Consider the following 54,691-nt stretch of genomic DNA (forward strand, 5'->3'; position numbering starts at 1 on the left):
CGGCGCCGTTGCAGACATCAGCGCCCTTGGCTACCCGGCTGCCGCCCCCGGTGAAGCCGGGATCCCGCCGTTGGATCTGACCGGGCTCGAGGTGCTGTGCGGCCGCGCGCTGCAGGAGTACTCGGATGAGGAACTGCTGCTCGCCAGTGACACCCTCTTCACCCTTTTGGACAACCCTGCATCTTTCCCGGGGTCTGACCTGCTGGCCCGGTACGACGACATCGGGCAGGAGATGCTGCGCCGCCAGCAGGACACCGCAGCCCCGGTTGCGGCAGCGGAAGGACAGGCTGCCAGCTGACACGGCGTCACTGAAAGGTTACCGGCGGCTTCTTGCGACGGTGTCTTCCGGTGTGCCTACGGTAGGGGTGTGCCATATGAGGGGGAAGTTTATCCGCAGGACCGGCGCGGGGCTTATGGAGTCCGGCTGCTGCAGGATGCTGCTGCCCTGAAACAGTTTTCCCGCCGGGGATTCCTGGCGGGAGCAGGCCTGTCAGGCCTGCTAGCCGCAGACATGCTGCTCACGCGGCAGGTGCAGTCTGCCCGCCAGGTGAACCGGGTCCTGGCTGTTCCGGACGATTTCGCTGATGAGTACTATCCGGACGCCAGCTGGTTCTTGTTCCCCGGCTATAAAACCAGCTGGGAAGAGGCGCAGTGGATCCTCAACTCCCTTCGTGGCGCGTTGAACAAGCGCGCCAGGCTCGCCGCCATCGGCTATTCCAACCTGGGCCTGGACATTGATGAGGTTGTTATCGCCGTCATCGAGTACGTCCGTGCCCAAAAGCTCACCAAGCTGTTTTTCTACGGGCACAGTTTCGGTGGAATGGTGGCCACCCAGGTAGCCGCCCGGCTGCGGGAGCTCCATGGGCTGGAGGTGCAATTCATCGTCCTGGACTCCAGCCCGTACAGCAAGCACGACGTCCTGGACCAAAGCTGGTTCGACGGCGTGGTGTTCCTGTACGAAAGAGGTTTTCGGTTCCCGTCCGCCCTCCGCGGTGGCTATGAACTGGGGGAGCGGGTCATCCATAAGGATGAACGGAGCTGGCGGCAGATCCTTGACCAGACGCTCGAACAGCTGTCGCCGATCGCACCGTCCAGCCTGCTCGTCCAGTCGGAGTCTGCCTACATCTACCACTTCGATGGGACCCGGTTCACGGACAAAATAGGCGGAGCCAAAATGGCCTACATCGGCAACCCCCGCGACCGCACCGTGCGTTACCAGACGGCGGTGGAGGCATGGGCGGTGGCGTTCAAGGCGAACATGGTTTCCAGCGGGCTTCAGACCGAAGGGGCCGCCCCCGCCCACGCCAGCCCCGGCTGGAACCCAAACATCTACCGGCCCATCCTGGACGAGCTCCTGGACGAGAACTTCCCGTTGCCCCGGGGAGGATCCCGGGTGACGGTCTTCTAGCGCCGGACCTAGATCTGGTTCTTCAGGTCCGCCACGGAGTTCAACACCTGGTTGGGTCGGAACGGGTACGAGCCGATCTCTTCGCGCTGGGTGATCCCGCTGAGCACCAGGACGGTGTGCAGCCCTGCTTCCATGCCCGCAACGATGTCCGTGTCCATCCGGTCCCCGATCATGGCGGTGGTCTCGGAGTGCGCGTCAATCTGGTTCATGGCGGAGCGGAACATCATCGGGTTGGGTTTGCCCACAATGTAGGGTTCCCGGTCCGTTGCCTTGGTGATGAGGGCTGCGATGGCGCCGGTAGCCGGTAGGGGTCCGTCCTTGGATGGTCCGGTGGCGTCAGGGTTCGTGGCGATGAACCGTGCCCCGGCCAGGATAAGACGGATGGCGGTGGTGATGGCCTCGAAGGAATACGTGCGCGTCTCGCCGAGCACCACAAAGTCCGGGTCCTGGTCGGTGAGAATGAAGCCGGCCTCGTGCAGCGCCGTCGTCAGTCCTGCCTCACCGATGGTGTAGGCGCGGTTCCCGGAACCGGAACCCTCCACCTGGTTCTTGAGGAACTGGGCGGTGGCCAGGGCTGATGTCCAGATGTTCTCCTCCGGAACCTCCAGCCCGGAGGCACGCAGCCGCGCGGCAAGGTCGCGCGGGGTGAAGATGGAGTTGTTGGTGAGCACCAGGAAGCGCTTGGACGTGTCCACCCACCGCTGGATCAGCTCGGCGGCGCCGGGCACCGCCTGGTTTTCGTGGACCAGGACGCCGTCCATGTCCGTCAGCCAGCACTCGATGTCCTGCCCGCTGCGGTACACCGAAGGTGACCCTTTAACCTTGTCCGCTTCTGCCATGCCTACCTCCGCCGGTGATGAAAGCCCGAAAGGTCCAGTCTAGTGTTGAGGGGTGAACCAAACGCCCGGTATGACGTCCGAACCGCCAGCAGCATCCGGAGAGGCACCCCCGGAGGGGCCGGGCGAAAAGCCGGAAGTCGGCGTCGGACCCTGGGAAGGCGAGCTGCCGGAGGGTGACCACTGGGACCCTGACCTCCTGGCGGACGGCGACCGCCGCAATGTGCTGGACAAGTACCGCTACTGGAAGCATGACGCGATCGTGGCGGAGCTGGACTCCCGGCGGCACAACTTCCACGTCGCGATCGAAAACTGGCAGCACGACCTCAACATCGGCACGGTGGTGCGCACAGCGAATGCTTTCCTCGCCAAGGAGGTGCACATCATCGGACGACGGCGGTGGAACCGCCGGGGCGCGATGGTCACCGACCGCTACCAGCATGTCCGCCACCACCCCACCGTGGAGGATTTTGTGGCCTGGGCGCAGGGGGAGGGGCTGGCGATCATCGGGATCGACATCTTCCCGGACTCCGTTCCGCTCGAAACCTACGAACTGCCCAAGGACTGCGTGCTGGTGTTTGGCCAGGAAGGCCCAGGGCTGACCCCCGAGGTGCATGAGGCCGCCCTCGCCACCCTGTCCATCGAGCAGTTCGGGTCCACCAGGTCCATCAATGCGGCCTCGGCAGCCGCAATCGCCATGCACGCCTGGGTACGCCGGCACGTGTTCAACCAGCACGTGTAGGGTGCGCGAAATGGCATTTAACGGCAAAGCTGGCGCCCCGGATTGCCGTTAAATGCCATCTCGCTGTGTTCTTGATGCGTGGGATGTGGATAACTCCTTCCGGCCAGTCCTACCGGGCGAGAATGGGGGATGCGCAGGGCAGCCCTTCCACCTCACTTGACCAACGGTTCCTTTTCCCTCCGGGCTTCCGACAAGGCCGGGGTCACGCGTACGCGCACGGCGGCGAAGGACCTGGTGACTGTTTCACGGGGAATCCGGGTGCCGGCAAAGTCTGAAGCCACGGGGCCGCTGGCATTGCGGGCCTACACTGACCTTGACGACACGTCGATCCTGGCGTCATTGTCGGCCGCGCACGTTTGGGGCGTGCCGTTGCCAGCCCGATGGACCGGTGACTGGCGGATCCACCTCGCCCGGCGCCGCGGTTTCAGCTTCCCGCGTCGTGCCAACGTCGTAGGGCACCTGTTGACTTTCCTCCCGGATGAGGTGACGGAGTACGACGACGTCCGGCTCACCTCGCCTGCGCGGACCTGGCTGGACTTGGCTTCCATGCTTGAAGTGGCGGAACTGGTGGCGGTGGGCGACTATCTCGTCTGCTCCCATGGATCCGCGTTCCCACGCTCAAAGGAGGCCATCTGCAGTATCGAAGAGTTGCGCGGCATCATCGGTCAGCATCCCGGGATGAGGGGCGTTCGCACTGCCCGCGGAGCGCTTGACCTGATTCGAGTGGGATCGGATTCTGCACCCGAGACCCGGATGCGCCTGCTGCTCATTGATGCCGGGCTACCGGAACCGCTCCTGAACCACGTGCTGTTGGACCAGCGTGGAGTTCCTGTCCTTTGGCCGGACGCAGCCTACCCACAATGGAAGATTGCACTTCAGTATGACGGTGAACACCATGGCGGCGCGGAGCAGTACCTCAGGGATATCCGTCGGCAGGACATGACCGCCTCACAGGGCTGGATGGAAGTCCGGATTTGCAAGCAGCACCTCGAAGGCGAGCGCCCCGCCGTCGTGCAGAAGGTCAGGCGGGCGCTACAAAGCAAGGGCTGGAGCCGAAATGACAGATAAGGGCAATTGCGAGCCCCGCCATTGCCATTAAGTGCCAGCTCGGCTGGGACGTGCGAGGTAAGGGTGCGGCGTAACCCGGAACACTCTTTGCGCGGTAATGGCTAGGATGGTGCTAGCCGTAAGCGGTACTCCAGGGTTACCAGCCCACCGACGAACCTCAGCATAGGAGTCAGCATGCCCATTGCAACCCCAGAGATCTACTCCGAGATGATCGACCGCGCGAAGGCGGGTGGATTCGCGTTCCCGGCTGTGAACGTCACGTCCTCGCAGACGCTGAACGCAGCCCTGCGCGGCTTCGCGGAAGCTGAGTCGGACGGCATCGTTCAGGTCTCCACCGGCGGTGCGGCCTACTGGTCCGGTGCCTCCACGAAGGATATGGTTGCAGGCTCCCTGGGCTTCGCCGCCTTCGCCCGTGAAGTGGCGAAGAACTACAACGTCAACATCGCCCTGCACACGGACCACTGCCCCAAGGACAAGCTGGACGGTTTTGTGCTGCCCCTGCTCGCAGCGTCCGAGGCTGAGGTCAAGGCCGGCCGCAACCCGTTGTTCAACTCCCACATGTGGGACGGCTCCGCTGAGACCCTGCAGGAAAACCTGCGTATCGCCCGGGAGCTGCTGGAGCGCACCGCGGCCGCGAAGATGATCCTTGAGGTCGAGATCGGCACCGTGGGCGGCGAAGAGGACGGTGTTGAGAACGAGATCAACGAGAAGCTTTACACCACCGTCGAGGACGCCCTGGCCACCATTGATGCACTTGGCGCCGGCGAGAACGGCCGCTACATCACCGCTCTGACCTTCGGCAACGTCCACGGCGTCTACAAGCCCGGCGGTGTTAAGCTGCGCCCGGAGATCCTCAAGGACATCCAGGCCCAGGTGGGCGCCAAGATTGGCAAGGACAGCCCGTTCGACCTCGTGTTCCACGGCGGTTCCGGCTCCTCGGACCAGGAAATCGCCGACGCTGTTTCCTACGGCACCATCAAGATGAACATCGACACCGACACCCAGTACGCCTACACGCGTCCGGTGGCGGACCACATGTTCCGCAACTACGACGGTGTCCTGAAGGTCGACGGTGAAGTGGGCAACAAAAAGACCTACGATCCCCGCGTCTGGGGTGCCTCCGCTGAAGCCGGCCTGGCAGCCCGCGTGGTGGAAGCCACGAAGCAGCTCGGTTCGGCCGGAAAGACTTTCTAGATGTCGGACGAGTTCCGCAAGAACCTGATGGGCCCCGAGCCCACGCTCCTGCCTGCCGAGACCGAGGTCTACCAGCAGCTGGAAGCAGGCCAGGAAGCCCTGGACCTGGTGGAAAAGCACCCCACATCCTCGCTGCTGTGGGCCGTGCTGGCCGAAGAGGCCTGGGCTGAGGGGCGAACCATCGATTCCTACGCCTACTCGCGGGTGGGCTACCACCGCGGGCTGGACTCGCTGCGCCGCAACGGCTGGCGGGGCGTTGGCCCCATCCCGTGGGAGCACGAGCCCAACCGCGGCTTCCTGCGGGCGCTGTACTCGCTGGGGCGCGCTGCCGCCGCGATCGGCGAGGCGGAGGAGCCGGAACGGATCGAGAAGTTCCTGAACGATTCGGACCCCACGGCGAAGGCAGCCATCGAAAGCAAGTAATACAACGCGGGGTCGCTTTCCGCCCTCTCCGATAGCCGGATTCGGCTGGACGATCCCCACCGCCTCCCTCGCTTCGCTGCGCTCAGCCAGGGAACCCGGGCGGCGGAGGCCCCTTAGGCCGACGACGGCCGGTCACCTTTTTGAAAAGGTGACCGGCCGTCGTCGAACTTTAAGGCTTCCGATGGGGAACTAGCTGGATTTCTGCAGGCCCGTCCGGGCCATCGCGTCGGCGTAGGCCACGCGCATGTCCTCGAGGTACTCCTCCTGGCGGGCAGGCGACCCGGCGAAAGCGCGGCCGCTGAGGGAACGCACCTTGTAGGTCTTCAGGCCGCGGCGCCAGAGCAGCGGCACTTCGGTCTTCAGCAGCAGGTTGGCCAGGCGGTTGGCCTCCGTGCCGTGTGCCACGATCACCGAGGCGCGCGGAACGAGTGCCAGAAACTTCAGCAAAGGCTTGAGGCCCGCGGAAATCTGGTCGGGCGTGAATTTCCCGTTGGCCTCTCCGGCGACATGCCAGGGGTGGACGTTCCAGGGCATAACGAACTCCGGCCGCAGTCCCAGCTTCCACTGGATCCCCAGCATCCGGGTGGCGGCGTCGTGGTCGCCGGCGGTGATGAAACCGGACGGGTCGGCCTCACCGATGTTCGAGTACAGGCTGATGATGCGGCATTCGTCGACGTCGTGCATGGGGTCCACGTAGGGCACGATGGTGCCGGGCTTGGTGTCCTGCAGGGAATCGCACAGTTCGTTGACGGCTGCAACATTGGGTTCGTAGCGGCGGTTCAGAAGCTGCTCATGGAAGGTTTCGGGTGCCAGGGCTGTCATGTAGTGCTGGGTCTCCTGCGGGGATTGGTGTTGCTGCCACCGCGAAAATGGGCGCACGATGGCGCAGCAATCCGAAGTGGTTGAAATGGGGCGGACCGATTCCTGGTCGGCCTTTACCAGTTTAGCAAGCCCCGCGAAACGAAACGCCGGTCCCGTGCACCCAAATCCAAAAGGGCACGGAACCGGCGAGTTCAGCGTTTATTGTCCGGTGGCTACCAGAGCCGCTTGGTGGCCCGGCGCGCACCCTCTCCCAGGGCTTCCAGCTTCGCGAAGGCGATCTGCGGATGGACCCTGCCGCCCAGGCCGCAGTCGGTGGAGGCGGTGACGTTCTCACGGCCCACAACATCTGCGAACCGTACGATCCGGTCCGCCACCAGGTCCGGGTGCTCCACCACATTGGTGGCGTGCGAGACGATACCGGGGATGATGACCTTGCCCTCGGGGAGCCTGGTGTCCTCCCAGACCCGCCACTCGTGCTCGTGGCGGACGTTGGCAGCCTCGAAGGAATAGCCCCCGGCGTTGATCTGCAGCATGGTGTCCACCAGGTCCGCAAGGGGAAGGTCGGTGGTGTGCGGGCCGTGCCAAGAACCCCAGCAGAGGTGGAAGCGGACCTGCTCTTCGGGAAGGCCGCGGAGGGCGTAGTTCAGGGCCTCCACGCGGATCTGGGTGAACTTGAGGTAGTCGGCCACGCTCGGCTCGGGGCTGATCTGGTCCCAGTTCTCGGCGATGGAGGGATCGTCGATCTGAAGGATCAGGCCGGCGTCGATGATGGCCTTGTACTCTTCGCGAAGCGCGTCGGCGAAGGCATAGATGTACTCCTCCTCCGTGGCGTAGTACTCGTTGGTGATGCGGGACGCGCTGCCGGGGGAGAGGGCCGCGACGAACCCGTCCTTCAGTCCGGTGGCGGCCAGGCCTGCCTTCAGGTTAGCGATGTCGGAGGCGACGGCGTCCTGGCCTGTGTAGACGAGCGGTCCGGTGACCTTGGGGAACGGCTTGGGGCCACCGGTGAAGATGCCGCTGGTGGGATCGTTGTAGGCCTCGGCAAAGTTGGTGCGGTCGCGGCGGTGGATGAAGCCGGTCAGCTGGACGTTGCCCGGGGTGGATTCCTTCGGTTCAACCGCCCACTTGGCGTCGTTGTCCAGTTCCAGCCCGCCCATGCGCGCGAAGGAGTAGGACCACCAGGCGCCGTAGTCCACAGCAGCGGACATCGCGTGCCCGTATTCGCCGTCGTTGGGGATATCAATGCCCAGACTTTCCTGGCGCTGGACCAGGTCCACCACGGAAGCGGTGAGCAGTTCGTTATAGCCCTCTACGTCGGCAGGGTCCGCTTCGCGTGCGGCGTTGGCGGCAATAAGTTCTGGGGTACGGGGCAATGATCCGGCGTGGGTGACGCGGATGTGGTCAGTGTTCAGGGACATGCTGGAATTCCTTTCCATCGGTCCTGGCAGTAGCACCTTCGCAGGCAGGACGTACCTGCGCTATGTGGGTTGCTGCGGCGTCATCGATCCAGGTCTCTCGGCCGCTCCGGATGGGTTCTCTCACTTAAATGCACCGGTACGCCCGGGAGCAAATCGGCTTGCGGATTATGTCGGGCGGAACTCCGGGCGGTGCCGCCCAAAACCAGGGCCGGAAACCCACGTTTCAGAACGTGATAACTGACTGCAGATCATTGTCATATCCATTGACAGGATTGGTCCAGGTTGGTTGGCTTTTGTCACAGCCCACATGGGGGACATTGCGGGCTGGCCCCAGCTGATGCATTCGAAAGAGGTAACGCCCTGTGAGAAAAACCCTGGCAACCTTCAGGACTTTGGCAGTTTCCGGAGCCTTGGCACTGGCAGCAGTGGCCGCGCCGGCACCGGCGATGGCCGTGGGCGAAGGCCCCAACTATGACGGCGACGGCCAGATCACCACATCGAAGCTTGCCACGTACGAGCAGATGGTCTCCTTCCTCAAGGACCAGGACGCCCGCCAGGGCGCCATGGAACTGGAGGTCATCGGCCAGACCGTGAAGGGCCGGGACATCCACCTGGTCAAATACATGACGGATCCGGCCAAGCCCACCATTCTCTACCTGACGCAGCAGCACGGCAACGAGCAGCTCACCACCGAGGGCGCGCTGGAATTCGTCAAGCACCTGGGCACCGGCAAGTCCGCAGGCGTTCTCGACGGCGCGAACATCCTCATCGTTCCCATGCTCAACGCGGACGGCGCCATGGGGGACGTGAACTTCCCGCTGGATGATTACCTGGCCAAGGGGGACCGCAACATGACGCGGTACAACGCCGAAGAGGTGGACCTCAACCGCGACCACGTAGCCAAGCTCCAGCCGGAAACGCAGGCGCTGCACAACAACGTGATGCGCAAGTACCGGATCGACTACATGATCGACCTGCACCACCAAGGCACCCGCAGCGAACGCGACGGCAAGCTGGTCTCCGGGTCCATCCTGTACCCCACCACGCCGAACGCCGATCCCGCAGTTGTCGAAAAGTCCAAGCAGCTGGGCGCCGTCGTGTTCCACAACGTCGACTCCACCGGCTGGGGCCACCTCGGCAAATATGTGGGCGGCAGCGCCGAGACGATCAGCCGCAACGGGATCGCCGTGGAATACGGGATCGCGACACTCCTGTTTGAGATGCGCGGCATGTCCGACCACTACCTGGACGGCTACGCCCTGGGGCTGCGGAGCAACGGATACCTGATCAAGCAGACCGTCACCACCCTGACTGCCACCGCCGCTGCGATCGCTGACGGATCAATCGCCGACGCCGACACCTCCTTCTGGGACAGCCTGGCCACCCAGACCTCCCGGCCCGGTGAGGAAGCCGACGACGAGTAGCACCGCTGCTGACAGTCCGCCGCGGTCCTTCGCCCTGCAGGAGTCCTTTACCCTGCAAGAAGGACCGCGGCGGTCCAGCGAGTGGACAAAGTCCCTCATCGGCTAAACTTGGGTGGTAAGAGCCCCGGAACTCTTGCGTCGCTGTGCCGCCCCGCGGACCAGCGAAGGCCGGTCCATTCGGGGCATTCTCATGAACGGCGCTCCACCAGGCGAGCCACGAAGTGGCCCGGCCCGGGCAGCCCGAACGAATGGGGGAGGATCCCATGCCAGCAATTGTGATCGTAGGAGCCCAATGGGGCGACGAAGGAAAAGGCAAGGCGACCGACCTGCTGGGCGGCCGCGTTGACTATGTCGTCAAGCCCAACGGCGGCAACAACGCCGGGCACACCGTCGTCGTAGGCGGTGAAAAATACGAACTCAAGCTGCTTCCGGCAGGCATCCTCAGCCCCAACGCGGTCCCCATTATCGGCAACGGCTGCGTTGTTAACCTCGAGGCGCTGTTCCAGGAGATCGAAGGCCTCGAAGCCCGCGGTGCGGACACCTCCAAGCTTCGCGTTTCCGCGAACGCACACCTTGTTGCTCCCTATCACCAGGTGCTGGACAAGGTGACGGAGCGCTTCCTCGGCAGCCGCGCCATCGGAACCACCGGACGCGGCATCGGCCCCGCGTACATGGACAAGGTGGCCCGCCTGGGCATCCGCGTCCAGGACGTGTTTGACGAGTCAATTCTCCGCCAGAAGGTGGAAGGTTCACTGCGCCAGAAGAACGAACTCCTGGTCAAGGTCTACAACCGCCGCGGTGTGCTGGTGGATGAGATCGTGGAGTACTTCCTGTCCTTCGCCGACCGGCTCCGTCCGCTGGTCATCGACAGCACCCTGGTCCTGAACTCCGCCCTGGACGAGGGCAAGGTAGTCCTGATGGAAGGCGGCCAGGCTACCTTCCTGGACGTGGACCACGGAACCTACCCGTTCGTCACCTCCTCCAACCCCACGGCCGGCGGCGCCTCCGTGGGTTCGGGCATCGGGCCAACCCGCATTTCCCGCTCCATCGGCATCATCAAGGCCTACACCACTCGTGTTGGCGCCGGCCCGTTCCCCACGGAACTCTTCGACGAGATGGGCGTCTACCTGCAGAAAACCGGTGGCGAGTTTGGGGTCAACACCGGCAGGCCGCGCCGCTGCGGCTGGTACGACGCCGTCCTGGCCCGCCACGCCTCACGCGTCAACGGCTTCACGGACTACTTCGTGACCAAGCTGGACGTCCTCACTGGCATCGAGCAGATCCCGGTGTGCGTGGCCTATGACGTGGACGGCGTACGCCATGACGAGATGCCCATGACGCAGACCGAGTTCCACCATGCAGTGCCGATCTTCGAATACTTCGAGGGCTGGACAGAGGACATCACCGGTGCGCGGACGCTGGCGGACCTGCCGGAGAATGCACGAAACTACGTCCTGGCCCTGGAGAAGCTGTCCGGGACGCGCTTCTCCGCCATCGGCGTTGGACCGGACCGGGACCAGACCATTGTGGTAAACGACCTCATCAACGACTGACGCGCCAGGAATTACGACGGCGGCGGGCCACCTTTCGGGCGGTTTCTAGGGGTCGTTGCAACACCTGCTGGTTAGGTGGTTAGTAGTAAATCACGTAAACGCTCGGCTGGGGTTTTCCAGCCGAGCGTTTTGCGTGGGCGGCCGTTGAGTTCCTGCGCGACGTGCTCGAGGTCTTCGGGCCCGTAGGCGGACAGGTCGGTGCCATTGGGGAAGTACTGGCGCAGCAGCCCGTTGGTGTTCTCGTTCGAGCCGCGTTGCCAGGGGCTTGCGGGGTCGCAGAAGTAGACGGGCATGTCGGTGGCCAGGGTGAAGGATCGGTGTCCGGCCATTTCGGCGCCTTGGTCCCAGGTCAGTGAGCCGCGCAGGTGTGCTGGCAGGGTGGCCATGGTCTTGACGAGGCCATCGCGGACGGTTTCAGCGGTGTGGTCTGCGGGCAGGTGCACGAGCATCACGTACCGGGTGGTGCGTTCAACCAGGGTTGCGATGGCGGACTGGTTTAGTGTCCCGGTGATCAGGTCGCCTTCCCAGTGGCCGGGGACGGCACGGTCCTCGACCTCGGGCGGTCGTTCGGAGATCATGACCATGGGATCCGTGAAGCGGGAGATTCGCTGTTCGCCGGTGTTATGGGGTTTGCGGCGGGTCCGGCCGGTGCGCAGGGCTGCCTGGACTTCGCGTTTGAGTCCGCCTCGGGCCTGGACGTAGAGGGCTTGATAGATCGTCTCTGGGCACACACGCATCTCCGGCAGTTCGGGGAAATCTTCGACCAGCGTGTGGCTGATCTGCTCTGGAGACCAGCGTAGGAGCAGTTTCTCTTTCACGTAGTTGCTCAAGTCCGATTCACCAGCCAGTTTCGCGGTCTTGGGCCGGGCGCGGCGTGAGGCAGCTTGACGTTGCGCGGCATACGGCTGGTAACCAACGCCCGGGTGGCCGTTACGGGCGATTTCCCGGCTAACGGTCGACGGCGATCGCTGCAACACTGCCGCGATTGAACGCAGCGAGGCCCCAGCGGCGTTCAGGTCCCGGATGGTTTCGCGTTCTTGCAGAGACAGAAACCTCGGGTCAATGGGCCGTTCAAGCACCGAGATCGATACAGGCCGGGTCTGCTGCCTTTTGTCGGGGATGGCAGGAAGTGTCGAAGAATCCACATCATGGTTGTAGTGCATTCTCTGTCCAGCTGGATAAATGCGTCGACCACCGGATTTCCTCACCCCAAGCTCCCACTCCCGGGCACTGCTGCGGGGAACGCCCAGAGCCTTGACCGCATCGCGCCGGCTCAGGCCTTGATCCCGTAAGCGTAGGTACTCCACCCGCCTGCGATGACTCACCGGTTGGCTGGAAATGCCCGCCTCGCGTGCCCAGCGGAATGCGGTGTTTACATTCAGGCTGATCTCAGCTGCGGCAACAGTCACGCTCCCTTCCCGCTCGAGAACGGACAAGAACTCCCGTTTCTGTTCGGGCGTGTATTTGGCTCTGGCTGCCTGCCGGGCTGATGCGGTGTTCGCGGAAGTGAGGCCAGCCTTTCGGAGCCACTGATAGCAGCTGTTCCGGTTCAAACCCAGTTCTGCCGCGGCCAATGTCGCACTTCCAAGTCGGTCAAAGACCCGGAAGAACTCTTCCCTCTGCTGGACAGTCGATCTCGTGTACTTCCGGGACTCCGCTGAAACATCGCTTAAATGCGGCACGGTCGTTGCAACTCCCAAAATCTATGGGTGTTGCAACGACCGCTAGAACTCAAGTCGAAGGTGGCCCGCCGCTGTTGTTGGGCTGGCCTTGCGCAATTTACACAGGGTTTACGGGGCAGGCCTTGTGAGACTGCAGGCAGGGCCGGGACACTCTTTGTACACCGGTGACCTGATCGCCGATCGTTTCACCACAGCCGCGGGTTAAGGGGCCAGCCATGCGCTCGCCACTGGCGGGGGCTACGACGCCGCCCGACAGGAGCAGCAGGAGGACGGGATCCGCAGAACGAAAGGATTTGTTATGGCCGGAGTATTCGAAGCGTTCGTTGACCAGGATTCGTTTTTCAGGTTTCGGCTGCTGGCCCCGGATGGCGCAGTGATGGCTGTCTCCGGCCCCTTTGAGGACAAAGCAGCCCTCGCTGCCGGTATTGCCGCCGTCCGCGAGTGCGCCGGCACAGGGCTGGTCACCGACCTTTGCCCGGCCGGCGCTGTTGCTCGTCCGGCGCCCATGGCGGCCCCTGCGGCACTGGGAGCGGCGCCTGTGGCGCTGGGAGCGGCGCCGGCCGATTGTGAGGACCGGCGCGCTCCCGCCGTGCACACGTTCATCCTCGCAAAGGGACTTCGCGGGCAGGGAACCAAGCCCCGCTGGACTACCGCAGTTGCCCGTTGAAGGTACCGGTAAAAGTTTCTTTTGAAATTTCTGCTGCAGGCCGTAACCCTTTGCAGGCCTTAGGCGATTACCCCTATGTAGCGCCGGTCTGGAACTTGTCCCCCATCACGTTCCAGGCCGGCACTTTCACTTTCCGGCTGCAGGGGCAGCTGCTAAAACTTGCCACAGCGTATGTGTGGCTGGATCCGGACAGTGGTTACTGAGGGGTAAAGTGATGCGGGGAAAAGGCATTCCCCCTTGGAGTAGGCCTCTTCCGCTCCGGAACCCCTCTTGACTGAAAGCACTACGTCCGTGACTGATGCCCTCACAGACGGGACCCTGCGGGACCAAGCCGCCGGGGCCTCCGTCTTCAGCACTGTCTACCGGACCTATGCATCACAAGTCCTGGGCTACCTCACGGCCCGGGGCGTCGAGGATCCGGAGGCGGCCATGCAGGAGGTGTTCCTCTCCGTCCTGCCACGGCTCGACACCATCCATGGCGGCCCTGCAGGACTCCGTACTTTTATCTTCTCCGTCGCACACGCGCGGATGGTGGACGATCACCGGCGCCAAAGCCGCACACCGGCCAAATTGCCCTTCCAACCCGAGTTGGACCAGCGTGAAGATTCTTCCGCCGAGACCGACGCCCTCGAACGTATTTCGCCCAGCGAGGTCCTGGGCCTGTTGAACGGGCTGCCGCAGGACCAGCGCGACGTCCTGTCCCTTCGCCTCGTCGCCGGACTCACCGTTGATCAGACGGCGGAAACCATGGACAAGACCGCCGGCGCGGTAAAGCAGCTTCAGCGGCGGGCACTGGGAAGACTCCGGGAACTTTCGGCAGTGAAGGAGTACCTGAGGCCATGATGCAAACCAATCACCTGCCGGACACTGTTGAGGACATGCTCCTCGACGCCGGATACGGCAAGGACCCCCAACTTCGCGCCGCCCTTCTTGCCCTGGGGTCGCTGGCGTCCCTGCCCGCACCGGCCCCATCCGGAAGTCTTGCCGTCCTCTTGACGGAACCCGGCACCTCCACTGGTGAGTCGGATGCGATTGGCGGACTAACGGAAAGCGGACCCGACGAACTGGCCGGGCGCCGTCGGCTCCGGGCACACCGGCCGACCGTCGTGGGCCTTGCCCTGATAGCAGGCATGGGACTTGGCGTAGGTGGGGTAGCGGCCAGTTCCGCCGTCCCCGGTCGCTCCGGAAGCCCCTCCATCCAGCACCTGCTTGAAGACTGGACTCCCGCCTGGAGCCTTCCCGCGCGGGACGTCCCTCTGTCCAGGCCGTCGCTGGATGACGTGGACGGACTCGATCCGGATGCAGCGGTACACGGTGCACCGGAACCCGGGGCCACCGGGGCCACCGAAGAAATCGCCACCACTGGCGGTGGCACCCCCGCGGCCGCTCCCGCCGCGGATGATGCCTCTGCCGCACGCCGCACCCCGGAAATACCCGCACCGAACATACCCGGGCAAGGGAAGCAGGGAAACGGGGAGGGCCAAAGGGGCGGGAAGGACGCTGCCACCGAATCCGGGAAGCCCGGCGCCGCAGCTGCCCGGGACGAAAAGGAGACCCCTGTCGGCGGGCTCCCGGAGCAGGCGGTTGGTCAGGGAGGCGCAGGTGCCCCGGACGAGGAGGCCAACCACGTGGCTGGAGCGGCGCCAGGGGCAGGGCCGGGCTCCGTGCCGGAAGTCCTTCGGCAGGGTGTGGACGCCGCCGGGGCAGCTGCACATGCAGTGCCCGGTGCGAAATGGCTGCAGAAGTTCAGCCGGTAGCCGCAACAGGGGGAGTACGTTGGCCAGCGTGCCCTCCCGGCCACGTAGGCTAGGCGTATGGGGCACAAAAATGATCCTGCCGTTGTCGAACGCCTGATGCGCACCAAGGGGCGGTGGGCCATCGTGGGCCTCACCACCAATGAGTGGCGCGCCGCCTACGATACTTCGCTTTTCATCCGGGACCGCCTGGGTATGGAGATCATCCCCGTCAACCTGCCGGGAGAGCCGGTTCACGGAGAGGCCGGCTACCGGAGCCTTGGTGACATTCCCGCAGAGAAGCACCCCATCGACGTCGTGGATTGCTTTGTGAACTCCCAGAAGGTGGGGGAGGTCGTGGACCAGGCGATCGCCGTGGGGGCGAAGGCGGTGTGGCTACAGTTGGGAGTCATTGATGAGGCTGCGGCGGAGCGGGCCAAGGCGGCCGGGCTGGATGTAGTGATGGACACGTGCCCGGCCCAGCAGGCCTGGAAATACAACCTCTGACGGCCCCCGCCGGTTAGCGGGTCAGAAGTTCGGGATGGTGCCGCTCAGTGACATCCGGGTGGGCACGCATCCTGCCCTTGAGCATGTTCATCCCGTACGAGGCCAGGAGCGGGTTCGCGGGATCGTCTGAAATGCCCCTCGCTTCGGCCTTCAACTCGGGCGGCAGCGGGACAGGATCGATCACCGCGTCCAGCCGGGGAGACCAGAAGAACGGGACGGAGTACCTGTCCACGCCCGGGGGTGGCGCCTGCACCCGGTGGATGGTGGCCGCCAGGTATCCCTCCGTTGCCACTTCCAGCATCTCGCCGAGGTTTACCACCAAGGCGCCCGGGATAGGCTCCACAGGCAGCCACTCCGTCACGCCGGGGGGCTGGACCTCCAGCCCGCCTACCTGGTCCTGCAGGAGGAGCGTGACGAATCCGTAGTCCGCATGGGAGCCGACTCCTTGGTCGCCGGCTGCCTCGACCACGCCGCCGACGTAATGCACCAGTTTGCCCATCCAGGCAGGTGAATCGCGGAAGGGCTCGTCGAAGTAGTCCTCGGGCAGTTCCAGGGAAACAGCGATGGCACGAAGGAGCTCCATTCCAACCGTGGACATCAGCTCGGCCCACGCCATCGCCGCAGGCTTGAGCTCGGGAAAGGCCTCGTCCGGCCACAGGTTCGGACCCTGCAGCAGCCAGTACGGCTGGTCGGCCGGATAGTCCCTGACCGGCTCACGCTCGGGAGAGTAGTCGATTTGTTCGCGCGCGTCAGCCCTGCCCTGGGTCACCTCGGTGCCCATCCGGGTGTATCCCCGGAAGTGGGGCGACAGGCGGTTGTCCAGCTTCATCCGTTCCTCCAGGGGCAGGTTGAAGAAGCGCTGGATGACGTCCAGGAGCTGCTCGGGCTGGCCCGGGGCGGCACCGTAGCCGGTGATTTGGAAGAAGCCGACGTTATGGGTGGCGTACCGCAGCTGTTCAATGAATTCCGGACTGAAAGACCCGTAGGGCTGCCGCGCGGTGCTCAGGTCCAGAACAGGTATCCCCTGATCGTGTGACATCCTCGCAGACTAGCACCGCAGGGGCCTGCTTTATAGGCTGACTTTATGGACCCCGACGCGCTGAGGAAAATCTGCCTTTCGTTCCCCGGAGCGTACGAGGATTACCCGTTCGGGCCGGAGACTGCCGTATTCAAGATCCGGGCAAGTGTGACCGGCGGGGCCCGGCACGAGGCCAAGCTCTTTGCCCTGTCGTCGATGGACGCCAGGGACTTTTACGTGAACCTCAAATGCGAGCCGAACCTGGCCGTTCAGCTCCGCGCGGCGCACCCGGAAATCACCGGTGCATGGCACATGAACAAAACGCACTGGAACGGCGTCCGCTTGGATGGGGCGTTACCGGATGACATGGTCCGGGACATGGTGGAGGACTCCTACGACCTGGTGGTGGCTGGCCTGAGCAGGAAGCAGCAGGAGCAGCTCGGGTGGGCCCGCCTGGCAGGGAGCAGAGGCGGGAACCTTTGAAGGCCAAGCGCACGGCATGCAGCGTCCTCAACTACCCCTGCATCGGCGGCACGGAGCACGGGTCCACGCCGGCTGGCTATGCGACGGTGCTGGAGGAGGTCCACCTCGGCAACGGCCTGCGCGTCTACCAGCGGGTTGCCGCCGGCATCCTGTCCTGGGAGTTGCAGCGGCGTGCGGGCCTGCGCGTCCGCACTGATTCCTCGCGTGTGGTGCCCGGAGCCCGGGTGGTGAGCGGCTTCGGCGTCGGGCCCTTGCGGCTGGACGCGCCCTGCGAGGTGGTGTGGGTCCGTGAACCGCTGCCGGCGGGAATACCCCAGTCTGCGGGATTCGGGTACGGAGCACTGCCTGGGCATCCGGCCCGGGGAGAAGAATCCTTTGAGGTGGAGATCAACGGTAACTCCGAGGTGCTCTTTCGGATCCGGGCATTCAGCAAACCGGGCAACTGGTTTTATGCCGCAGGTGGGCTGGTGACCCGCGCGGCTCAGCGGCACGTTACTTCCCGGTACATTGAAGGGGCACGCCAACTCGCCGTGGAAGGACAAATCCCGTGATTTTTATCGTCGTCAAATTCAAGGTCAAGCCTGAATGGTCGGAGCGCTGGCCCGATCTTGTGGCCGACTTTACCCGGGCAACCAGGCAGGAGCCGGGCAACCTCTGGTTCGACTGGTCCCGCAGCCTGGAGGACCCGAACGAATACGTCCTGGTTGAGGCGTTCAAGGACGACGCCGCCGGCGAGCACGTCAACAGCGCACACTTCAAGGAGGCCCTGGCTGACATGCCCCAGGCCCTGGCAGAAACACCCCGCATCATCAGCCGGCAGCTCGACGGCGAAGGCTGGGACCGGATGGGCGAACTTTCCATCTAGCCCCGCAGCCGTATTTCGTTAGGCTGATGCCATGTGGATCGGCTGGATCGAATTCGACATCCTCCTGGGCGACGTTCAGAGCCTGAAGGAGAAGCGCTCGGTTATCAGGCCACTGCTGGCTGACATCAAGCGCAAGTATGACGTGTCTGTGGCCGAGGTGGGCTATCACGACCAATACCGGCGCTCGCAAGTGGGCGCCGGCCTGGTGGCAGCTGACCGGGCCCATCTCGTGGAGGTGCTCGACGCCGTCGAACGCCTTGTGGCCGGACGGCCGGAAATCGAACTGCTGAGCGCACGGCAGCGGGACCACCACAGCGAGGACTGACTGCTAGTTCCGTTGCCAGGCGGCCTGCCACGTGATGTTCGCCAGCGTTGCCTGGCCCTGGAGGCTCGGGTGGAAGTAGTCCAGGACACTCACGTGGTTTGCGCTGAAGCCGTGGGCGTACACTGCTCCGCCATCTGTTTCGCAGCTTTGGTACTCCGCACAGGCGTTTGCGAGGACCTCGTTGAATGCGAGCTCCCGCTGGACCACCTGCCGGCGCATGTCCTCGGTATTCGAGGCCGCCAACATGGACTGGCAGATCCGGGATGCGGACCAGGCAGACTGTGCGGCCTGGTCGTGACGCAGGACCTTCCACAACTGATAGATGTCAGGGATGCTGGTGACAAGAACCCGGGGCCGTGGCCGCATCTGGTCCAAAGTCTCAAGTGCGCGGGTCACCGAGGCGCGGAAGCCTTCAACTGGGGTCATGGTGTGCAAGGACGGGGTGCAAAGATCATTCGCGCCCACCAGGACGGTGACATACTCGGCGCGTTGTCCGGCTGCAGCCGCCGCCTGGCGCGGCAGATCGGACGCCTTCGCCCCGCTCACGGCGTTGTTGAAGTTTTTCCCCCTGATGCCGGGCGTCAACTGCAGCAGCCGTTCGTAGTGGCTGGTCAGCCCGTCGCTCGCGCCGTCGCCGGTGGACCAGGACTGTGCCGGATTGTCGCCAGGCAGGCAACAGGCGCTGTGGGCCTGGGTAATGGAGTCGCCCAGGGCAGCCATGCTGCGGGGGTACGCAGCATCCGGCGCCGATCGTGGTGTCGGCGCCGCGGCAACCAGGATCAGGAATGGCAGCAGCAGGAAGCTGAGGAACTTTGCCACCTTGCCCATAGCTCGATTAAAGCGGAAATCCGCGCCCCTCAGGAAAGGGGGGCGCGGACTTCCGCTGTGGCGCTGCGGAGGTCAGCCGAAGTACTTCGGCAGGGTCCCCTCATGCGCTTCGCGAAGGGCGTCCAGGGACAGGCCCGCCACGCCGTTGATCTCCAGGGTGCCGCTGGCCGCGTCCACAACGCCGATACGGGTGTGGGCGAAGCCGCGGGCGGTGCACATGTCCGTGAACCGCACTTCCTCGGAGCGCGGGACGCCGACGACGGCACGGCCCTGGGATTCGGAGAAGAGCGCAGTGAACAGGTCCACGCCGTCGCGGTCCAGGACATCCTGCAGCGCGATCCGTGCACCCACGCCGTAGCGCAACGAGGATTCCACGAGGGCAGCGGCGAGGCCACCCTCGGAGAGATCGTGCGCGGAATCGATCATGCCGTCACGGGAGGCGTTGATCAGGATCTCGCCCAGCGCGCGTTCGGCGTCGAGGTCGACCTTGGGGGGCTGGCCGCCCAGGTGGCCCCGCATGTTGGCCCACTCGGAACCATCCAGCTCAGCCGCGGTGGTGCCCAGCAGGTAGATTGCCTGGCCATCCTCGCGCCAGCCCGACGGCGTGCGGCGGGCGACGTCGTCGAGCTTGCCCAGCACTGCCACCACGGGGGAGGGGTGGATGGGGGTGCTGCCCGTCTGGTTGTACAGCGAGACGTTGCCGCCGGTGACCGGAATGCCCAGCACCATGCAGGCGTCGGACAGGCCACGGATCGCTTCGGCGAGCTGCCACATAACGTCCGGGTCCTCGGGGGAACCGAAGTTCAGGCAGTCGCTGACCGCCATGGGGACGGCGCCGGACGTGGCGACGTTCCGGTACGCTTCGGCCAAGGCCAGCTGCGCACCGTGGTACGGGTCAAGGTAGGTGTAGCGGCCGTTGGCGTCGGTGGCGAGCGCCACGCCCAAACCGGTTTCCTCGTCCACGCGGACCACGCCGGCATCATCGGGGAACGCCATGGAGGTGTTGCCGCCCACGTAGCGGTCGTACTGGTTGGTGATCCAGGACTTGGAGCACATGTTCGGCGACGCCACCAGCTCGGTGACGGCCTTGGCCAGTTCTGCCGGAGCAGACGGCCGGCCGGCGTCCTGGACGGAACCGGTGAAGGTGTCTGCCTGCAGGGCGTCCTGCCACTCCGGACGGGCGAACGGGCGGTCGTAGACCGGGCCGTCGTGTGCCACGGTGCGGGGATCGACGTCGACGATCACCTCGCCTTCCCAGGTGATGATGAGGCGGCCGCTGTCCGTCACCTCGCCCAGCCAGGCGTACTCGACAGCCCATTTGTCCATGACCGCTTCGAACGCTTCCACGTTCTCCGGGGTCACCACGGCCATCATGCGTTCCTGCGACTCGGACATCAGGATCTCGCCCGGGGTCAGTGTGGGGTCGCGGAGCAGTACGGAGGTCAGCTCGACGGCCATGCCGCCGTCGCCGTTGGAAGCGAGCTCGGACGTGGCGCAGGAAATGCCTGCCGCGCCCAAATCCTGGATGCCTTCCACCAGCGAACCCTTGAACAGCTCAAGGCAGCACTCGATCAGGACCTTCTCTGCGAAGGGGTCGCCCACCTGGACGGCGGGGCGCTTCGAGGGCTTGGTGTCGTCGAAGGACTCGGAGGCCAGCACGGAGGCGCCGCCGATGCCGTCGCCGCCGGTGCGGGCACCGAACAGGACCACCTTGTTGCCCTTGCCGGAGGCGTTGGCGAGGCGGATGTCCTCGTGCCGCATGACGCCCACAGCCAAGGCGTTGACCAGCGGGTTGCCCTGGTAAACGGAGTCGAACACCATTTCACCGCCGATGTTCGGCAGGCCCAGGGAGTTGCCGTAGCCGCCGATGCCGGCAACGGCACCGTGCATAACGCGTGCTGTGTCCGGGTGGTCGATGGCGCCAAAGCGCAGCGGGTCCATAACAGCGACGGGGCGGGCGCCCATGGAGATGATGTCGCGGACGATGCCGCCGATGCCGGTCGCGGCGCCCTGGTAGGGCTCAACGAACGACGGCGAGTTGTGCGACTCGATCTTGAAGGTCACGGCCCAGCCGTCCCCCAGGTTGGTTACGCCGGCGTTTTCGCCGATGCCCACCAGCATGTCCTTCTTCATCTCCGGGGTCACCTTTTCGCCGAACTGGCGCAGGTGGTTCTTGGAGGACTTGTAGGAGCAGTGCTCGCTCCACATCACTGAGTACATGGCGAGCTCGGCGCCGGTGGGACGGCGGCCCAGGACCTTGACGATCTCGTCGAACTCGTTCTGCTTCAGGCCCAGTTCGGCCCAGGGAAGTTCGGTGTCCGGAGTCTTCGCGGCATGCTCAACAGTGTCGATGTTGAACTTCTTGACCTGGGTGATGGCACCCGGGGCAGCGGTGGGCGAGGCGGCAGCGGTAGCCGTGCCTCCGCCGTCGGTGATGGAGCCTGTCGAGATCCCGGTCATTACTTGCCTCCCACAATCTTGGTCAAAACGGAGGTGAAGAAGCCCAGTCCGTCGGTGTCGGACCCTCCGACTCCGGCGCCGCCGGACCCAACAGACTCGGGGCCGAAGCCGGGCTCCACTGCGTGCTCGGGGTGCGGCATGAGGCCCACCACGTTGCCGGCGGCGTTGGAGATGCCGGCGATGTCGCGGCGGGAGCCGTTGGGGTTGAAGCCCACGTAGCGGAACACCACGCGGCCCTCTGCCTCTATTGCGTCCAGGGTCTTGTCATCCGCGAGGTACTGGCCGTCCTGGTTCTTCAGCGGCACAGTGATTTCCTGGCCCGCTTCGTAGTCCAGCGTCCACGCGGTATTGCTGTTTTCAACACGCAGGACCTGGTCACGGCACATGAACTTCAGGTGGTCGTTCTTGATCATCGAACCGGGCAGCAGGTGCGACTCGGTGAGGATCTGGAAGCCGTTGCAGATGCCGAGCACCGGAAGCTTGGCATCGCTGTTGGCGGCATCGATGATCTTGGACATCAGCGGGGCGAAGCGTGCGATGGCCCCGGCGCGGAGGTAGTCGCCGTAGGAGAAGCCGCCGGGAATCACGACGGCGTCAACGTCACCGAGCTCTTTATCGGCATGCCAAAGCTCGACGGCGGTGCCGCCGGCGAGTCGGACGGCACGGGCGGCGTCGCGGTCATCAAGGGTTCCGGGGAACGTGACGACGCCGATCCGGGCGCCGGCGAGCCTGCGGGCACCGGAAGCGTCGGCGGCGGTGGCCTCGCCGATCAGGGGAAGTTCACTCATTTCAGGCCTCGACGACCTCGACGTTGACGACGTCCTCGATCACGGGGTTGGACAGCAGGGTCTCTGCGGCGTCGCGGGCCTGGGCCAGGATCTCCTCGGTCACCTCGCCGTCGACGGTCAGTTCGAAACGCTTGCCCTGGCGGACAGAGCTGAAGCTGGTGAAGCCCAGCCGGGGGAGAGCGCCGACGATAGCCTTCCCCTGCGGGTCCAGAATCTCGGGCTTGGGCATAACGTCAACAACGATCCGGGGCATCCGGTAACTCCTGTGCGTGAGCTTGGGTAAGGGCGCAGCGGAGTGGTGCCGTCTCATGCCGAACCGAGGTGTTGGGACACACTTGTTAAACCTTGTGGACGGGCGCTCCGCGAGCTTGCCCCTCCATTCTACCGGCCGGAGCGCCCCAGCCTGTATTCCGCGTATTCCGGTCACGGGCCACGGCTGGAAGCCTGCATTTGAGGATTGGCGGGCGGCGGTTACCGGCAGGTTCTGGAGTTGTGCCAAAGGTGTCACTAGGATGGCTGAATGGCTGAGAAACCGAGATCCCTGCTGTTGCCCGTGGTCGCTGCGGCGGTGTTTGCCGGACTGGGGCGGATGGTGTTCCAAAAGATCAAGGCTGACCGTTTCACCCGGGAAAACCGGGTCGCAGGCCCGATGGATGAAAAGACCCGGCAGTGGATCAGCGACGTGGTGCGCACACCCCGGTAGCAGCGCCCGGGCGCACTCAGTGTGAGGTTGCAGGGGCGTCCTTCGGGGCGCCCTTTTCCATGCCATCCTGCCGGGCGGGGCGGGGTGGTATGACTGGCGAAAGATTCCCCAATGTGCCCTATGTCATATTGAGCTATCAGTCTGTACCCTTTGATTCGACTGGTCTCCTGGAATGACAAGACCTGCAATTTCGACGCCAGACCAGTCATTTTCCGCCTGCAGTCAAGGCTGGGCCGGTACCTCGTGAAAGGGTTGCACGTGAGATCTACTGGAAAGAGCCCCGCATGGGGCGGGGGATTCCGGAAGGCTGCGGCGCTGGCCGTGGGCCTGCCTCTTCTCTTCACCTCGATGGCCGTAAGTCCCGCTACCGCGGCGCCGGCCGGACAGGATACGGCACCGGCTTCAAAGAAGGCCTCGCCCGCGGAGTTCAAGGACGGCCGCTACATCGTTGTCCTCGCGGCTGCCGCGGCGGCGGCCTATGAGGGTGAAACGCCGGGACTTGGAGCAACGAAGCCGCAGAATGGCCGGAAGTTGGATGCGGCAAGCGCTAACTACAAGGCCTATGATGCCCACCTCCGCAATCAGCAGCGGGAGGTCGCCGCTTCCCAGGGCGCTACCCCGGTAAAGCAGTTCACGGCTGCCCTCAACGGCTTCAGCGCACAGTTGAACGCCGCGCAGGCTATGGAGTTGTCCAAGGACAGCAGGGTCCTGGTGGTGGCGCCGGACGTGGAGAACACCCCGGACTACACCACCACTGACTTCCTCAAGCTGACAGGCCCCGACGGAGTCTGGGCCAAGCAGTTCGGCGGGGAAGCCAACGCCGGCAAAGGCGTTGTCGTAGGGGTCATCGATTCCGGGTATGCCCCGGACAACCCATTCCTGCAGGGCGAACCCGTCCAGCCGCTAAGCGGTGCCGCGCAGGTCGGCGTGCCGTACCGCACCGCCGAGGGCCGCATCGCCATGCTCAAGTCCGATGGCACCACCTTCGAAGGGGAATGCCAAAAAGGGCAAGGGACGGGCGCCTCGTTCGACGGCTCCCAGTGCAACTCCAAGGTCGTTGGCGCCAGATATTTTGCCGATCCGTTCCTGCAGTCCGTACCGCCTGAAAGCCGTGCGCCCGAAGAGCTCATCTCGCCGGTCGATGTGGGAAGCCACGGCACCCACACCGCCACCACCGCGGCCGGCAACGCGAATGTCGAGCAGGTCATCGACGGCGTCGGGTTTGGCAAGAGCTCCGGCGTCGCTCCCGCCGCGAAAGTCTCCGTTTATAAGGTCTGCTGGGAGGACACCAATCCCGATACCGGAGGCTGCTACGCCTCAGCTTCGGTCGAAGCGGTGGAAGCCGCTGTCAAGGACGGCGTGGACGTCCTGAACTATTCGATCTCGGGCACCAACAACAGCACCACCGATCCGGTGGCACTGGCGTTCCTCAACGCTGCCGCCGCAGGTGTTTTTGTTTCCGCTTCCGCCGGTAACTCGGGCCCCGACGCTTCCACGGTCAACCACGCCTCACCGTGGCTGACAACAGTTGCGGCATCGACCTTCCCGAGTGACCTGCTTGGCACTGTCAAGGTCTCCGATGGCTCGCTGTACCGCGGAGCCTCGATCATGAAGTCGGAAGTGGCAGACAAGCCGGTTGTCGTCGCCGCGGCTGCGGCAGCGGCAGGTGCAGCGAATCCGAACCTGTGTGGCCCCGGTTCCCTCGATGCCGCCAAGGTGGCAGGCAAGGTAGTGGTCTGCGACCGCGGTGTTGTGGACAGGACGGCCAAGAGCCAGGAAGTCCAGGACAAGGGCGGCGTCGGGATGATCCTGGTGAACCTCACCAGCAGTTCCGAAGATGCGGACAGCCACGTGCTCCCCACGGTGCACGTCAACGCCCCGAAGAGCCTGGAACTGAAGTCCAAGCTCGAAGCCAACCCTGCTTTGACAGTCAGCCTGCTCAAGGGGGACCTCACCGGAGAACCCGCTTCCCCGGCACCCCAGATCGCCGGCTTCTCCTCGCGCGGGCCCAGCCTTGCTTCCGGTGGCGACCTGCTGAAGCCGGACATTGCTGCACCCGGCGTAAACGTCCTCGCGGGTGTTTCCACCATCGGCAACAACGGCGACCAGTTCGGCTTTATGTCCGGCACGTCCATGGCCGCACCGCACATCGCCGGTTTCGGGGCGCTGGTGCTGAGCAAAGAGCCCAAGTGGACGCCGGCCATGGTCAAGTCGGCCATGATGACCACCGCCTACCCGCTGCTTAACGCTGACGGTTCGCCGAACACGGATCCCTTCCAAGGCGGCGCCGGCCACATCGACTCAACGCGCTTCCTGGACCCGGGACTGGTCTACAACTCAGGCATCAAGGACTGGTTGGGCTTCCTCAATGGCCAGGGTTTTGAGACGGGAGCTCCGGAGGCGGGCACTATTGCCGCCAGCGACCTGAACCTGCCGTCCATAGCGCTCGGCAGCCTGGTGGGAGAAGTGCAGGTCAAGCGCCGGCTCACTGCGCTGGTTCCCGGGATGTACCGTCCGGAAGTCAACATGCCGGGCTTCGACGTCGAGGTGGAGCCCAGCGCGCTGAACTTTTCCAAGGCCGGCCAGGCCCGCGAGGTTACCCTGACTATCAGGAACATCAGCGCTCCGGTGGGCAAGTTCAGCACCGGCACTCTGACCTGGAAGGGCCCGCGCACTGTGAGCTCTCCCATCGCTATCCGGCCGGTTGATGCGCTGATCGCCCCGTCATTCTCCTTCAGCTCGGCCACGGGCGACGGCAGCGGCACCATGGAACTCGTGTCAGGTTCGGACAGCCCCATCAAGGTAGGGGTGGAAGGCCTCGCGCCTTTGAGCCAGACAGCCATCACCAAAACTCCGGGGGAGTACGCACCGGCAAATGATGCGCACAACGCCCTGATCGAGGTGACGGTGCCCGCCGGCACGTCATCGGCACGCCTGGGTGTGCAGGCACAGTCGGACGACGTCGACTGGGACATGGTGGTTTACGCACCGAATGCTGACGGCGGCCGGACGCCAACACAGGTGGCGACGTCTTCCGCCAGCGAGTTCCTGGATTTGGAGTCGCCGCTCCCGGGCACCTACTACATCGTGGCCAACCTCTACTCCACGCCTGACAACGGAGCAGCCAGCGCGTCCGTGCAGGCGGTCACGTTTGCGGGGGACGCCGGCAACCTCACGGTGGACCCGAACCCGATTGTTGCCCCGAACGGCACCGCCACCTCGGCCACGCTGGCTTGGACCGGCTTGTCCGAAGGGACTTACCTTTCGCGCCTCAGCCTGGGCGGGAACGGCATCAGGACCTGGGTCAGCGTCCAGGTGGGAGCCGCCACCGCCGCTCCTTCCGGGGCTCCGCAGGTAGCTCTCGCGGACGCAGTTCCCGCGGCTTAGCAGCCTGACGTTTTACAAGAACACGATCCCCGGGCACTAAGCCGTCCGGGGGTCGTGTTTTTATTCTTGTCCGCCTGGACAGGCCGCGTTGCCTAGATGGCGCCCGAAGCTCCCCTGACGTTCCCCAGCAACGGGGCCATTGTTTTCCAGCGCGAAATTTCACAGCCGTCCGTCCGGGTGAAGACCGCTTCAACGGCGCGCCCGTGGAAGGTTCCTGTCACGACGGCGACCTGCGGACCGCCGTACTGCTGCGTGCACAGCTTCGGGGGGCCCGGTTTCGGGAAGAAAATGTCTTCGCCGTACCGTTCAACCGCGGACAGTGCAGCTTCGGGGTCCGGCACTGTGCTCCCGGCGGAAGGGCGCCCACCCTCAGCCACCAGGTGGAATTCGTGCTCGCCGGCGTCGGGGCTTTCCCTGAGCCTGATGGTCAGGTCGATCATTCCTGTTTGCTCCCCGCCACGGCGGCCAGTTCCAGGGAAAGTTTTTCACGGAGCCCGGCTGCCTCTGCTGCAAAGGACCGCTGGTGTTCCACGTAGGCGGCCTTGCCCTGCGGGGTTTCGATGGGGATGGCGGGGTAGCCCCACTCCACCAGGTCGTAGGGGGATGCCTGCATGTCCATGGCCCGGATCCGCCAGGACAGCTCAAAGCAGTCCATGACCAGCTCACTGGGCAGGGCGGGCAGCAGCTTGTACGCCCATTTATAAAGGTCCATGTTGGCGTGCAGGCAGCCAGGCTGTTCAAGGTGCCGCTGGGTTTCCCGGCTTGGTGCCAGTTCGTTCAGGGCAATGGCGTCAGGAGTGTAGAAACGGAAGGCGTCGAAGTGGCTGCAGCGGATCCGGTTGTCCTCCACTACCTTGTCCGTGCCCGCTGAACCGAGGCGCAGCTGCAGATACTCGTGGCGCAGGTCGAACCGGTCCTGGTGGTAGACCATTGCCCACTCATGGAGGCCGAAGCAGCCAAACTGTGCAGGACGTGCGGCAGTCGCGCGCAGGATGATCCCGGCGAAGGCGACGGCGTCCTTCCGGTCGGCCAGGAAGGTGTCCCTGTCCAGGGTGACCGCGGTGCTTTCCGGCGGCAGCCCGAGGAAGGCGAGTTCGCCGTCGTCGAGCGCTCGGTAGTGCTTCCAGTCGCCGCGTGCCGCCGCTTCCTGGCCCAGCAGAACCACGCCGGCGCCCGGGTGCCAGCGGCGGAGCTGGCCGGGTTTCTGGGTGTAGTAGGTGAAGAGGAAATCCTCCACCGGATGTTTCTGCCCGGCTGAACGGCGGGCAAGGTAGGGGTCCGCGTAGCGGCTGACGCGCTGTTGGTGGGCTTTCTCCCTGGCCCGCCACTCGTCCGCCGGCAGGACGTTAAGCCGCTCCACCGGCTGCGCCAAGTACATCCTTTGCGGCATCCCAGGTGCTGATTTCGCAACCGTTGGTGCGGGTGAAGGCAGCATCAACAGAGACCCCGTCCACTACCCCGGTGACGGTAGCCTCCTGGGGCCCGCCGTACTGTTCGGTGCAGACCTGGTCCGCGGGTTGCGGCGAGGGACTCAGCAGTGCCGCGTTCTGCTGCAGGACGGAGCAGGCGGCGGCAGCGTTGGGATGATTGCTTTCGGCGTCGGGCGCACCGTCGACGCAGACCAAAGTGTAATGGACATCAGGTTCGCCGGCCGAGGGCGTCAGGGCGATGGAGAGTTCGACGTTGCCCTGCCCCGGGCCCGACGGCGGCGCCGCGGGCTCGGGGGCCGGCGCGGGAACTGAAGTTTCAACTTCAGGGTCGGGGCTGGCCGAAGGGGCAGGCGAGCCCGGCGATGCCGAGGAAGAGGGTGCGGAGGCCGTTGGTGAGGCCGAGGCATCGCCGGAAGGAGTTCCGCCACCACCGCCACCGCCCCCGTCCGGGGTGCAGGACGGTAACAGCAGCGCCGCGGACAACAACGCCGCGAGACGGAAGTGCATCCTGCTGTTGGGCTGCACGGGATGCGCCCCATCCACTCGGCGCATCAACTGCACCATTCCGCGTGAATCCACACTGAGCCCGCGCCGTGGCCTGTCTGTCATGGTGACATTCTACTGCCAGGACCCCGCTGGTTGGCTAAGCCTGCCTGCTCTGGGATGTTGCTGCAATAAGGCCCATCATGGAGGCGTGCAGTTCACTGACCTGGCGTCGGTTCAGCCCCAGGCGTTCCATCATGGTCCCCGGCACATTGAGCGCCTCCTGCCGAAGTGCGGCGCCTTCGGGGGTGAGATCGACGGCGAGGGCGCGCTCGTTTCCGTCCACACGCCGTCGGGAGATGAGGCCCGAGGCTTCAAGCCGCCGCAGCAAAGGCGAGATGGTTGCCGGCTCCTGCGCCAGGGCATCGCTGATGTTCCGGACGGTGCGCGGGCTGGACTCCCAAAGGCACAGCATGACCAAGTATTGCGGATGGGTGAGGTTCAACTTCTCAAGCACGGGCTTATACGCACCCACCACGCTGCGTGAGGCAACCGTCAGGGCGAAACAGAGCTGGTGCTCAAGCAGGAGGTCATTGTCCTCCGGGACGTCCACGCCGGCGGTTGCGCTGCCCGCTGCGATGGAAGGGCTGGATGCAGTGGTCATCGGGCCTCCAATTGTTAGTGCACTAATTATTAGCGTACAGTGTTACTAGTAAAAGCGGGTACTGGAAGGAGCCAGTTCATGGGTAAGGCCAGCTCAGAGGGCAGGGAAAACGCTTCGCAGCGCTTCATGCGGGCAACCGGCAAGCTGCGTGCCATTTTCGGTCCTGCACACCGGTCCTCCCTCCTGCACGATATGACCGAGGACAACCGCAGGCTTCTGGCCCAGCGCGAGGCTGAAACCCGGCAGTGGGAAACCATCACCCGGCCGGACGGAAGCACGTACGTGGTCCCTCGAAACCCGGACGACAAGTCCCTCCGCTGAACCCTGGACCGCGGAGCCTTTTGAGGCCCCCGGGCGTAAAATAAGGGCACTGGCTCCGCCAGCAACAGTCGCCTTATTTGGGATGGCTTATCTTTCCCCTGAACGCAGGAAGGGGGTGGAAACAGTGCCGCATGTACTCAGCGGGTTCATGAACGCGACCGACAGGCTCCGCTTCTTCTTTGGGCCGGCCACCCGCCTGGACTCCAGCCTGCCGGTGGTGCACAAGCATGACGAGTTCGAGCAGGCCTCGGAGGAGGAACTTACGCATTTCGTTGTGGAGACCGATACCGCCGGCCACCACTACGCCGTACGCCGCGAAGACCTCGAGAAGGAGGCTTGACGCCGGCTGGACCCGGACGCAAAGCCGTGGCCAATCCCGGAAACATAAAAAAATGCACTGGCAGGAAAAAGGTTTCCTGCCAGTGCATTCTTTTATGTCTGGGGGCGTCAGCGGCCCGTGCCGCCGTAGACGGTGGCTTCGTTGTCGCTGTCCAGTTCGAAGGCCCGGTGGATGACGCGAACGGCCTCATCCAGCAGATCCGCATGGGTAACAACCGAGATGCGGATTTCTGACGTGGAGATCATGTTGATGTTGATCCCTGCAGCGGAGAGTGCTTTGAAGAACGTGGCGGAGACGCCCGGGTGGGAACGCATGCCGGCACCGATCAGGGACAGCTTGCCGATCTGCTCGTTGTACTCGATGCTCTCGAAGCCGATTTGGTCCTGGGCTGCGTGAAGGGCGGTCAGGGCGTCGGCGCCTTCCACGATGGGCAGCGTGAAGGAAATGTCCGTCCGGCCGGTGCCGTGGGTTGAAACGTTCTGCACGATCATGTCGATGTTTGAGTGGGCATCGGCGATGACCTGGAAGATCGCGGCGGCCTTGCCGGGGATGTCCGGAACACCAACAACGGTGACCTTGGCTTCGGAACGGTCGTGCGCGACGCCGGAGATGATTGGCTGCTCCAAGGCAACTCCCTCTTGTGTGGTGATCTTGTCTTCGGCGCTGGGGATGACCCAGGTGCCTTCGTGCTGGCTGAATGACGAGCGGACGTGCAGCGGCACACCGAACCTGCGCGCGTACTCCACGCAGCGAAGGTGCAGGATCTTGGCGCCGGAGGCTGCGAGTTCCAGCATCTCCTCACTGGAGATCGTGTCGATCTTCTGGGCTGAGGGGACAACGCGCGGGTCGGCGGTGTAGATGCCGTCCACGTCCGTGTAGATCTCGCAGACGTCGGCTTCGAGGGCCGCCGCCAGCGCTACCGCTGTGGTGTCCGAACCGCCGCGGCCCAGGGTGGTGATCTCGTTGGTGGCCCGGCTCATGCCCTGGAAGCCCGCCACGATGGCGATATTGCCTTTGTCGAGGGCGGTGCGGATGCGGTGGGGATCGACGTCGATGATCCTGGCTTTCCCGTGGATGCCGTCGGTGATCATGCCGGCCTGGGAACCCGTGAAGGACTGGGCGGAGGCACCCAGTTTGTTGATCGCCATGGCCAGGAGCGCCATTGAGATGCGCTCACCGGCGGACAGCAGCATGTCCATTTCACGGGCCGGGGCAGAATCGGTTACCTGGCCTGCGAGGTCCAGGAGTTCATCGGTGGTGTCACCCATGGCCGAGACCACAACAACCACCTCGTTGCCCGCCACCTGGGCGTCCACCACCCGCTTGGCCACCCGCTTGATGCCGTCTGCGTCCGCCACCGAGGAACCACCGAACTTCTGCACGATGAGCTGTTTGGTGACGGCACCGCCATCGGGCAGCTCCTGGTGCTGCGTTGCGTTGTGCACTTCGGCAGTGGGCGTACTCATGCGCGTACCTTCATTGGATCAGTTGGAGTCCGGCCAGACAGCCGTAAGCTGTGTTGGCCCTGACGCTGGGAACTAGCGCCCTTGCTGGCGCGACTTCTGGTTCCAGTTTATCGCCGTGCATGGCCGGGCGTTGAATTGTGACCGAATCTCAGCCCATGGGAGGACCTGCCGGGAAGCTTCGCAGGCGTACGCTCAAACTGTCTGAATGCATCAAAGACTGTGGGGGACAGGTGCGCACTACATGGCAATGATTTCTGAAATACCGGAGGCCGCGGACGGGCCGGAACCCGACGACGGCATAACGGCGCGGGCGGTGAGCCGCAGCTTCGGCGCCGTGCACGCCGTCGAACACATGGACTTCCATGCTCCCGCCGGCAAGGTGACTGCCCTGATCGGTCCCAACGGTGCGGGCAAAACAACGCTGCTGCTGATGCTGGCGTCACTGCTGGCACCTGATGAGGGAAGCATCAGCGTGGGCGGACTCGATCCGCGCCGCAACCGGGCAGAGGTCCGCAGCCGGTTGGGCTGGATGCCGGACACCCTGGGCGTATGGGAGTCCCTGACCGCGCGGGAAATTCTCACGCAGATGGCCCGCTTCTACCGGCTCCCGGCGCAGGGCATCGGGCAGCGGGTCTCGGAGATGCTCGAAAGGGTGCGGCTGGACGACCTTGCGGACCAGCCGGCGCGGGTGCTGTCCCGCGGGCAGCAGCAGCGGCTCAGCCTTGCCCGGGCACTGATCCATGACCCCTCCGTCCTGCTCCTCGACGAGCCGGCGTCGGGGCTGGATCCGGGCTCCCGGGTGGAGCTTCGCATCATGCTGCGCCAACTCGCGGCGGAGGGGAAGGCCGTGGTGGTCTCCTCCCACGTGCTCAGCGAACTGGACGAAATCGCCGACGGCGCGGTGTTTGTGAACAAGGGCAGGACGGTCCGGCGCCAAACCATTGAAGAAGCGGCGGCAGCCGGGCGCCGGTACGCAATCACCGCCTCTGATATGGCCGCACTTGCTGCCAAGCTCACCGACCTGGGACTGGCGTTCCGCACCGACGACGGGCGGCGTCCGTCCGTCAGTCTGATGCTGGCAAGCGACGACGACGCCGAGCGGCTGCTGCGCGAACTGGTGCTGGCCGGCGTCGGGGTGAACTCCTTCGCGCCCGCAACAGGCGCCCTTGAAGAGACATACATGAGCCTTGAAGGGGAGCGGCAATGAGCCACGCGACAGAAGACAGGCAGCATACTGCCAGCCACCGGACGTCGGGCGGCTACCTGCCCGGGGTTCGGGACGTGGTGGTCCTGGAGCTCAAGCAGCGGCTGCGGTCCCGCGGCTGGTACATCATGCTGGCCATCTGGTTTGTCCTCACAGGACTCGTGACCTGGCTGACGTGGGCCAGCTGGAACGCTTCGCAGGTGGCACAGCGTGAATTCCCGGGCAATGTTCCGCCGCCCGAATCGGGGCCGGGGTCCATGATCTTCGAGGTGGTCCTGGCCTTTGTCCTGCTGTTTGCGTTGCTCGTTGCCCCGGCGCTCTCCGCCAACGCGGTGAATGGTGACAGGGCAGGCGGCACGCTGGCCATCCTCCAAGTGACGCTGCTTCAGCCCGGCCAGATCCTGTGGGGCAAGTTTTTGGCAGCATGGGCGGCAGCACTGGCGTTCCTGGTGGCCAGCACCCCATTCCTGGTGATCGGGGTGGCGCTGGGCGGAATGACGCCTGGCCATGTGCTGGTGGCGTTGCTGATGCTCGCTCTTGAGGTGGGCGTTGTCTGTGCCATCGGTGTTGGCATCTCCGCGCTCGCCGGCAGGCCGCTGTTCTCCATCGTGGTTTCTTACCTGGCAGTGGCCGGGCTGGCGGTCGGCACACTGATCGCCTTCGGACTCGGAACGGGTCTGACCCAAGGCACGGTACTCGCGAATCAGGCCCAGTACCGCGCATACGAGCCGCTCAGCAACGGGCCGGTGGAACCGGAGTACACCTGCGAAGGGCCGCTGGAGGAGCAGCGGGTGGTGCGGACCGAACGGGTGGCCTGGTTGCTGGCCATGAATCCCTACGTGGTGGTGGCTGACGCTATTCCATACAAGGACCGCTCGCAGGAGCCCGGCTCCTCTTCAATCGGGACCATAGAAGGCGTAAGCCAGGGAGCCCGCTATGCACTGGCCGGTCCTGAAGGCACCTATCCGTGCGCCAACGGGGAAGTCAAGCCGCGGTATCTGGCGCAGTCCACACCGATGTGGCCGCTGGGGCTGGGCCTGCAGCTCCTGGTTGCCGCGTTGCTGATGTGGCTGGGCTGGCGTTCGCTTCGTACTCCTGCCCACCGGTTGGCGCGGGGTACACGTATCGCTTGAGCCGAACTTGGCCTGGGTAACTGTGGACAGGCCCGGCCGGGGCGGAGGTCTGGGCGAACTGTGTCTTGCCGGCGGGCAATTGGCTCCCGGCGCAGGACCGGCCAGCCGGATCAGTGCTGCGGATTGTCCAGCCTGAACATCAGCAGGGGGAAGCTTTTGCCGGCCGTTTCCTGGTCTGCCGAAAGAACTGGGTCCCGCCGGAATCCAAGGCTTTGAAGGAGCCGGATGGAGGGACTGTTTGGCTCGTAGACTGCCGCGACGACGGTGCTGATCCCGCACTGCGTGAAGAGCCACTTGACCAGCGCCGCCGCAGCCTCACGACCGTATCCCTGGTGGTGGTAGTCGGCATTCAGGACGTAGGCCAACGCTGCGTGGCTGGCAGGATGCGTGCCGGGGGTGAGCACGCCCGTCGCGGCCAGGCTGTGCTGTTCCACGTGCGCGCGTCACCAATTACTTCGCCCGACTCCCTTAGGGTGATGGCCCAGCCGTAGTTGAACCATTCACCGTTGGAGGCTGTTCCCAGGGCCAGCAGCTGCCTCAGTCTTTCCCTGTTTGCCTCGGCGGTAAGGGGACCGTGCGAGAGGTATTCGGTGACCGAAGGGTCGCTTCGGTACTGGTGGATGGCGGCCTCGTCCGAACCATCTATCAGGCGCAGGACGAGCCGCTCGGTGACCAGCGGCGGTGTCTCTCCCGGGAGCATATGTGCCAAATACTCAGGTCAAGGCGTTTCGGCGGCCCTCGAAAGCACGGCCCAATGTGACCTCGTCGGCGTATTCGAGGTCGCCACCCACCGGCAGCCCGGACGCCAGCCTGGTCACGGTGATCCCGATCGTCTTCAGCATGCGGGCCAGGTAGGTGGCTGTTGCTTCTCCCTCGAGGTTCGGATCCGTGGCGATAATGACTTCCTGGATGGCGCCGTCGTTCAGTCGCGTGAGGAGCTCCCTGATCCGCAGCTGCTCCGGGCCGATACCGGCGATCGGATTAATGGCTCCGCCGAGCACGTGGTATCTGCCCCGGAACGAACGGGTGCGTTCCACGGCGAGGACGTCCTTTGATTCCTCCACGACGCAGATTACAGCCGGGTCGCGCCGGGGGTCACGGCAGATGTTGCATTGTTCCTGCTCGGTGACGTTGCCGCAGGCGGTGCAGAACTTGACCCGTTCTTTGACGGAGGTGATGGCCTCCACCAGCCGCTTCATGTCCTGTGGGTCCGCTTCAAGGATGTGGAACGCCAGCCGCTGTGCGGATTTTGGACCCACGCCGGGAAGGCGTCCGAGCTCGTCAATCAGCTCTTGGACAGCACCTTCGTACACGTTTTTCCTCTTTACTAGGGGTGGAAAGTGAGTGGATCAGTAGCCGGGTGTAACGGGGCTTCCGTCGAGTGAACGTTCCTCGATCAGCTTCCCGCCGAGGATGCGTTCCACTGCGGCACGGCCGAACACCCCCGATTCCTCAATGGTCTCATCGTCGGCGCTGGGAATGTCCTGCACGTAGGCTGCAGCCGCGGGAACGGCCCGGGCGGGGGCCTTTGCCCGGCCCGCCTCCGCCTCCGGACTGTTGGACAGGCGCTGATAGAGGCTTTGCCGCATGCCCACGGCAGCAGGGGACTCGGCGGGGGCCGGAGAAGCCGCAGGGACAGGGGAAGGGGCTGGGACTGGGGAAGCCGCCGGGGCAGTGCGGGCAGGCGCCGCCGCGGCCGAGGCCATGGCGTACTCGCGTACCGGGACTGGAGCGGAACCTGAGGGCGCCGTGCCGGAGGGAACGGGGCTTTGCGCAGCCGGTTCCGCGATTGTCGCCCTCGTACCCGCCTTCGTGGCCGAGGCTGCAGTTGGCGCCAAACCCCACTCGGCGTCCACTGAAGCCGCCGCATTGGTCACCGGGATGGAAGGCGGAATCTGGGCGGTGGCCGGCTCGTACCGTGTGGCCGACGGTGCCGCAACTGCTTCCTTTTCACGCAACCCGGCGGTGGCGTTCGTGCCTACGTTGCTTGCGTCCCCAACAATCCACACACCCGGTGCCTGTTCAACGGCACGGGCCCAGGGATCGGAAGCATCCGTGCCTGGGATAGTGGCCGTTGGACTTTTGGCAGCGGTTCCGGTGCCGGGCTGGGTACCAAGCTGTGGGCCTTGCTGGCGTGAAGCGGCTGCGGAGGGAATGTCACCAGGGGCGGCCGGAGCGGAGCGGCCACCGGAACGCGGGGAAGGGTCCCAGTCCATGGGAGGCTCTTCTTCCAGCGGTGGCGCGTCTTCATCCCGGGGCGGGCCCCAGTCGTCGTCCGAGTAGGAGTAGTCTCCCGCGGCGCCATTGTAAGTGTCAGCTTGAGCCGAAGGAACCGCCGAAGGCACAGCCGGAGGCTGAGTCTGAGAAGGACCAACGGCCGCCGCCCGCTGAGGCTGGGACGGGCCAATGACAAGTTGAGGCACCTCTTGGGAAGGACCGCCGGCCGCGTCCTTTTCAGCCAGGGATGGCCTGGCCGCGGGTTCGGGGTGAGCGTTCTGTTCAGGCAGGGATGAGGCGGGGATGGGTGCGCGCCGTGCCTGGGAAGGGCCACTGGCGGGTGCAGCCGGAACTTGCTCTCCTGGCTGGGGCCGGGCATGCGACGATTCATTGCTCCCGGCCGAGCCCCCGAACTCTGGCGCTGTTGGACGAGGTGCCTGCCCCTGGCGGGTATCTGCCGGAGCGGAAGGTGGCGGCACATCCGTGACCGCGGAGGCCGGTGCAGGCGCCAGTCCCCAGGCAACATCAGCTGAAGTGGCAGGATCAGCCGGCGTTGCCGGTGTTGGCCGGCTAGCGGGTGCTTTTGGGTTTGGCTCAGAGCTCGTTCGGACGGCGCTTCCGCCGGCCACCGCGTTGATCTGGCAGTCGATGCCTACCGTTTTATGGATCGCCTGCCGCAGGTTCTCAGAATGGTCTGCCCGGCCAAAAGCGCCCGCGAGCCCTGGAGTGGTGAATGAAAGAGTGAGTGTGTTGCCATCGAACGCACTGACTTGGGCGTTTGGTTCAACAAGCGCCCAAGTGCTGCGCTTGATCTTGGAAAGCGTCTGCAGGACATCAGGCCACGCCCGGCGCAGCACTTCCACGTCGCCCATGGCTGCAGGGGATGCGGCGGTAACAGATCCGGCAGGGGCCGTTTCGGGCCGGGGAGCAGCAGGAGCGGCCTGGGCAGCCGGAGCTGCAGCCTGCCTGTCGCCTGCCGGCGTCCCGCCGGCAGGGCCTTCTGCTGTGACTGCGGCCGCGGGCCGTGCCACTCCGGTACCCGGATCGACGCGGGCAGGGCGTGAGTCTGCGGAGGGCTCGACCGGCCAGTCGCTGGTGCTGACGCGGGGGGCGGTCAACGGGGCACGATGGTCCGCGTCGACCGGGTGGGCCGGATTGACCGGACTGGCCGCTGTTGCATGGGCCGTGGAGGAGGCAGATGCCGGCTGGGGAGCGGCTGCCGCCGCCGCGGGCTCTTGGCTGGCGGGCTGGGCGGTGGTGGTTTGAGTTGCCGTGGGCATGGACCGTGAAGGTCCGGACATCGCCGGTTCCGGAGCCCGCTGCGCGGCTGACGTTTCCCCGGCTGGAGCAGACTGGGGAGCCGTGGCGGCGGTGGCGGGAGCGCCGACGTCGTTCCCCGCATAGTTGAGCCGCCGCTCAACGCGGTCAATCCGTGCAGCCATGCCGCGCTCATTCTGCTCGGAACTGGGCAGGAGGATCCGGGCGCAAAGCAGTTCCAGATGCAGCCGCGGGGAGGTGGCGCCGGTCATTTCGGTCAACGCGGTGTTGGTGACGTCGGCCGCGCGGGACAGCTCGGCGGCGCCCAAGTTGTGCGCCTGGTTCTTCAGGCGCGCAATCTGGTCAGCCGGCATGCCGCGAAGAATGGTCTGGGCGCTTTCGGGCATGGCCTGGACAATGATGAGGTCGCGGAAGCGCTCCAGGAGGTCCTCGACGAAGCGGCGCGGGTCATGGCCGGTCTGGATGACTCTGTCCACGGCGCGGAAGACGGTTGCGGCGTCCGAGGCAGCCACCGCCTCGACAACATCGTCAAGCAAAGAAGCGTGGGTGTAGCCGAGCAGCGCCACGGCGAGTTCGTAGTCCAGCCCGTTGGCCCCGGCGCCTGCCATCAGCTGGTCCAGGACGGACAGGGAGTCGCGGACGGAGCCGCCGCCGGCGCGGATCACCAGCGACAGGACACCGGGCGCAACCGGGACGTTCTCCTGGTTGCAGAGAATTTCCAGGTAGGCCATAAGCGGCTCCGGCGGCACCAGGCGGAAGGGGTAATGGTGCGTCCGGGAGCGGATGGTGCCGATGACCTTGTCCGGCTCGGTGGTGGCGAAGATGAACTTGATGTGTTCCGGGGGCTCTTCAACAATCTTTAGCAGGGCGTTGAAGCCGGCGGACGTGACCATGTGGGCTTCGTCAATGATGAAGATCTTGTAGCGGTCACGGACGGGGGCGTACGTGGCCCGCTCGCGGAGGTCCCGCGCGTCGTCCACGCCGCCGTGGCTGGCAGCGTCAATCTCGATGACATCGAGTGACCCGGAGCCGCCGCGGGCAAGCTCGACGCAGCTGGGGCACGTGCCGCAGGGGGTGTCAGTGGGGCCCTGGGCGCAGTTCAGGCAGCGTGCCAGAATGCGCGCCGACGTGGTCTTGCCGCAACCCCTGGGACCGGAAAACAGGTAGGCATGGTTGACCCGGTTTTTCCGCAGGGCGGTCATCAGCGGTTCGGTGACATGTTCCTGCCCGATAACGTCAGCGAAGGAGTCTGGACGGTATCTGCGGTACAGGGCGGTAGTGACTGTCACAGAGAAAACCCTACCAATCCGGGCTGACATTCTGCCGCCCTGTGGGGGAATAGTAAAGACCCCCCATGCACCCGCCAGAGCCCATTTACCCTTGCTACCTTCCGGTCCTGGGGGAGTTCAACAGGATGACGCCACATGAGGGGCCGTCAGATACTTTACCCGAACTTCAGGCCCGACTCGAATCGGGGTCCGGGAGGCTCCAGCCCTCAACCTTCCAGCTCATCAGCGCAGGCTCCTCATACGGGTGCGCGGCCCGCAAGGCAGCGACCACAGCCTTGAGCAACGGCCCTTCAACCACGCACTCAATCCGGTCCTCGGCCACTTCCTGGGGAGTGCCCACGCCCCCGATGTAGGGAGCGGCACCTGCCTGCGGAGTGAAGCGGCCAGTGCCTGAGGTGACAAAGGAACAGCGGGAGTAGTTTCCGATCCGTCCCGCTCCGGCGTCGCCGATAGCTTCCAGTACCTGGCTGGTGTGAGTGGCGGGGACGTAAACCACCAAGGTGTGGAGCTCGCTCATGCCTCCCATCGTGCCCCAACCGGCCAGCGGTGAAACGGGAAAATTCATTGCTTATCCAACCGCCAGTTGCGATCATGGATATGTACACCGATTGGGGCAATCTCAAGATTGTGAGCTGCGAGGCCTGGCTGAACGGGGCCGGACCCGGCAGCTCAACGGTGTTCCGGTGGAATGGGCGCATTGGGGGCGTCCATTTCTGGGTTAAACCCAAACTTTGAAGGGACCGGCGCAACGGGTGGAATGCTTTCAAAGCCGGCGCCGGAGGCCCAATTGGGCGAAGCGGGAAACATCAGGTACTCTAGTATCTGCTTTTGATTCAGAAGCAGCTGGAGAATTCGCCTAGCGGCCTATGGCGCACGCCTGGAACGCGTGTTGGGTTAACGCCCTCGGGGGTTCAAATCCCCCATTCTCCGCCGGTAAGGAACCCGGCCCCGGCACTGCCGGGGCCGGGTTTTTCGTTATTTGCGGGCGTATTAGGCGTCCGCGGCCGGCACGCCCAGACGGCGAAGGCGTTCCCTGGCGGCCAACTCGCTGGGCCCCCTGGGTCCTAAAGCCAGGCGTACGACGGCGAGAACCACCTTTGTTGCGAGCCCCACCGGCAGCGGCACCGGACCCAGCCGTGGAACAGCCAGGCCGAGCATCCGGCGGTATCGTGGCTCCAGGCTGTACACCGCACCGGCAAACAGGATCCGGTAGCCCGGTCGGAGCATCCGGTTTAGCGGCGGGTTGCGAATAAATTCCACTGTCTCAGCCACCCGGCCGTCAACGCGAAGCTCACCGCTTTCGTACCAGCGGTCCAGTTGCCTGTGCATGCCTGCCTCGGTAAGCGGTGGATCTTCCACCCCCATGAGGCGGCCAGCCTGGGCCCACTCGCGGACATAGGCGTCCGGTCCTCCTGGAATGGGGCCACCCCAGATTTTATGGGCGGTGAGGAACCCGTCCGTGAATGCCAGGTGGATCCAGCTGGCCAACTCCGGATCGTTGGCGCTGTAGTCGCGCTGCGCCCCGAAGTTGTCGCTGTAACTGCCCTGGACCGCTTCATGCAGCCGGCGAACCCTGCCCGAGGCGTTCTCGGCGGCCTCCGTGGACCCGTACGTCACTGTGAAAATCCAGCGGATAGTGTTCGCCAACCTGATCAGTGGATCCTCGCGGAAGCTCGAATGTTCGTGGACGCCGGCAAGGGCCCCGGGATGAAGGGCCTGCATCAACAGTGTGCGGATTCCGGCCACGATGGGCGACATGGAACCGTGGACCGCCCATACTGCCGAACCGGGAAGGTGGTAACCGGGATCATTGCCTTCAACCAGCTTCGGCACCCAGTCGGGCACTGCATCTGCCCTGCCCGTGAAGGTTTTCTTGATTTCGTCCTGCCATTTTCGAAGGAAGCTCCGCATATATCATTGTCGCCCCAAGGGAGCTTGGCGGGGCAGTTGGACCGTGCTGCAAGGTTTTCTCAAGTAGTCATCTGCACGATAGGACGAGGTTCACAGGCTACCGGCCCTTGGTCCCGCGCCGGGTCATTATGTTATGGAGACACACGTTGGGGAATCGTCAAACTTCGGGTAAGCGAACGGACGTGCGCCGTCCACATGTTTCTGTTCTGCGCGCCCTGACTGCCACTGGTGCTGTTGCCTTATCCATCTGGTCCCTGAACCTTTCCGGCAGCGCAGGGGAGCGGGAGGCCTTGAGAGCCGCGGCTGCTGGGTTTGGTACGGAGACAGCCACCTCAAGCAACGGAGGCTCGGACGCGCTGGGTTCGGACAGGGTTGGTGCCGGGATGCTGCAGGCGGCGGCTTTTACGAACCCAGGGGCACTTGTCACCTTTCCCCATGCGGCAATAGGCGGTTACCGCGGGGAGAACTCCCAGCCGCTGACGGTGGGAACGACAGGCTTCGGCAGGCCGCCGGCCGGCTTCCTGATGGCGCCACTGACTCTGCTCAATGCCAGCTCGCCCTTCGGCTTCCGGGTGAGCCCTTTGTCCGGCGCTACCGGCGACTTCCATCTGGGGCAGGACTATGCCGCCCCCTGCGGAACAAGCGTTTACGCGGCGGACTCAGGACTGGTGCGTGCTGCAGGCTGGCACCCTTGGGGAGGCGGCAACAGGGTGGAAATCGATCACGGCAACGGCCTGATCACAACGTACAACCACCTTGAGGCCATCGCTGTCCGTACGGGCGAAGAGATCAACGCGGGCCAAATCCTCGGCGAGGTGGGCAGCACCGGTTGGTCGACGGGATGCCACCTGCACTTTGAAACGATCCTCGATGGTCGCCACACGAGTCCCATGAAGTGGTCTCTCATGCCTGCCCGGCCCTTGGCCGGCGACGCATCCGGTGAAATGCGAAGCTACCTGCCCGGGTTTGGCTCTCCCTCCCAAGGGACCACCAGTTGGGTGCTGCCGTTGGGCCACGATCACGACGACCCTCACGAGGGTGAAGTCCAGGCAGGAACGCCTGCAAAGACGACGTCGCCACTTCTGCTGCGGGCTGCCGCGGCGATTGGTCGTGCCGGCACTCAGCAGACGGAGCCGCCCAAGGCGTCGTTCCCGGCGGGGATGCCAAGTGCGTCATCCCCGACAGCGCCACCGACCCAACCGTCGACGTCAACGTCAACGTCAACACCGAAACCGACTGCGCCCGCACCATCGCCGACTCTGCCGTCCACGACGCCGACCCCGTCCCCGACCCCGACGCCGAACCCGGCACCGGTTGAAGTCACGCCGACGCCGACCCCGTCCCCGACACCGAACCCGACGCTGACCCCGGCACCGGTTGAAGTCACGCCGGTCCCGACGCCGGCGCCGATTGAACTCACGGCGGCGCCGATCGAACCGACGCAATTACCGGACCCTGCCCCGGTTGTACCATCCCCGACGCTGACGCCCATCCCCATTGACAGCCCGGAACCTGCGGTGGTGCCTACGCCTTCGCCCCTCGAGGACCAATCCCCGGCGTCGGAAAGCTGCCCTGCAGATCCGACTCCGGAAACACCAAACCTGTTCCCAGATGTATCAGCAACGGATCCGGGCAGCGTACAACTTCCTGAGGGCACAGCTTGCGAAAACCTTGTACGCGATCCCGCAGACCCTGCATGATGGCCCAAAAATGCCGGAAACCAACTCCCTTGACACCACAGCCGTGACGAATGTGGCGAGGGCGGACGTCGTAGCCCGGGCACCGACACACCTCACTTCGGGAGGGATGGACTCCTCGTCCAGAGCCCGGGTCGGGGACTGATCACAAGCACAAAGCGGGGTGTCCACATGCAGGATCGGGCATCTTACGTGCGGAACCAAGACGGCGGGCATCCACAAAAAAACCGCATTGTCCCGTTACGGGGTTCACAGGGGCCCGGCATGTATGTTCACATGGGAGGTACCGTCAAGACAGGGGCGGTCGCCACATCCTGGAGTCAGGCTCATGGGCACTCACGCGGTTTCCGGGAAGGACGCCAAAAACCCCCGAGGGTTGTGCCTGCCCGCTGCCCGTGCTGTGGCGGCCACCGGGGTACTTGCCATTTCTGTCTGCGCTTTGAACCTTTCTGCGAGCACCTCCGAATCCGACACTGCTACTGCCGCTTTCGTCCGTCCCGTCGCAGGAATGGGTGCCGTGGGGATTCCCGCGGGATCGAGTAACGGTTCGAGTAACGGAACCGGAACCAGTGCAGGAATAGGTACAGGAACCGGACCCGGGACTGGCCCCGAAACCGGAACGGGAACAGCGTTGCACGGCAATACGGACGTAGGCATGCCGTCGTCGGACGGCCTTGTAGCCAGCCCCTTGACTGCTAACATCCTGACCGCTCCAGACGTGGAGATTACCTTCCCGCGTCCGCTGGTGAGCAGCTCCAGCGAGAACGTTCCGTCCCCGCTGACGGTTGAGCTGACGACGGTGGGCAGGCCGCCTGCCGGTTATCTGATGGCGCCCCTCAAACTGCTGTACCCTTCGTCACCTTTCGGATTTCGCGTAAGCCCACTGTCCGGGGCAGCGGGGGATTTCCACCTCGGCCAGGACTATGCGGCGTCGTGCGGCACTCAGGTTTACGCCGCTGATTCAGGAGTGGTACGGGCTGCCGGATGGCATCCTTGGGGCGGCGGCAACCGGGTAGAGATAGATCACGGCAACGGACTCATCAGCACCTACAACCACCTCGAGTCCATTGCCGTCCGCAGCGGCGACTCGATCAACGTTGGCCAGTACATTGCGCGGGTAGGCTCGACCGGATGGTCGACGGGATGTCACCTGCACTTCGAGACAATCCTCAACGGGCACCACATCAGTCCCCTGAAGTGGCTCCTGATACCGGTCCGACCGGTCGGCGCCGGATTTGCTGATCTGCGGACGTACCTGCCGGGCATCGGGGCTCCATCCACTGTGCCGGTAACTTGGACCATCCCAGTGGGGCAGGGCAACGAACCTCCCTCGGCTCCCCGCTGGGTAAGTTCGCCGACGACACTTGCGGCGTCACCTTCTTGGCCGGCATCCTCGCTGTCGCCGATTACGCCGGCAGACTCCGGAACGACGTCGCCGAGCGCGCCCGCCGGTGCGGGAACGCCGTCGCCGTCGCCGAGTGAGCCGTCAGATCCGGGAACGCCGTCGCCGAGTGAGCCGTCAGATCCGGGAACGCCGTCGCCGAGTGAGCCGTCAGATCCGGGAACGCCGTCGCCGAGTGAGCCGTCAGATCCGGGAACGCCGTCGCCGAGTGAGCCGTCAGATCCGGGATCGCCGTCGCCGAGTGAGCCGTCAGATCCGGGATCGCCGTCGCCGAGTGAGCCGTCAGATCCGGGATCGCCGTCGCCGAGTGAGCCGTCAGATCCGGGATCGCCGTCGCCGAGTGAGCCGTCAGACCCGGGAACGCCGTCGCCGAGCGAGCCGTCAGACCCGGGAACGCCCTCGCCGTCGCCGAGTGAGCCGTCAGATCCGGGAACGCCGCCGCCTTCCCCTATCCAGCCCGCGCCGTCGCCAAGTGAGCCGCCGCCTTCCCCGATCCAACCTGCGCCGATTCCACCGCCACCGCCACCGGCTGCGCCGGCACCACCGCCACCAGCGCCTGAGCCGGCTCCGCCAGCTCCGATCACGCCGTCACCGATCCAACCTTCCCCGGCACCACCGCCACCGGCTGCGCCGGCACAACCGCCACCAGCGCCAGCGCCTGAGCCGGCTCCGATCACGCCGTCGCCGGCACCAAGCCAGGCACCTCCACCGGCACCGGCTGCGCCGGCACCTCCACCGGCACCGGCTGCGCCGGCACCTCCACCGGCACCGGCTGCGCCGGCACCTCCGCCTCCGCCACCGCCTGCGCCGGCACCTCCGCCTCCGCCACCGCCTGCGCCGGCTCCTCCACCACCGCCTGCGCCGGCACCACCGCCAGCTCCGATCACGCCGTCCCCGGCACCACCACCACCGGCACCAACCCAGGCGCCTGCACCGATCCAACCTGCACCGATCCAACCTGCGCCGACCGAACCTGCACCACCAACCAGTCCGTCCGCGACGCCGGAACCGTAAACCCCGGCGGGAGTTGCACACAGGAAGTTCCAGCCCGGACCAGTACAGTGGGCCGCTGACAACGAATTCCACGCATGGACAACTTTCCGAGGACGCAGCCTGTGACCCCCTTGTACCCGATCCCACTGACCCTGAATGACGGAACCGCCACTGATTTCGGCAGATTCAAGGGCAAAGTGGTGATGGTGGTGAACGTTGCCTCCAACTGCGGGTTTACTGCCCAGTACACGGGCTTGGAAACGCTCTATGAAAAGTTCCGGGACCGCGGGTTTGAGGTCCTCGGCGTTCCGTGCAACCAATTCGCCGGGCAGGAGCCCGGCAGTGACAGCGAAATAGCCGAGTTCTGCCAGCGGAACTTCGGGGTGACGTTCCCGCTGACCGTCAAGACGAACGTCCGCGGCAGGCACCAGCACCCGCTTTACAGGGAGCTCACCAAGTTCAAGACCGGACTGCTGCCCGGATTGGTGAAGTGGAACTTTGAGAAGTTCCTCGTCAGCCGCGACGGCGAAGTGGTGAACCGCTTTGCGCCGACAACGGAGCCCGATTCGGCGGAGGTGATTGACGCCATCGAGGAAGCCCTCGGCTCCTAGCGCCGCTCTGTCGAACGCGGCAGCGCAAAAGCGCAGTTCTTTTACCTTTTTCCACATCAGCCACTGCGATTTACCCAAAGTTAGCCGATTGTCTGATTGGATAAAGGTTACTGAAGGGTACAAGGGAAACGCCGTTTCCCACCGACCACAGAGGCAGCAATGGAGCACATCGAGGCCGAACACCCCCGGCCACGCCACTTCCTACTCCACCTGAGCGATCCCCACCTGATGGGAGGGCCGGACCCCCTTTACGGCGTCGTCGACAGCGAAGCGCGCCTCATCCAACTCTTCGAAGAGGTCAAGGCATCGGGTGCACGGCCGGAGGCTGTCATTTTCACCGGGGACCTTGCCGATAAGGGCGATCCTGTGGCCTACGACAAACTTCGGGCGATCGTTGAGCCTGCATGTGAAGAACTGGGCGCAGAAGTTATTTGGGCTATGGGCAACCATGACAACCGCGCCAACTTCAGGACGGGCCTGCTGGACGAACCCGCGAACGACGCCCCCGTGGACAAGAGCTACTTCATCAACGGGCTCCGTGTCATCACCATGGACACCTCCGTGCCGGGCTTCCACCACGGCGAGCTCAGCTCCTCTCAGTTGGAGTGGCTCACACGGCAACTGGACACGCCGGCCCCCGACGGCACCATCCTGGCGCTGCACCACCCGCCCGCTCCTTCTGTCCTTGACCTTTCGGTCCTGGTTGAGTTGCGGGACCAGGCTTCCCTGGAGGCGGTCGTCCGCAATTCAGATGTCCGCACCATCCTGGCGGGTCACCTGCATTATTCGACGACGGCGAGCTTCGCCGGCATCCCCGTGTCCGTGGCCTCTGCCAGCTGTTACACCCAGGACCTTAACGTTCCTGTGGGCGGCACCAGGGGACAGGACAGCGGACAGTCCTTCAACCTTGTCCATGTGTACGAGCACACGATCGTGCATTCCGTGGTTCCCATGGGCAGGTCAACGACGGTGGGGGAGTACGTCTCCCCGGAAGACACAAAACGCCGGCTGGCCGCAGCCGGGGTCCGGATACCGGAGACGGCCAAGCAGCGGAGCAGTGCAAAGCTCGGTCAGCCCTCGGGCCGCTAGCCAGGTACTGCAAGGTCCGTGCCGCCGGGCGGCACGGACCTTATTCAGTTTGACCGCATGTCCCCGCGTCTATGTCCCGGGTGCTACTTTTCCCAGGGCGCCTTGATGGGGAAGTACTTGTCCAGGAAGTCGGTCACCAGTTTGGCGCGCTCGTCGGCGTCCACCTCCGGAAAGCTGCCATCATTCAGGCAGAAGAAGTCCATGTTGCGCTTGGCCAGCAGTTTGGGCAGGTAGTTGAGCCCAACACGCATGGTGGTGTCCACGTAACGGACCTTTGCCGCTGTCTGGGTTACTGCGCGCCCCGTCAACAAAGCGTAGTAGTGGTAGAAGGAGTTGGTGACGGAAATGTTGTCCGCCGCCCTGAACCGGCTGGCCGCCGTCTTCCGGAACTCCTCTGGGAACTCGCGCTCCATCCTGGCCACGACGCTGCGGCGCAGCGGGGCGGCACTGTGCTCGAGGTGCCGGGTGGTGATCCGGCCAAACCGGTTCCACAGCAGTTTGCGGTTGACGCGGGCCGCATTCTCGAACCCGCTGCGCTCTACGGCGTTCTCACCCAAACCGATCCGGGTTTCCGCCTCAATGAACTTCGTGATGCCGCCCGGCGTGAAAAACAGGTCGGGACTGACCGGCCGGCCGAAGAACATGTCGTCATTGGAGTACAGGAAGTGCTCCGAGAGGCCCTCAATGTTGTGGAGCTGGCACTCGACCGCCTGGGAGTTGTGCGTGGGAAGCACGGAGGGGTCCGAGAAGAACTCCTCACTGCGGACGATGGTCACCGACGGGTGTTCGGCCAGCCACTCAGGTGCCGGTGAGTCCGTGGCAATGAAGATGCGCCGGATCCACGGAGCGAACATGTACACGGACCGGAGTGCGTACTTGAGTTCGTTGACCTGCCGGAAGCGGGCCTCGTGGTCGTCGCCTTCGCCCAGGACAACGTCCTTCTGCTGGGCCCGCCGGGCGGCAATGTACTCCGGGGAGCTGCCGTCCACCCAGGAGAACACCAGGTCGATGTCGAAGCTGATGTCGCTGGCGTGGTCGGCGAACATGTTCTCGATGGTTGGCCAGGTGTGGCCGTAACGCTCAACGGTGCCGCGGACGGCATCCTGCCGGAGCAGGGTCCTGCGCGTCAGTGAGTTCTCGATCGGCAGGGTGATTTCGTCGGCCTTGAAGGACCAAAGCTCGATCTGGACACCTGCAGAAGCACCGAACTCGAAGCCGCCCGCGGGTTCCACGCGGGGCCGGTAGAGGCGGAAGATACGCGCGTGCTTATTGGAGGAGAGCTCGCCGTCCGCCACCAGCAGTGAGGTTTTTTTCTTGGCATCCACGGTCATGGAATAGAACGGCTCGTCCCGGCATGCTTCCACGAGGGCGGCCCGCAGTTTCTTCCGGTCCTTCCAGTCCAGGGCAATGACGGGCCGGTGATTGTTGCCCCTTACCAGCAGGTAGGCCAGGTCCGCGTTGGCCAGCACATTGCGTACGAACAGCAGGTCCTCCACCATGGCCTGGTAGGGGGTCCTGTTGTGGTTGATCAGCGCGATGCGGCCCTTATGCGTGATGACATCAGGGCGGGGGTTAAGCCGCTGCTCAGCTTCGGCTGAAGTGATCTCCGCGTGAAATTGTTCCTCTACGGATGCCTGGCCGCCGTAGTAGACCTCGTCTTGAACCGGTGCTTCTGTAATGGTCGTCTCCGTGCTCGTCAAAGTATGCGTTTCTACCTGCATGATAGCCGCGCGGTGGAAACAGCAGGTTTCGGTCAGGGCCGCCCGGGGTACGGAACGGGGTTAGGCACCGAGATCTTCCAGCCAGCTGCGCAGGAAAGCACCGCCGGCGTCGTCGTGGATGACGGAGCCTTCGAGTCCCAGGTCCGCGGCCGTCAGGACAGTGTACGGCTTGTCCGGAACGCCGTCGGCGGGCCGGACATCCACATGCTGTACCGCGTGGTCGTTGTGATGGAGCCAGTCGGCCATGGCGTAGTCCGTGCGCGAGTCTCCCACTGTCCGCCAGGCCTGCGGCGTGATGCCCTGGGCGGCGAGCAGTTCCACTGCCCGGCTGGCGCCGAGGTCCTTGCCCAGCCGCACCGACTCAATGTCCGTGGAGATGATGGTGGGGTCCACGCGGTAGTCCACTTCGTCGTCGGAATCGGGAGCGTGGTGATCCAGCCGGACCACTCCCAGCCCGTGGCGGCCCATCAGGTCCATGGCGTCGGCGTCGAAAAGTTTCTGTTCGGCAAGATAATCGGCGTTGGACACCTCGATGTGCTGTTCCACGGACACCATTGCCCGTTTGGTTTCATCGAAGAACATGTGCGCCGCGTAGCCCGCGGCCACCAGCCGCCTGACGTCGTCCCCATAGGCTGCGGGCACCGCCAGTTCGCGGTCAATATGGATGGGACCGGGGCCCGCCGACGTATAGCTGAACCAGACGGCACCCTTTTCGCAGATGGCGTGGATGATGGTGCCGCCCGGGATGCCTGCTGCGATCATCGGTTCCATGACCTGCTGACGGATGAAGGCGTCCGAGCGGCCGGTGTTGAAAATGACGGGAATGCCGGCAGAAGCCAACGCCACGAGATCCTGGATGATGTCCTGTTTCACTTCACGCGTGACAGGGCTTGCAATCGGCCCGTCCACATCCAGCAGCAGTGCCAGGGGAGGCGTGGCGGGGTGGCGTGCGCCCGATGTTGAGGCGGCAAGGAACTCGGATGCTGTCATGGGTCCATTCTGTCAGCAGCGCCCTGGACTCCCGGCCCGTGGCGCCAGGATCACAGTGTGTGACTCTTGGTCACTGTTTGGCTACAACCTGACCGGCGGCCTGCTGGGTACTTTCGCTGGGACCATCGGGTGCCTAGGGTGGCATGGTGATATTCAAAGCGGTGGGCGAGGGCCGCCCTTACCCTGACCATGGTTACAACACGCCCAAGGAATGGGCGGCGCTGCCACCGCGTCCTGTCAGGCTGGACGAGCTGGTGACCACCAAGCGCACTCTGGACCTGGAGGCGCTCCTTGCCGAAGATTCCACCTTTTTCGGCGACCTCTTTCCTCACGTGGTGCAGTACCAGGGGACTCTTTACCTGGAGGACGGCCTGCACCGCGCCGTCCGGACCGCCCTGCACCAGCGCACTGCGATCCACGCCCGTGTTTTGGTTATAGATGGCTAGGAAGAAGCAGCAGGACGCCAGCGTCCTCCATGGCCACCACGTTGTCACCGGTCCTGAGTTGCGGGCCACTTTCGAATCGAACCACGACGCCGACGATACGGCGCGGGTGCGCCGCCGCGTGCTGCATGCGGTGGTGCTGGTGATCCTCATCGGACTGATCGTTGCGGCCATTATTACCGCGCTGGCCATCATCAACGGGCGCCTGAAGATCCCTGCGGCCGAGCCTGCAGATGAGACTGTCTCCACCTGCCCCGCGGCAACCTTCGACTACACGCCCAACGACAAGGTCAACCTCAACGTCTACAACTCGACCAGCAGGCCGGGCCTGGCGCGGACGGTAGCGGACGAGTTCCTGGCCCGGAAGTTCGTTGTGGGGGCGGTATCGAACGTCGACGCAGGCTACCGGGGCGTCGCAGCAGTGGTCTCCGGGGCTGCAGGCCAGTCAGCGGCCTTCAGTGTCCAACGCAACCTGCCGGGCTCGGATTACTTCCAGGACGGCAGGACAGACGGCAGTGTGGACGTCATCCTGGCCCAGGACTACGCTGCGCTGGCCCCGCCGGAGCTCGTTGACCAGACGCCGGGCACCCTCAGCTGCCCCCGGGAAAGCCGCCGGATCGCGGATGATGAAAAGTTGCCGGTCGTCCCCACGGCGGCGCCAGCCCCCTGAGGCCTGACCCGCAGAGGCGCTGTCAGCTCGGGTGGTTGAACCGGCCTGAGGACCGCAGGTGAAAGGGCAACTTAGCTTGCCACAGCGGGAAGCGGGGCAAGGCGGATAGGGCGGCCGGCGTCGTCGAACCTCGCTCCGGCGCCCAGTTGGATGAAGCGAACCGTCCTGCCCACCCTGGCTTCCAGCTCCGCCGGCTCGTCACTGCCCCTGGCGGCGCTGGAGGACAGCGTGCCAAGAATCAGCTGCGCCTGCTGGCCGATGTCAGCCGCGGGCAGGTAGCCCTGCTCCATCCCGTCTCGCAGGATGCCCTGCAGCAGGACGCTCAGCTCGCCCACGTGATCAGCGAGTTTGGCAAAGGACGACGGCGACAGCACGGCTCCCATCGCCGGCCCGGGCGGAAGGTGGCGGCGGCTGAGGTCCACCACCTGGGCCCGCACGTACAGCGCCAGCCGTTCCACCGGGTTGTCCAGCCGGCCGAGTGCTTCGCGGAGCTCGGACAGGAACTTCTCCGTCTCCTCCAGGGCGTAGGAGATGAGCAGCTCTTCGATGTCCGCGTAGTAGTTGTAGACGGCGGTCCGGCCCACCCCTGCATGCCGGGCAACGTCCGTCATGGTCAGCCCGGGGAGGCCGTGGGAAAAAAGGAGCTCACCGAAGGCGGTGAGGATGCGGCGCTGCGTTTCGGCACGCTGCTCGGCGTTGCTGGCCGCTGAAATCCTGGGCATGTAGACACTTTACCGCGAAGTGTCACCAAACTGCGGTTTTGGGGTTAGACGGAGCAGCCGTCCGGCCCACAGGCCTCGCCGTCTGTGGTGTTTACGAGCACCAACGGGTTGGCTTCCTGCCAGGCCTGGGTGAGCGCGGTGGTGAAGGTTTCGGTGGGCTGGGCGCCGGAAAGTCCGAACTTACGGTCGATGACGAAGAAGGGGACGCCGCTGATGCCCAGGGCACGGCCTTCCTCGAAATCGGAGCGGACGTCGTCGGCGTACTTGTCCGTGGTGAACAGCTCCTCCACCTCGTCCTTGTTGATACCGAGGTCCAGGGCCAAGGACGTCAGGTACTCCCGGCTCCCGATGTCCTTGCCGTGTTCGAAGTGGTCGCTGAGCAGGCGCTCCTTGGCTTCGTCCTGCTTGCCGTGGGCGGCGGCAAGATGGATCAAGCGGTGTGCTGTGAAGCTGTTTGCCACCACCACGGAATCGAACCGGTAGTCGAGGCCCTCGCCTTTGGCCTGCTGCGTGACATGGTCAAACATCTGCGAGACCTGCTGCCGGGGCAGGCCCTTGCGGCTGCTGAGGTAGTCCAACTCCGTCCCGTCGTAGTGCTCGGGGAGGGTGGGATCCAGCTGGTAACTGCGCCACGTGACTTCTACCGCATCTTTGTGCGGGAAGGCTGCAAGGGCAGCCTCAAAGCGGCGCTTGCCGATGTAGCACCAAGGGCACGCGACATCTGACCAGATCTCAATCTTCATACTGTCGCCTACAGCGGGCTTCCGGCCACCATTCCGGGAACCGGTGTTAGATAGCGCACACAGGGTCTTGTTCCCGGGGTGATCCTGGGCAATAGTCAGAATGTGGGTTTCACGGACATCCCGAAAGTGTTCGCTGTTTCCCCAACACCGCGGACCCGGCCAGGTTCCGTGGATGGAACTGCCCGGCCAACTGGGGAGCCCGGCCTGTCGTTTCCCTGGAGGCCAGGAATGCGAATTGGACTGGTAGCGGGACCGTGGATTCCGGTTCCGCCGGTGACCTACGGCGGCACCGAAAGGGTAGTGGATACCCTGGCACGGGGTTTCGCCGCAGCGGGCCACGAGGTACTCCTGGCGGCGCCCTCCGACAGTACGTGTCCGGTGCCAAGGGTTCCGGGCATGCGGCCCTCGGTGCCGGAGGAGCTGAACCAGTCCCTGTCCGAACTCAGCCATGTGGCGCGGGCCTACGAGGGCCTGGGAAGTACGGACATCATCCATGACCACACCCTGGCCGGTCCCTTGTACCTCCATCGACCGGGGCGGATACCACTGGTAACAACCATCCACTGCCGGCTCGATGCTGCAGCGGCCGATATTTACAAAGCCGTTGCCCGGAGGGCGGCGGTTATCGCCATCTCCCGCAACCAGGGTTCACATGCACCGGATGTGCCGGTCACGCGGGTGATCCACCATGGCATGGATGTTTCCTCGGTTCCAGTGGGAACAGGCAACGGAGGATACCTGTGCTTCGTGGGAAGGGCCTGCCCGGACAAGGGGTTGCTGGAGGCTGTCCTGATCGCCCACCAGGCCGGCATGCCATTGCGGATAGCTGCCAAAATGCGCCAACCGGACGAGGTCCGCTTTTTCCGTGAGGTGATCCAACCCATGCTGGGGCCTGATGACGACGTCGTCGACGAAGTGGACGATGCCAGCAAGTACCGGCTGATGGGGGAAGCGCTGGCGTTCCTGAACCCGATCCAGTGGCCGGAGCCCTTCGGGCTGGTCATGATCGAGGCGCTGGCCACCGGCACCCCCGTCATCGGTACCCCCGCCGGTTCCGCCCCTGAAATAGTCGAGCATGGACGGACCGGATACCTGGGGGAGATAGAGCAGTTGGCGGGCTTCGTCGGACTGGCCGGAAGCCTGAGCCGTACGGCGTGCCGCAGGGCCGTTGAGGAACGGTTCTGTGAGGAACGCATGGTGAACGAGCACCTTTGGCTTTTCGAGAGGCTGGTTGCAGGGGAGCCTCCGGCAGGGGTTCCGGATACGGTCAGGTTGCACCAGAATCTTTAAGGGATGGTCTTGGCGATCCGCGAAAAGCCCGCCGCCTAGCGAAGGAGTGCCTTCATGACCGCATGGAACGCCGATACTGAGGCGGGCGCATCCGAATCAGGGTCGGTCACGATCGTGGAAGGGTCCTCGTTCTGCATCTCGTCCGAAACGGGTGACATTAGTTCCGACGCCGGCGCGAATGGGGCATTTTTCCAGGACACCCGCATCATCTCCCGCTGGATCCTGCGGATCAACGGCGCGCTTCGTGAGCCTCTGGTCGCCCAGAAGCCGCAGCCCTTCGGAGCCACCTTTGTTGGCCGGGCAAAGTGGCCGGACGGCAGGTTCGACAGCCCCCTGGTGGTCCGCCAGGCCCGTCATGTCGGTCCAGGCCTGCAGGACGACATCACCTTGGAAAACTTCTCGGCCGAGCCGGTGGATTGCGAGATCGAGCTGCTCCTGGATGCTGACCAGGCCGACCTCTTCGACGTTAAGGGCGGCCGGACAACGCGGGGTGCCGAGGCCACGCGCGAAGTAGTGGACGGCAGCCTCGTGATCGAGGCCAGCCGCCACGGGCAGCGGCGGGGAACCTCGATCAGGGCGGCAGGTGCCGACGTCGGCAGCGATGGACTCCGCTTCCACGCCACCGTGCCTGCCAGGGGCAAGTGGGCCACCAGCGTCATTGTGGTGCCACTCGTCAACGGACAGGCACCTGCCGATCCTTTCACCGAGGAGCGGCTTCCAGGCCACCGTGAAGGGGTACGCCGGCACCGGGCCTGGGAGGAAAACGTCCCCCAGGTCACAGTGACGGACGCCAACCTGCAGCAGGTGTTGAACCGCAGCCAGAGCGATCTCGGCTCCTTGCGGATTTTCGACGAGCACCATCCGGGCCGGGTGGCGGTGGCAGCCGGGGCGCCATGGTTTATGGCCCTGTTCGGCCGTGATTCGCTGCTCTCGTCCTACATGAGCCTGCTGGTGAGTCCGAAACTGGCGGCCGGAACGCTGCAGACCCTGGCCGGGCTGCAGGGAACCAAGGTGGATCCGGACTCCGAGGAAGAACCGGGGCGCATTCCGCACGAGGTGAGGCTGGGTGTGACTGCCGGGCTGTCCCTGGGAGGGACAGCCTATTACGGCACAGCAGACGCCACCCCGCTGTTCGTAGGTCTCCTGGGCGAGTTGAGCCGCTGGGGCCTCTCGCGCGAGATCATCCACCCGCTGCTTCCGCACGCGGACCGTGCCCTGGACTGGATTGAAAAGTACGGTGATCGCGACGGCGACGGATTCGTGGAGTACAAAAGGCCAAATGACCACGGGCTGGTCAACCAGGGCTGGAAGGACTCCTGGGACGGCATCAACTATGCTGACGGCACCATCGCAGAAGCCCCTATCGCCCTGTGCGAAGTCCAGGCGTACGTCTACTCCGCCTATATCGGCCGGTCGCTGCTGGCGCGCTGGGACGGCGACGTGGCTCTGGAACAGCACTGGGCCGACAAGGCCGCTACCCTCAAGGCTGCCTTCAATGAAAAGTTCTGGCTGCCGGACAAGGGTTATTTCGCGGTGGCGCTGGACAAGGACAAGCGGGCAGTGGATGCCTGTACGTCCAACATGGGCCACTGCCTTTGGCTGGGCATCGTTGACGAAGATAAAGCGCAGTCCGTGGTGGAGCACCTGATGTCACCCCAGATGTTCACTGGCTGGGGAATCCGCACCCTGGGCTCGGACATGGGCGCCTACAATCCCGTGAGTTACCACAACGGTTCGGTCTGGCCGCACGATTCCGCGCTGGTGGCAACAGGGCTGATGCGGTACGGATTCGTGGAGGAGGCCCGGCGGGTTGCCTCCGGCCTCATTGACGCCGCCGAACACTTTGATGGTCGGCTGCCGGAACTGTTTTGCGGTTTTGACCGCGGGGAGTTCGCAGGACCTGTGCCCTACCCCACCGCGTGCTCGCCCCAGGCCTGGGCTGCGGCGGCGCCGGTGCAGCTGATGCGCGTGCTGCTCCGCTTCGACCCCGTCTACACCTACGGAGTGGTGCACCTGGCGCCGATCCTCCCTGAGGACATGGGCGATTTCGAGGCTGCGAACGTCCTGATCAACACCTCCCGGATCACCATCAGGGCTCACGGGACCGGCGGCAGCATTGATGGGCTCCCGCCGGGCCTGAAGCTTTTATCGGAACCACGTCCGCCCCTGGCCTACCCGCCAAAGGCCCATCAGCACGCCTGAAGGCACAAACATTGCCGGCACTAGGCTGGTGCAGCCGTCAGGGGACTG

Annotated in this window: 55 protein-coding genes, 1 tRNA gene, 1 other RNA gene, 2 pseudogenes and 1 riboswitch (2 of these 60 cut by a window edge); of the genes and pseudogenes, 31 read left to right on the forward strand and 28 right to left on the reverse strand. The window is 64.7% G+C overall.

Annotated elements, in window-relative coordinates:
• Together M1D93_RS03500 and M1D93_RS03505 are read left to right on the forward strand one after the other, a co-directional pair.
• Nucleotides 1-298: the 3' end of a hypothetical protein gene (locus M1D93_RS03500; protein WP_461173801.1), read on the forward strand. 353 nt of this gene lie to the left of the window's left edge; only the last 298 of its 651 coding nucleotides appear in the window; its start codon lies beyond the left edge, outside the window; the stop codon is at nt 296-298.
• A gap of 69 nt (nt 299-367) precedes the next feature.
• Complete coding sequence (locus M1D93_RS03505; protein ID WP_461173802.1) at nt 368-1,408, forward strand: thioesterase domain-containing protein; 1,041 nt, start codon at nt 368-370, stop codon at nt 1,406-1,408.
• 8 nt (nt 1,409-1,416) lie between these two features.
• On the opposite strand, the gene M1D93_RS03510 is transcribed toward M1D93_RS03505, so the two are convergent.
• Entirely contained in the window at nt 1,417-2,247 is an 831-nt protein-coding gene (locus M1D93_RS03510) for an HAD-IIA family hydrolase (protein ID WP_461173803.1), read from the reverse strand.
• A 70-nt stretch (nt 2,248-2,317) separates the two neighbouring features.
• Here M1D93_RS03510 and M1D93_RS03515 point away from each other — a divergent pair, with 70 nt between their 5' ends.
• From M1D93_RS03515 to M1D93_RS03530, 4 genes are all read left to right on the forward strand, one after another.
• Nucleotides 2,318-2,986 (forward strand): TrmH family RNA methyltransferase, encoded by a 669-nt coding sequence (locus M1D93_RS03515; protein WP_461173804.1) that lies wholly within the window; start codon nt 2,318-2,320, stop codon nt 2,984-2,986.
• Between the two features lie 234 nt (nt 2,987-3,220).
• Entirely contained in the window at nt 3,221-4,054 is an 834-nt protein-coding gene (locus M1D93_RS03520) for a hypothetical protein (protein ID WP_461173805.1), read from the forward strand.
• 174 nt (nt 4,055-4,228) lie between these two features.
• Nucleotides 4,229-5,248, forward strand: coding sequence for a class II fructose-bisphosphate aldolase (fbaA, locus tag M1D93_RS03525; protein ID WP_461173806.1), 1,020 nt, complete (start codon nt 4,229-4,231; stop codon nt 5,246-5,248).
• Complete coding sequence (locus M1D93_RS03530) at nt 5,249-5,671, forward strand: DUF3151 domain-containing protein (RefSeq protein ID WP_461173807.1); 423 nt, start codon at nt 5,249-5,251, stop codon at nt 5,669-5,671.
• Nucleotides 5,672-5,860: 189 nt separating this feature from the next.
• On the opposite strand, the gene M1D93_RS03535 is transcribed toward M1D93_RS03530, so the two are convergent.
• Both M1D93_RS03535 and M1D93_RS03540 read right to left on the reverse strand, forming a co-directional pair.
• Complete coding sequence (locus tag M1D93_RS03535; RefSeq protein WP_461173808.1) at nt 5,861-6,493, reverse strand: uracil-DNA glycosylase family protein; 633 nt, start codon at nt 6,491-6,493, stop codon at nt 5,861-5,863.
• Nucleotides 6,494-6,705: 212 nt separating this feature from the next.
• Complete coding sequence (locus M1D93_RS03540) at nt 6,706-7,911, reverse strand: cobalamin-independent methionine synthase II family protein (RefSeq protein ID WP_461173809.1); 1,206 nt, start codon at nt 7,909-7,911, stop codon at nt 6,706-6,708.
• Between the two features lie 11 nt (nt 7,912-7,922).
• Nucleotides 7,923-8,028: riboswitch (SAM riboswitch) on the reverse strand.
• A gap of 245 nt (nt 8,029-8,273) precedes the next feature.
• Between M1D93_RS03540 and M1D93_RS03545 the strand changes: the two genes are divergently transcribed.
• Nucleotides 8,274-9,335, forward strand: coding sequence for a M14 family zinc carboxypeptidase (locus M1D93_RS03545; RefSeq protein WP_461173810.1), 1,062 nt, complete (start codon nt 8,274-8,276; stop codon nt 9,333-9,335).
• A 263-nt stretch (nt 9,336-9,598) separates the two neighbouring features.
• Nucleotides 9,599-10,888, forward strand: a complete 1,290-nt coding sequence (locus M1D93_RS03550) for an adenylosuccinate synthase (RefSeq protein WP_461173811.1) — start codon at nt 9,599-9,601, stop codon at nt 10,886-10,888.
• A 71-nt stretch (nt 10,889-10,959) separates the two neighbouring features.
• Here M1D93_RS03550 and M1D93_RS03555 read toward each other — a convergent pair whose 3' ends face one another.
• On the reverse strand, nt 10,960-12,165 hold the full coding sequence (locus tag M1D93_RS03555) for an IS30 family transposase (protein ID WP_461174915.1): 1,206 nt from the start codon (nt 12,163-12,165) through the stop codon (nt 10,960-10,962).
• 703 nt (nt 12,166-12,868) lie between these two features.
• Here M1D93_RS03555 and M1D93_RS03560 point away from each other — a divergent pair.
• From M1D93_RS03560 to M1D93_RS03575, 4 genes are all read left to right on the forward strand, one after another.
• Nucleotides 12,869-13,237: a YegP family protein gene (locus M1D93_RS03560; protein WP_461173812.1), complete on the forward strand. Its 369-nt coding sequence runs from the start codon at nt 12,869-12,871 to the stop codon at nt 13,235-13,237.
• Nucleotides 13,238-13,528: 291 nt separating this feature from the next.
• The gene (locus M1D93_RS03565; protein WP_461174916.1) at nt 13,529-14,080 is read left to right on the forward strand and encodes an RNA polymerase sigma factor; all 552 of its coding nucleotides are present in this window, start codon (nt 13,529-13,531) and stop codon (nt 14,078-14,080) included.
• Entirely contained in the window at nt 14,077-14,994 is a 918-nt protein-coding gene (locus tag M1D93_RS03570; protein WP_461173813.1) for a hypothetical protein, read from the forward strand. The genes M1D93_RS03565 and M1D93_RS03570 overlap by 4 nt, the downstream gene beginning before the upstream one ends.
• A gap of 57 nt (nt 14,995-15,051) precedes the next feature.
• Nucleotides 15,052-15,477, forward strand: coding sequence for a CoA-binding protein (locus M1D93_RS03575; RefSeq protein ID WP_163166578.1), 426 nt, complete (start codon nt 15,052-15,054; stop codon nt 15,475-15,477).
• Nucleotides 15,478-15,490: 13 nt separating this feature from the next.
• Here M1D93_RS03575 and M1D93_RS03580 read toward each other — a convergent pair whose 3' ends face one another.
• The gene (locus M1D93_RS03580; protein ID WP_461173814.1) at nt 15,491-16,516 is read right to left on the reverse strand and encodes an isopenicillin N synthase family dioxygenase; all 1,026 of its coding nucleotides are present in this window, start codon (nt 16,514-16,516) and stop codon (nt 15,491-15,493) included.
• Nucleotides 16,517-16,561: 45 nt separating this feature from the next.
• On the opposite strand from M1D93_RS03580, the gene M1D93_RS03585 reads away from it, so the two are divergent.
• From M1D93_RS03585 to M1D93_RS03600, 4 genes are read left to right on the forward strand one after another with little or no spacing between them, the layout of a single operon-like run.
• A complete protein-coding gene (locus tag M1D93_RS03585; protein ID WP_461173815.1) occupies nt 16,562-16,978 on the forward strand; it encodes an MmcQ/YjbR family DNA-binding protein in 417 nt (138 codons plus the stop codon).
• Nucleotides 16,975-17,529, forward strand: coding sequence for a DUF1990 family protein (locus M1D93_RS03590; RefSeq protein WP_461173816.1), 555 nt, complete (start codon nt 16,975-16,977; stop codon nt 17,527-17,529). The genes M1D93_RS03585 and M1D93_RS03590 overlap by 4 nt, the downstream gene beginning before the upstream one ends.
• On the forward strand, nt 17,526-17,843 hold the full coding sequence (locus tag M1D93_RS03595) for a putative quinol monooxygenase (protein WP_461173817.1): 318 nt from the start codon (nt 17,526-17,528) through the stop codon (nt 17,841-17,843). The genes M1D93_RS03590 and M1D93_RS03595 overlap by 4 nt, the downstream gene beginning before the upstream one ends.
• Before the next feature lie 31 nt (nt 17,844-17,874).
• Nucleotides 17,875-18,168, forward strand: a complete 294-nt coding sequence (locus M1D93_RS03600; RefSeq protein WP_461173818.1) for a DUF503 domain-containing protein — start codon at nt 17,875-17,877, stop codon at nt 18,166-18,168.
• 3 nt (nt 18,169-18,171) lie between these two features.
• Here the strand turns inward: M1D93_RS03600 and M1D93_RS03605 are convergent, their stop codons facing one another.
• From M1D93_RS03605 to purS, 4 genes are all read right to left on the reverse strand, one after another.
• Nucleotides 18,172-18,996, reverse strand: a complete 825-nt coding sequence (locus M1D93_RS03605) for a GDSL-type esterase/lipase family protein (protein WP_461173819.1) — start codon at nt 18,994-18,996, stop codon at nt 18,172-18,174.
• 72 nt (nt 18,997-19,068) lie between these two features.
• On the reverse strand, nt 19,069-21,456 hold the full coding sequence (gene purL, locus M1D93_RS03610) for a phosphoribosylformylglycinamidine synthase subunit PurL (protein WP_461173820.1): 2,388 nt from the start codon (nt 21,454-21,456) through the stop codon (nt 19,069-19,071).
• Complete coding sequence (gene purQ, locus M1D93_RS03615; protein WP_461173821.1) at nt 21,456-22,244, reverse strand: phosphoribosylformylglycinamidine synthase subunit PurQ; 789 nt, start codon at nt 22,242-22,244, stop codon at nt 21,456-21,458. The genes purL and purQ overlap by 1 nt, the downstream gene beginning before the upstream one ends.
• Nucleotide 22,245: 1 nt before the next feature.
• Nucleotides 22,246-22,497, reverse strand: a complete 252-nt coding sequence (purS, locus tag M1D93_RS03620) for a phosphoribosylformylglycinamidine synthase subunit PurS (RefSeq protein ID WP_015935902.1) — start codon at nt 22,495-22,497, stop codon at nt 22,246-22,248.
• Between the two features lie 267 nt (nt 22,498-22,764).
• Here purS and M1D93_RS03625 point away from each other — a divergent pair, with 267 nt between their 5' ends.
• Both M1D93_RS03625 and M1D93_RS03630 read left to right on the forward strand, forming a co-directional pair.
• A complete protein-coding gene (locus tag M1D93_RS03625; RefSeq protein WP_461173822.1) occupies nt 22,765-22,947 on the forward strand; it encodes a hypothetical protein in 183 nt (60 codons plus the stop codon).
• 348 nt (nt 22,948-23,295) lie between these two features.
• Entirely contained in the window at nt 23,296-26,334 is a 3,039-nt protein-coding gene (locus tag M1D93_RS03630) for a S8 family serine peptidase (protein ID WP_461174917.1), read from the forward strand.
• A gap of 92 nt (nt 26,335-26,426) precedes the next feature.
• Here the strand turns inward: M1D93_RS03630 and M1D93_RS03635 are convergent, their stop codons facing one another.
• From M1D93_RS03635 to M1D93_RS03650, 4 genes are read right to left on the reverse strand one after another with little or no spacing between them, the layout of a single operon-like run.
• Nucleotides 26,427-26,774, reverse strand: coding sequence for a serine protease inhibitor (locus M1D93_RS03635; protein ID WP_461173823.1), 348 nt, complete (start codon nt 26,772-26,774; stop codon nt 26,427-26,429).
• Nucleotides 26,771-27,712 carry a 3-methyladenine DNA glycosylase gene (locus M1D93_RS03640; protein WP_461173824.1) on the reverse strand — a complete coding sequence of 314 codons (942 nt, stop codon included), beginning with the start codon at nt 27,710-27,712 and terminating at the stop codon, nt 26,771-26,773. Before M1D93_RS03640 ends, M1D93_RS03635 begins: the two co-directional genes overlap by 4 nt.
• A complete protein-coding gene (locus M1D93_RS03645) occupies nt 27,681-28,373 on the reverse strand; it encodes an SSI family serine proteinase inhibitor (protein ID WP_461173825.1) in 693 nt (230 codons plus the stop codon). The genes M1D93_RS03640 and M1D93_RS03645 overlap by 32 nt, the downstream gene beginning before the upstream one ends.
• A 34-nt stretch (nt 28,374-28,407) precedes the next feature.
• A complete protein-coding gene (locus M1D93_RS03650) occupies nt 28,408-28,911 on the reverse strand; it encodes a MarR family winged helix-turn-helix transcriptional regulator (protein ID WP_461173826.1) in 504 nt (167 codons plus the stop codon).
• A gap of 78 nt (nt 28,912-28,989) precedes the next feature.
• On the opposite strand from M1D93_RS03650, the gene M1D93_RS03655 reads away from it, so the two are divergent.
• Nucleotides 28,990-29,232 carry a hypothetical protein gene (locus tag M1D93_RS03655; RefSeq protein WP_461173827.1) on the forward strand — a complete coding sequence of 81 codons (243 nt, stop codon included), beginning with the start codon at nt 28,990-28,992 and terminating at the stop codon, nt 29,230-29,232.
• Between the two features lie 148 nt (nt 29,233-29,380).
• A complete protein-coding gene (locus M1D93_RS03660; RefSeq protein ID WP_461173828.1) occupies nt 29,381-29,572 on the forward strand; it encodes a hypothetical protein in 192 nt (63 codons plus the stop codon).
• 107 nt (nt 29,573-29,679) lie between these two features.
• Here the strand turns inward: M1D93_RS03660 and M1D93_RS03665 are convergent, their stop codons facing one another.
• Nucleotides 29,680-31,038: an aspartate kinase gene (locus M1D93_RS03665; protein WP_461173829.1), complete on the reverse strand. Its 1,359-nt coding sequence runs from the start codon at nt 31,036-31,038 to the stop codon at nt 29,680-29,682.
• A gap of 241 nt (nt 31,039-31,279) precedes the next feature.
• Here M1D93_RS03665 and M1D93_RS03670 point away from each other — a divergent pair, with 241 nt between their 5' ends.
• Both M1D93_RS03670 and M1D93_RS03675 read left to right on the forward strand, forming a co-directional pair.
• The gene (locus M1D93_RS03670) at nt 31,280-32,245 is read left to right on the forward strand and encodes an ABC transporter ATP-binding protein (RefSeq protein ID WP_461173830.1); all 966 of its coding nucleotides are present in this window, start codon (nt 31,280-31,282) and stop codon (nt 32,243-32,245) included.
• Complete coding sequence (locus tag M1D93_RS03675; RefSeq protein WP_461173831.1) at nt 32,242-33,375, forward strand: ABC transporter permease; 1,134 nt, start codon at nt 32,242-32,244, stop codon at nt 33,373-33,375. The genes M1D93_RS03670 and M1D93_RS03675 overlap by 4 nt, the downstream gene beginning before the upstream one ends.
• 110 nt (nt 33,376-33,485) lie before the next feature.
• Here M1D93_RS03675 and M1D93_RS03680 read toward each other — a convergent pair whose 3' ends face one another.
• From M1D93_RS03680 to M1D93_RS03705, 6 genes are all read right to left on the reverse strand, one after another.
• A complete protein-coding gene (locus M1D93_RS03680) occupies nt 33,486-33,809 on the reverse strand; it encodes a GNAT family N-acetyltransferase (protein WP_461173832.1) in 324 nt (107 codons plus the stop codon).
• Complete coding sequence (locus M1D93_RS03685; RefSeq protein WP_461174918.1) at nt 33,725-34,075, reverse strand: GNAT family N-acetyltransferase; 351 nt, start codon at nt 34,073-34,075, stop codon at nt 33,725-33,727. Before M1D93_RS03685 ends, M1D93_RS03680 begins: the two co-directional genes overlap by 85 nt.
• Nucleotides 34,076-34,088: 13 nt before the next feature.
• Entirely contained in the window at nt 34,089-34,688 is a 600-nt protein-coding gene (gene recR / locus M1D93_RS03690; RefSeq protein WP_461173833.1) for a recombination mediator RecR, read from the reverse strand.
• Nucleotides 34,689-34,724: 36 nt separating this feature from the next.
• Nucleotides 34,725-38,189, reverse strand: coding sequence for a DNA polymerase III subunit gamma and tau (locus M1D93_RS03695; RefSeq protein WP_461173834.1), 3,465 nt, complete (start codon nt 38,187-38,189; stop codon nt 34,725-34,727).
• A gap of 21 nt (nt 38,190-38,210) precedes the next feature.
• Nucleotides 38,211-38,307: signal recognition particle sRNA small type (gene ffs, locus M1D93_RS03700), an RNA gene on the reverse strand.
• Nucleotides 38,308-38,325: 18 nt separating this feature from the next.
• The gene (locus tag M1D93_RS03705; RefSeq protein WP_461173835.1) at nt 38,326-38,676 is read right to left on the reverse strand and encodes a hypothetical protein; all 351 of its coding nucleotides are present in this window, start codon (nt 38,674-38,676) and stop codon (nt 38,326-38,328) included.
• Nucleotides 38,677-39,004: 328 nt separating this feature from the next.
• Between M1D93_RS03705 and M1D93_RS03710 the strand changes: the two genes are divergently transcribed.
• Nucleotides 39,005-39,089, forward strand: a tRNA-Ser gene (locus M1D93_RS03710).
• A gap of 60 nt (nt 39,090-39,149) precedes the next feature.
• Here the strand turns inward: M1D93_RS03710 and M1D93_RS03715 are convergent.
• The gene (locus tag M1D93_RS03715) at nt 39,150-40,070 is read right to left on the reverse strand and encodes an oxygenase MpaB family protein (RefSeq protein ID WP_461173836.1); all 921 of its coding nucleotides are present in this window, start codon (nt 40,068-40,070) and stop codon (nt 39,150-39,152) included.
• A 524-nt stretch (nt 40,071-40,594) separates the two neighbouring features.
• Here M1D93_RS03715 and M1D93_RS03720 point away from each other — a divergent pair.
• Nucleotides 40,595-40,900: pseudogene (locus M1D93_RS03720) on the forward strand (M23 family metallopeptidase); the annotation flags it as partial.
• A gap of 290 nt (nt 40,901-41,190) precedes the next feature.
• On the opposite strand, the gene M1D93_RS03725 reads toward M1D93_RS03720, so the two are convergent.
• On the reverse strand, nt 41,191-41,490 hold the full coding sequence (locus M1D93_RS03725; RefSeq protein ID WP_461175109.1) for a hypothetical protein: 300 nt from the start codon (nt 41,488-41,490) through the stop codon (nt 41,191-41,193).
• A 1,103-nt stretch (nt 41,491-42,593) separates the two neighbouring features.
• Here M1D93_RS03725 and M1D93_RS03730 point away from each other — a divergent pair.
• A pseudogene (locus M1D93_RS03730) lies at nt 42,594-42,899 on the forward strand (M23 family metallopeptidase); the annotation flags it as partial.
• Between the two features lie 14 nt (nt 42,900-42,913).
• Here the strand turns inward: M1D93_RS03730 and M1D93_RS03735 are convergent.
• Nucleotides 42,914-44,245 (reverse strand): hypothetical protein, encoded by a 1,332-nt coding sequence (locus tag M1D93_RS03735; RefSeq protein ID WP_461173837.1) that lies wholly within the window; start codon nt 44,243-44,245, stop codon nt 42,914-42,916.
• Nucleotides 44,246-44,257: 12 nt separating this feature from the next.
• Between M1D93_RS03735 and M1D93_RS03740 the strand changes: the two genes are divergently transcribed.
• Together M1D93_RS03740 and M1D93_RS03745 are read left to right on the forward strand one after the other, a co-directional pair.
• A complete protein-coding gene (locus M1D93_RS03740) occupies nt 44,258-44,773 on the forward strand; it encodes a glutathione peroxidase (protein ID WP_461173838.1) in 516 nt (171 codons plus the stop codon).
• 159 nt (nt 44,774-44,932) lie between these two features.
• On the forward strand, nt 44,933-45,862 hold the full coding sequence (locus M1D93_RS03745; protein WP_461173839.1) for a phosphodiesterase: 930 nt from the start codon (nt 44,933-44,935) through the stop codon (nt 45,860-45,862).
• Between the two features lie 83 nt (nt 45,863-45,945).
• Here M1D93_RS03745 and M1D93_RS03750 read toward each other — a convergent pair whose 3' ends face one another.
• Complete coding sequence (locus M1D93_RS03750) at nt 45,946-47,583, reverse strand: stealth family protein (protein ID WP_461173840.1); 1,638 nt, start codon at nt 47,581-47,583, stop codon at nt 45,946-45,948.
• 60 nt (nt 47,584-47,643) lie between these two features.
• Entirely contained in the window at nt 47,644-48,573 is a 930-nt protein-coding gene (locus tag M1D93_RS03755; RefSeq protein WP_461173841.1) for a hypothetical protein, read from the reverse strand.
• 146 nt (nt 48,574-48,719) lie between these two features.
• Between M1D93_RS03755 and M1D93_RS03760 the strand changes: the two genes are divergently transcribed.
• On the forward strand, nt 48,720-49,019 hold the full coding sequence (locus M1D93_RS03760; protein ID WP_170850843.1) for a type II toxin-antitoxin system VapB family antitoxin: 300 nt from the start codon (nt 48,720-48,722) through the stop codon (nt 49,017-49,019).
• Nucleotides 49,012-49,686 carry a LytR C-terminal domain-containing protein gene (locus tag M1D93_RS03765; protein ID WP_461173842.1) on the forward strand — a complete coding sequence of 225 codons (675 nt, stop codon included), beginning with the start codon at nt 49,012-49,014 and terminating at the stop codon, nt 49,684-49,686. The genes M1D93_RS03760 and M1D93_RS03765 overlap by 8 nt, the downstream gene beginning before the upstream one ends.
• A gap of 71 nt (nt 49,687-49,757) precedes the next feature.
• Here M1D93_RS03765 and M1D93_RS03770 read toward each other — a convergent pair whose 3' ends face one another.
• Both M1D93_RS03770 and M1D93_RS03775 read right to left on the reverse strand, forming a co-directional pair.
• Nucleotides 49,758-50,408: a TetR/AcrR family transcriptional regulator gene (locus M1D93_RS03770; RefSeq protein ID WP_461173843.1), complete on the reverse strand. Its 651-nt coding sequence runs from the start codon at nt 50,406-50,408 to the stop codon at nt 49,758-49,760.
• Nucleotides 50,409-50,452: 44 nt separating this feature from the next.
• Complete coding sequence (locus tag M1D93_RS03775; protein ID WP_461173844.1) at nt 50,453-51,151, reverse strand: DsbA family oxidoreductase; 699 nt, start codon at nt 51,149-51,151, stop codon at nt 50,453-50,455.
• A gap of 228 nt (nt 51,152-51,379) precedes the next feature.
• Here M1D93_RS03775 and M1D93_RS03780 point away from each other — a divergent pair, with 228 nt between their 5' ends.
• Together M1D93_RS03780 and M1D93_RS03785 are read left to right on the forward strand one after the other, a co-directional pair.
• Nucleotides 51,380-52,441, forward strand: a complete 1,062-nt coding sequence (locus tag M1D93_RS03780; RefSeq protein WP_461173845.1) for a glycosyltransferase family 4 protein — start codon at nt 51,380-51,382, stop codon at nt 52,439-52,441.
• Between the two features lie 54 nt (nt 52,442-52,495).
• On the forward strand, nt 52,496-54,643 hold the full coding sequence (locus M1D93_RS03785; RefSeq protein ID WP_461173846.1) for an amylo-alpha-1,6-glucosidase: 2,148 nt from the start codon (nt 52,496-52,498) through the stop codon (nt 54,641-54,643).
• Between the two features lie 37 nt (nt 54,644-54,680).
• On the opposite strand, the gene M1D93_RS03790 is transcribed toward M1D93_RS03785, so the two are convergent.
• Nucleotides 54,681-54,691 carry the end of a GNAT family N-acetyltransferase gene (locus tag M1D93_RS03790; RefSeq protein ID WP_461173847.1) on the reverse strand. 523 nt of this gene lie beyond the right edge of the window, so the window shows 11 of its 534 coding nt (coding positions 524-534); its start codon lies beyond the right edge, outside the window; the stop codon is at nt 54,681-54,683.

The sequence above is a fragment of the Arthrobacter sp. Z1-9 genome, assembly GCF_054792695.1.

Excerpts from the sequence above, each read along its gene's own strand:
- purL (WP_461173820.1), bottom strand. The coding sequence starts at position 21,456 with ATGACCGGGATCTCGACAGGCTCCATCACCGACGGCGGAGGCACGGCT.
- M1D93_RS03515 (WP_461173804.1), top strand. The coding sequence starts at position 2,318 with ATGACGTCCGAACCGCCAGCAGCATCCGGAGAGGCACCCCCGGAGGGG.
- M1D93_RS03665 (WP_461173829.1), bottom strand. The coding sequence starts at position 31,038 with ATGAGTACGCCCACTGCCGAAGTGCACAACGCAACGCAGCACCAGGAG.
- M1D93_RS03780 (WP_461173845.1), top strand. The coding sequence starts at position 51,380 with ATGCGAATTGGACTGGTAGCGGGACCGTGGATTCCGGTTCCGCCGGTG.
- M1D93_RS03625 (WP_461173822.1), top strand. The coding sequence starts at position 22,765 with ATGGCTGAGAAACCGAGATCCCTGCTGTTGCCCGTGGTCGCTGCGGCG.
- M1D93_RS03630 (WP_461174917.1), top strand. The coding sequence starts at position 23,296 with ATGGCCGTAAGTCCCGCTACCGCGGCGCCGGCCGGACAGGATACGGCA.
- M1D93_RS03705 (WP_461173835.1), bottom strand. The coding sequence starts at position 38,676 with ATGAGCGAGCTCCACACCTTGGTGGTTTACGTCCCCGCCACTCACACC.
- M1D93_RS03560 (WP_461173812.1), top strand. The coding sequence starts at position 12,869 with ATGGCCGGAGTATTCGAAGCGTTCGTTGACCAGGATTCGTTTTTCAGG.
- M1D93_RS03645 (WP_461173825.1), bottom strand. The coding sequence starts at position 28,373 with ATGACAGACAGGCCACGGCGCGGGCTCAGTGTGGATTCACGCGGAATG.
- M1D93_RS03530 (WP_461173807.1), top strand. The coding sequence starts at position 5,249 with ATGTCGGACGAGTTCCGCAAGAACCTGATGGGCCCCGAGCCCACGCTC.
- M1D93_RS03550 (WP_461173811.1), top strand. The coding sequence starts at position 9,599 with ATGCCAGCAATTGTGATCGTAGGAGCCCAATGGGGCGACGAAGGAAAA.
- M1D93_RS03535 (WP_461173808.1), bottom strand. The coding sequence starts at position 6,493 with ATGACAGCCCTGGCACCCGAAACCTTCCATGAGCAGCTTCTGAACCGC.
- M1D93_RS03605 (WP_461173819.1), bottom strand. The coding sequence starts at position 18,996 with ATGGGCAAGGTGGCAAAGTTCCTCAGCTTCCTGCTGCTGCCATTCCTG.
- M1D93_RS03650 (WP_461173826.1), bottom strand. The coding sequence starts at position 28,911 with ATGACCACTGCATCCAGCCCTTCCATCGCAGCGGGCAGCGCAACCGCC.
- M1D93_RS03570 (WP_461173813.1), top strand. The coding sequence starts at position 14,077 with ATGATGCAAACCAATCACCTGCCGGACACTGTTGAGGACATGCTCCTC.
- M1D93_RS03640 (WP_461173824.1), bottom strand. The coding sequence starts at position 27,712 with ATGTACTTGGCGCAGCCGGTGGAGCGGCTTAACGTCCTGCCGGCGGAC.
- M1D93_RS03765 (WP_461173842.1), top strand. The coding sequence starts at position 49,012 with ATGGCTAGGAAGAAGCAGCAGGACGCCAGCGTCCTCCATGGCCACCAC.
- M1D93_RS03670 (WP_461173830.1), top strand. The coding sequence starts at position 31,280 with ATGGCAATGATTTCTGAAATACCGGAGGCCGCGGACGGGCCGGAACCC.
- M1D93_RS03785 (WP_461173846.1), top strand. The coding sequence starts at position 52,496 with ATGACCGCATGGAACGCCGATACTGAGGCGGGCGCATCCGAATCAGGG.
- M1D93_RS03750 (WP_461173840.1), bottom strand. The coding sequence starts at position 47,583 with ATGCAGGTAGAAACGCATACTTTGACGAGCACGGAGACGACCATTACA.
- M1D93_RS03580 (WP_461173814.1), bottom strand. The coding sequence starts at position 16,516 with ATGTCACACGATCAGGGGATACCTGTTCTGGACCTGAGCACCGCGCGG.
- M1D93_RS03740 (WP_461173838.1), top strand. The coding sequence starts at position 44,258 with ATGGACAACTTTCCGAGGACGCAGCCTGTGACCCCCTTGTACCCGATC.
- M1D93_RS03585 (WP_461173815.1), top strand. The coding sequence starts at position 16,562 with ATGGACCCCGACGCGCTGAGGAAAATCTGCCTTTCGTTCCCCGGAGCG.
- purS (WP_015935902.1), bottom strand. The coding sequence starts at position 22,497 with ATGCCCCGGATCGTTGTTGACGTTATGCCCAAGCCCGAGATTCTGGAC.
- M1D93_RS03575 (WP_163166578.1), top strand. The coding sequence starts at position 15,052 with ATGGGGCACAAAAATGATCCTGCCGTTGTCGAACGCCTGATGCGCACC.
- M1D93_RS03660 (WP_461173828.1), top strand. The coding sequence starts at position 29,381 with ATGAACGCGACCGACAGGCTCCGCTTCTTCTTTGGGCCGGCCACCCGC.
- M1D93_RS03655 (WP_461173827.1), top strand. The coding sequence starts at position 28,990 with ATGGGTAAGGCCAGCTCAGAGGGCAGGGAAAACGCTTCGCAGCGCTTC.
- M1D93_RS03600 (WP_461173818.1), top strand. The coding sequence starts at position 17,875 with ATGTGGATCGGCTGGATCGAATTCGACATCCTCCTGGGCGACGTTCAG.
- M1D93_RS03685 (WP_461174918.1), bottom strand. The coding sequence starts at position 34,075 with ATGCTCCCGGGAGAGACACCGCCGCTGGTCACCGAGCGGCTCGTCCTG.
- M1D93_RS03695 (WP_461173834.1), bottom strand. The coding sequence starts at position 38,189 with ATGTCAGCCCGGATTGGTAGGGTTTTCTCTGTGACAGTCACTACCGCC.
- M1D93_RS03540 (WP_461173809.1), bottom strand. The coding sequence starts at position 7,911 with ATGTCCCTGAACACTGACCACATCCGCGTCACCCACGCCGGATCATTG.
- M1D93_RS03635 (WP_461173823.1), bottom strand. The coding sequence starts at position 26,774 with ATGATCGACCTGACCATCAGGCTCAGGGAAAGCCCCGACGCCGGCGAG.
- M1D93_RS03675 (WP_461173831.1), top strand. The coding sequence starts at position 32,242 with ATGAGCCACGCGACAGAAGACAGGCAGCATACTGCCAGCCACCGGACG.
- M1D93_RS03770 (WP_461173843.1), bottom strand. The coding sequence starts at position 50,408 with ATGCCCAGGATTTCAGCGGCCAGCAACGCCGAGCAGCGTGCCGAAACG.
- M1D93_RS03775 (WP_461173844.1), bottom strand. The coding sequence starts at position 51,151 with ATGAAGATTGAGATCTGGTCAGATGTCGCGTGCCCTTGGTGCTACATC.
- M1D93_RS03745 (WP_461173839.1), top strand. The coding sequence starts at position 44,933 with ATGGAGCACATCGAGGCCGAACACCCCCGGCCACGCCACTTCCTACTC.
- M1D93_RS03715 (WP_461173836.1), bottom strand. The coding sequence starts at position 40,070 with ATGCGGAGCTTCCTTCGAAAATGGCAGGACGAAATCAAGAAAACCTTC.
- fbaA (WP_461173806.1), top strand. The coding sequence starts at position 4,229 with ATGCCCATTGCAACCCCAGAGATCTACTCCGAGATGATCGACCGCGCG.
- purQ (WP_461173821.1), bottom strand. The coding sequence starts at position 22,244 with ATGAGTGAACTTCCCCTGATCGGCGAGGCCACCGCCGCCGACGCTTCC.
- M1D93_RS03510 (WP_461173803.1), bottom strand. The coding sequence starts at position 2,247 with ATGGCAGAAGCGGACAAGGTTAAAGGGTCACCTTCGGTGTACCGCAGC.
- M1D93_RS03755 (WP_461173841.1), bottom strand. The coding sequence starts at position 48,573 with ATGACAGCATCCGAGTTCCTTGCCGCCTCAACATCGGGCGCACGCCAC.